55 protein-coding genes (2 of these 55 running past the window's edge) are annotated in these 56,568 nt (G+C 56.0%); 38 read left to right on the plus strand and 17 right to left on the minus strand.

Features of this window, described 5'->3' with window-relative positions; all coding sequences use genetic code 11:
* Positions 1–1,557: the 5' portion of a nitric oxide reductase transcriptional regulator NorR gene (gene norR, locus FQ179_RS02250; RefSeq protein ID WP_149395633.1), read on the minus strand. Its footprint begins 111 nt before the window's first position; the window shows 1,557 of its 1,668 coding nt (coding positions 1–1,557); the start codon lies at positions 1,555–1,557; its stop codon lies beyond the left edge, outside the window.
* A 155-nt stretch (positions 1,558–1,712) separates the two neighbouring features.
* Between norR and FQ179_RS02255 the strand changes: the two genes are divergently transcribed.
* On the plus strand, positions 1,713–2,234 hold the full coding sequence (locus FQ179_RS02255) for a hemerythrin domain-containing protein (RefSeq protein ID WP_149395634.1): 522 nt from the start codon (positions 1,713–1,715) through the stop codon (positions 2,232–2,234).
* On the plus strand, positions 2,227–4,500 hold the full coding sequence (locus FQ179_RS02260) for a nitric-oxide reductase large subunit (protein ID WP_149396870.1): 2,274 nt from the start codon (positions 2,227–2,229) through the stop codon (positions 4,498–4,500). The genes FQ179_RS02255 and FQ179_RS02260 overlap by 8 nt, the downstream gene beginning before the upstream one ends.
* Positions 4,501–4,735: 235 nt before the next feature.
* Here FQ179_RS02260 and cadR read toward each other — a convergent pair whose 3' ends face one another.
* On the minus strand, positions 4,736–5,167 hold the full coding sequence (cadR, locus tag FQ179_RS02265; RefSeq protein WP_149395635.1) for a Cd(II)/Pb(II)-responsive transcriptional regulator: 432 nt from the start codon (positions 5,165–5,167) through the stop codon (positions 4,736–4,738).
* Between the two features lie 134 nt (positions 5,168–5,301).
* Here cadR and FQ179_RS02270 point away from each other — a divergent pair, with 134 nt between their 5' ends.
* The 3 genes from FQ179_RS02270 (at position 5,302) to FQ179_RS02280 (ending at position 9,648) form a co-directional block, all read left to right on the plus strand.
* Positions 5,302–7,410, plus strand: coding sequence for a heavy metal translocating P-type ATPase (locus FQ179_RS02270; RefSeq protein WP_149395636.1), 2,109 nt, complete (start codon positions 5,302–5,304; stop codon positions 7,408–7,410).
* A 66-nt stretch (positions 7,411–7,476) separates the two neighbouring features.
* Positions 7,477–7,818, plus strand: a complete 342-nt coding sequence (locus FQ179_RS02275; protein WP_149395637.1) for a YqjD family protein — start codon at positions 7,477–7,479, stop codon at positions 7,816–7,818.
* Between the two features lie 183 nt (positions 7,819–8,001).
* Positions 8,002–9,648: a SulP family inorganic anion transporter gene (locus FQ179_RS02280; RefSeq protein WP_149395638.1), complete on the plus strand. Its 1,647-nt coding sequence runs from the start codon at positions 8,002–8,004 to the stop codon at positions 9,646–9,648.
* Positions 9,649–9,856: 208 nt separating this feature from the next.
* Here FQ179_RS02280 and FQ179_RS02285 read toward each other — a convergent pair whose 3' ends face one another.
* The 5 genes from FQ179_RS02285 to FQ179_RS02305 all read right to left on the minus strand — a co-directional run bounded on the left by FQ179_RS02285 (position 9,857) and on the right by FQ179_RS02305 (position 13,813).
* Positions 9,857–10,045, minus strand: coding sequence for a CopG family transcriptional regulator (locus FQ179_RS02285; RefSeq protein WP_149395639.1), 189 nt, complete (start codon positions 10,043–10,045; stop codon positions 9,857–9,859).
* 74 nt (positions 10,046–10,119) lie between these two features.
* Positions 10,120–10,890 (minus strand): lipoate--protein ligase family protein, encoded by a 771-nt coding sequence (locus tag FQ179_RS02290; RefSeq protein WP_149395640.1) that lies wholly within the window; start codon positions 10,888–10,890, stop codon positions 10,120–10,122.
* A 5-nt stretch (positions 10,891–10,895) separates the two neighbouring features.
* Positions 10,896–11,363: a TM2 domain-containing protein gene (locus FQ179_RS02295; protein ID WP_149395641.1), complete on the minus strand. Its 468-nt coding sequence runs from the start codon at positions 11,361–11,363 to the stop codon at positions 10,896–10,898.
* 107 nt (positions 11,364–11,470) lie between these two features.
* On the minus strand, positions 11,471–12,964 hold the full coding sequence (glpK, locus tag FQ179_RS02300) for a glycerol kinase GlpK (RefSeq protein ID WP_149395642.1): 1,494 nt from the start codon (positions 12,962–12,964) through the stop codon (positions 11,471–11,473).
* A gap of 84 nt (positions 12,965–13,048) precedes the next feature.
* Positions 13,049–13,813, minus strand: coding sequence for a DeoR/GlpR family DNA-binding transcription regulator (locus FQ179_RS02305; protein ID WP_149395643.1), 765 nt, complete (start codon positions 13,811–13,813; stop codon positions 13,049–13,051).
* 144 nt (positions 13,814–13,957) lie between these two features.
* Here FQ179_RS02305 and FQ179_RS22550 point away from each other — a divergent pair, with 144 nt between their 5' ends.
* The 7 genes from FQ179_RS22550 to FQ179_RS02340 all read left to right on the plus strand — a co-directional run bounded on the left by FQ179_RS22550 (position 13,958) and on the right by FQ179_RS02340 (position 21,926).
* Positions 13,958–15,208: an ABC transporter ATP-binding protein gene (locus FQ179_RS22550; RefSeq protein ID WP_255474897.1), complete on the plus strand. Its 1,251-nt coding sequence runs from the start codon at positions 13,958–13,960 to the stop codon at positions 15,206–15,208.
* Between the two features lie 3 nt (positions 15,209–15,211).
* Entirely contained in the window at positions 15,212–16,288 is a 1,077-nt protein-coding gene (locus FQ179_RS02315) for an ABC transporter ATP-binding protein (RefSeq protein WP_149395644.1), read from the plus strand.
* Positions 16,285–17,178 (plus strand): carbohydrate ABC transporter permease, encoded by an 894-nt coding sequence (locus tag FQ179_RS02320; RefSeq protein ID WP_149395645.1) that lies wholly within the window; start codon positions 16,285–16,287, stop codon positions 17,176–17,178. The genes FQ179_RS02315 and FQ179_RS02320 overlap by 4 nt, the downstream gene beginning before the upstream one ends.
* Positions 17,171–17,992, plus strand: coding sequence for a carbohydrate ABC transporter permease (locus FQ179_RS02325; RefSeq protein ID WP_149395646.1), 822 nt, complete (start codon positions 17,171–17,173; stop codon positions 17,990–17,992). Before FQ179_RS02320 ends, FQ179_RS02325 begins: the two co-directional genes overlap by 8 nt.
* A gap of 12 nt (positions 17,993–18,004) precedes the next feature.
* A complete protein-coding gene (locus tag FQ179_RS02330; protein WP_149395647.1) occupies positions 18,005–18,313 on the plus strand; it encodes a DUF2160 domain-containing protein in 309 nt (102 codons plus the stop codon).
* 151 nt (positions 18,314–18,464) lie between these two features.
* Positions 18,465–20,195, plus strand: a complete 1,731-nt coding sequence (locus tag FQ179_RS02335) for an ABC transporter substrate-binding protein (protein ID WP_149395648.1) — start codon at positions 18,465–18,467, stop codon at positions 20,193–20,195.
* A gap of 135 nt (positions 20,196–20,330) precedes the next feature.
* Entirely contained in the window at positions 20,331–21,926 is a 1,596-nt protein-coding gene (locus tag FQ179_RS02340; RefSeq protein WP_149395649.1) for a glycerol-3-phosphate dehydrogenase/oxidase, read from the plus strand.
* A 127-nt stretch (positions 21,927–22,053) separates the two neighbouring features.
* On the opposite strand, the gene FQ179_RS02345 is transcribed toward FQ179_RS02340, so the two are convergent.
* Positions 22,054–22,599 carry a C40 family peptidase gene (locus FQ179_RS02345; protein ID WP_255474801.1) on the minus strand — a complete coding sequence of 182 codons (546 nt, stop codon included), beginning with the start codon at positions 22,597–22,599 and terminating at the stop codon, positions 22,054–22,056.
* A 341-nt stretch (positions 22,600–22,940) separates the two neighbouring features.
* Here FQ179_RS02345 and flhD point away from each other — a divergent pair, with 341 nt between their 5' ends.
* The 13 genes from flhD to FQ179_RS02410 all read left to right on the plus strand — a co-directional run bounded on the left by flhD (position 22,941) and on the right by FQ179_RS02410 (position 37,251).
* A complete protein-coding gene (gene flhD / locus FQ179_RS02350) occupies positions 22,941–23,264 on the plus strand; it encodes a flagellar transcriptional regulator FlhD (RefSeq protein ID WP_149395650.1) in 324 nt (107 codons plus the stop codon).
* An 8-nt stretch (positions 23,265–23,272) separates the two neighbouring features.
* Complete coding sequence (gene flhC, locus FQ179_RS02355) at positions 23,273–23,884, plus strand: flagellar transcriptional regulator FlhC (protein ID WP_149395651.1); 612 nt, start codon at positions 23,273–23,275, stop codon at positions 23,882–23,884.
* 28 nt (positions 23,885–23,912) lie between these two features.
* On the plus strand, positions 23,913–24,797 hold the full coding sequence (gene motA, locus FQ179_RS02360) for a flagellar motor stator protein MotA (protein ID WP_149395652.1): 885 nt from the start codon (positions 23,913–23,915) through the stop codon (positions 24,795–24,797).
* Positions 24,794–25,711 (plus strand): flagellar motor protein MotB, encoded by a 918-nt coding sequence (gene motB / locus FQ179_RS02365; protein WP_149395653.1) that lies wholly within the window; start codon positions 24,794–24,796, stop codon positions 25,709–25,711. The genes motA and motB overlap by 4 nt, the downstream gene beginning before the upstream one ends.
* A 17-nt stretch (positions 25,712–25,728) precedes the next feature.
* Complete coding sequence (gene cheA / locus FQ179_RS02370) at positions 25,729–27,810, plus strand: chemotaxis protein CheA (RefSeq protein WP_149395654.1); 2,082 nt, start codon at positions 25,729–25,731, stop codon at positions 27,808–27,810.
* Positions 27,811–27,836: 26 nt separating this feature from the next.
* Positions 27,837–28,346, plus strand: a complete 510-nt coding sequence (locus FQ179_RS02375; RefSeq protein WP_149395655.1) for a chemotaxis protein CheW — start codon at positions 27,837–27,839, stop codon at positions 28,344–28,346.
* Positions 28,347–28,452: 106 nt separating this feature from the next.
* A complete protein-coding gene (locus tag FQ179_RS02380; RefSeq protein ID WP_149395656.1) occupies positions 28,453–29,283 on the plus strand; it encodes a CheR family methyltransferase in 831 nt (276 codons plus the stop codon).
* Positions 29,284–29,328: 45 nt separating this feature from the next.
* Positions 29,329–30,381 carry a chemotaxis response regulator protein-glutamate methylesterase gene (locus FQ179_RS02385; protein ID WP_149395657.1) on the plus strand — a complete coding sequence of 351 codons (1,053 nt, stop codon included), beginning with the start codon at positions 29,329–29,331 and terminating at the stop codon, positions 30,379–30,381.
* A 41-nt stretch (positions 30,382–30,422) separates the two neighbouring features.
* Positions 30,423–30,812 (plus strand): chemotaxis response regulator CheY, encoded by a 390-nt coding sequence (gene cheY, locus FQ179_RS02390; protein ID WP_149395658.1) that lies wholly within the window; start codon positions 30,423–30,425, stop codon positions 30,810–30,812.
* A 7-nt stretch (positions 30,813–30,819) separates the two neighbouring features.
* The gene (gene cheZ / locus FQ179_RS02395; protein WP_149395659.1) at positions 30,820–31,488 is read left to right on the plus strand and encodes a protein phosphatase CheZ; all 669 of its coding nucleotides are present in this window, start codon (positions 30,820–30,822) and stop codon (positions 31,486–31,488) included.
* Positions 31,489–31,518: 30 nt separating this feature from the next.
* Positions 31,519–32,682, plus strand: a complete 1,164-nt coding sequence (gene flhB, locus FQ179_RS02400) for a flagellar biosynthesis protein FlhB (RefSeq protein WP_149395660.1) — start codon at positions 31,519–31,521, stop codon at positions 32,680–32,682.
* Positions 32,679–34,793, plus strand: coding sequence for a flagellar biosynthesis protein FlhA (flhA, locus tag FQ179_RS02405; protein WP_149395661.1), 2,115 nt, complete (start codon positions 32,679–32,681; stop codon positions 34,791–34,793). Before flhB ends, flhA begins: the two co-directional genes overlap by 4 nt.
* A gap of 67 nt (positions 34,794–34,860) precedes the next feature.
* On the plus strand, positions 34,861–37,251 hold the full coding sequence (locus tag FQ179_RS02410) for a hypothetical protein (RefSeq protein WP_149395662.1): 2,391 nt from the start codon (positions 34,861–34,863) through the stop codon (positions 37,249–37,251).
* A 168-nt stretch (positions 37,252–37,419) separates the two neighbouring features.
* Here the strand turns inward: FQ179_RS02410 and FQ179_RS02415 are convergent, their stop codons facing one another.
* From FQ179_RS02415 to flgA, 3 genes are all read right to left on the minus strand, one after another.
* Positions 37,420–37,896, minus strand: coding sequence for a flagella synthesis protein FlgN (locus FQ179_RS02415; protein WP_188074485.1), 477 nt, complete (start codon positions 37,894–37,896; stop codon positions 37,420–37,422).
* Positions 37,897–37,906: 10 nt separating this feature from the next.
* Complete coding sequence (flgM, locus tag FQ179_RS02420; RefSeq protein WP_149395664.1) at positions 37,907–38,194, minus strand: flagellar biosynthesis anti-sigma factor FlgM; 288 nt, start codon at positions 38,192–38,194, stop codon at positions 37,907–37,909.
* 130 nt (positions 38,195–38,324) lie between these two features.
* Positions 38,325–39,365: a flagellar basal body P-ring formation chaperone FlgA gene (gene flgA / locus FQ179_RS02425; RefSeq protein ID WP_149395666.1), complete on the minus strand. Its 1,041-nt coding sequence runs from the start codon at positions 39,363–39,365 to the stop codon at positions 38,325–38,327.
* 185 nt (positions 39,366–39,550) lie between these two features.
* On the opposite strand from flgA, the gene flgB reads away from it, so the two are divergent.
* The 13 genes from flgB to FQ179_RS02490 all read left to right on the plus strand — a co-directional run bounded on the left by flgB (position 39,551) and on the right by FQ179_RS02490 (position 53,481).
* Entirely contained in the window at positions 39,551–39,961 is a 411-nt protein-coding gene (flgB, locus tag FQ179_RS02430) for a flagellar basal body rod protein FlgB (RefSeq protein WP_149395667.1), read from the plus strand.
* Positions 39,962–39,989: 28 nt separating this feature from the next.
* Positions 39,990–40,406, plus strand: a complete 417-nt coding sequence (gene flgC, locus FQ179_RS02435) for a flagellar basal body rod protein FlgC (RefSeq protein WP_149395669.1) — start codon at positions 39,990–39,992, stop codon at positions 40,404–40,406.
* 34 nt (positions 40,407–40,440) lie between these two features.
* On the plus strand, positions 40,441–41,115 hold the full coding sequence (locus tag FQ179_RS02440; RefSeq protein ID WP_149395671.1) for a flagellar hook capping FlgD N-terminal domain-containing protein: 675 nt from the start codon (positions 40,441–40,443) through the stop codon (positions 41,113–41,115).
* 52 nt (positions 41,116–41,167) lie between these two features.
* Positions 41,168–42,388 carry a flagellar hook protein FlgE gene (gene flgE / locus FQ179_RS02445; RefSeq protein WP_149395673.1) on the plus strand — a complete coding sequence of 407 codons (1,221 nt, stop codon included), beginning with the start codon at positions 41,168–41,170 and terminating at the stop codon, positions 42,386–42,388.
* A gap of 10 nt (positions 42,389–42,398) precedes the next feature.
* Entirely contained in the window at positions 42,399–43,142 is a 744-nt protein-coding gene (gene flgF / locus FQ179_RS02450; RefSeq protein WP_149395675.1) for a flagellar basal-body rod protein FlgF, read from the plus strand.
* Positions 43,143–43,194: 52 nt separating this feature from the next.
* Complete coding sequence (gene flgG / locus FQ179_RS02455) at positions 43,195–43,980, plus strand: flagellar basal-body rod protein FlgG (RefSeq protein WP_149395676.1); 786 nt, start codon at positions 43,195–43,197, stop codon at positions 43,978–43,980.
* Positions 43,981–43,982: 2 nt separating this feature from the next.
* Positions 43,983–44,636, plus strand: coding sequence for a flagellar basal body L-ring protein FlgH (locus FQ179_RS02460; protein ID WP_149395677.1), 654 nt, complete (start codon positions 43,983–43,985; stop codon positions 44,634–44,636).
* 130 nt (positions 44,637–44,766) lie between these two features.
* Positions 44,767–45,819, plus strand: a complete 1,053-nt coding sequence (locus FQ179_RS02465; protein ID WP_255474898.1) for a flagellar basal body P-ring protein FlgI — start codon at positions 44,767–44,769, stop codon at positions 45,817–45,819.
* Between the two features lie 10 nt (positions 45,820–45,829).
* Positions 45,830–46,810, plus strand: a complete 981-nt coding sequence (gene flgJ / locus FQ179_RS02470; protein WP_149395681.1) for a flagellar assembly peptidoglycan hydrolase FlgJ — start codon at positions 45,830–45,832, stop codon at positions 46,808–46,810.
* Positions 46,811–46,978: 168 nt separating this feature from the next.
* Positions 46,979–48,637, plus strand: coding sequence for a flagellar hook-associated protein FlgK (gene flgK / locus FQ179_RS02475; protein ID WP_149395682.1), 1,659 nt, complete (start codon positions 46,979–46,981; stop codon positions 48,635–48,637).
* A 139-nt stretch (positions 48,638–48,776) separates the two neighbouring features.
* Positions 48,777–50,000 (plus strand): flagellar hook-associated protein FlgL, encoded by a 1,224-nt coding sequence (flgL, locus tag FQ179_RS02480; protein ID WP_149395684.1) that lies wholly within the window; start codon positions 48,777–48,779, stop codon positions 49,998–50,000.
* Positions 50,001–50,002: 2 nt separating this feature from the next.
* Positions 50,003–51,499, plus strand: coding sequence for a methyl-accepting chemotaxis protein (locus FQ179_RS02485; RefSeq protein ID WP_149395685.1), 1,497 nt, complete (start codon positions 50,003–50,005; stop codon positions 51,497–51,499).
* 239 nt (positions 51,500–51,738) lie between these two features.
* Positions 51,739–53,481, plus strand: coding sequence for a methyl-accepting chemotaxis protein (locus tag FQ179_RS02490; protein ID WP_304654078.1), 1,743 nt, complete (start codon positions 51,739–51,741; stop codon positions 53,479–53,481).
* Positions 53,482–53,543: 62 nt separating this feature from the next.
* Here FQ179_RS02490 and fliR read toward each other — a convergent pair whose 3' ends face one another.
* The 6 genes in view from fliR to fliM are tightly spaced (at most 13 nt apart) and all read right to left on the minus strand, a layout consistent with a single transcriptional unit that may run on beyond the window.
* Positions 53,544–54,332, minus strand: coding sequence for a flagellar biosynthetic protein FliR (gene fliR / locus FQ179_RS02495; RefSeq protein WP_149395687.1), 789 nt, complete (start codon positions 54,330–54,332; stop codon positions 53,544–53,546).
* Positions 54,333–54,345: 13 nt separating this feature from the next.
* Positions 54,346–54,615 (minus strand): flagellar biosynthesis protein FliQ, encoded by a 270-nt coding sequence (fliQ, locus tag FQ179_RS02500; protein ID WP_149395689.1) that lies wholly within the window; start codon positions 54,613–54,615, stop codon positions 54,346–54,348.
* 9 nt (positions 54,616–54,624) lie between these two features.
* Complete coding sequence (gene fliP / locus FQ179_RS02505) at positions 54,625–55,407, minus strand: flagellar type III secretion system pore protein FliP (protein ID WP_149395690.1); 783 nt, start codon at positions 55,405–55,407, stop codon at positions 54,625–54,627.
* A complete protein-coding gene (locus tag FQ179_RS02510; RefSeq protein ID WP_149395692.1) occupies positions 55,408–55,767 on the minus strand; it encodes a flagellar biosynthetic protein FliO in 360 nt (119 codons plus the stop codon).
* A 4-nt stretch (positions 55,768–55,771) separates the two neighbouring features.
* Positions 55,772–56,290: a flagellar motor switch protein FliN gene (gene fliN, locus FQ179_RS02515; protein WP_149395694.1), complete on the minus strand. Its 519-nt coding sequence runs from the start codon at positions 56,288–56,290 to the stop codon at positions 55,772–55,774.
* Between the two features lie 7 nt (positions 56,291–56,297).
* Positions 56,298–56,568, minus strand: the final stretch of a protein-coding gene (fliM, locus tag FQ179_RS02520) for a flagellar motor switch protein FliM (RefSeq protein WP_149395695.1). Its footprint extends 722 nt past the window's final position; the window shows 271 of its 993 coding nt (coding positions 723–993); its start codon lies off the right edge, out of view; it ends in the stop codon at positions 56,298–56,300.

Here is a 56,568-nt window from a genome sequence, read left to right on the forward strand (position 1 = left end):
GGCACTACGCTGAAATGCTTCAGTGGCCGCACGCAGCGGCAACAGCGCGGTATCGAGCACAGGGTTGCTGTTGGCGATGGGCGCGCTGTATGCCACCCCTTCGTTGATGACAATTGGCGGAGAACCATAAAAGGGCTCTACCGCATACAGGTCGTCATCTGCAGACGAAAGGCCCGGCGGGGCAGCGGCGGCAGCATACACCTCGGAAGGCAGCGGTTCGGCGTGGCCTGCTGTTGGGGCGGAAGGGATGTCGAGGTCAAGCACCTCAGGAGGCAGGGTCAGTATTTGGTCACGTGAGGCGCCCCGGCTTAGCAGCTTGAGCGCTGCGCGACTAATTACATGCTCAAGCTCACGCACATTGCCTGGCCATGAATACGTCATGAGCGCTCGTTCTCCGGCATAAGACAGCCGCAGCCCGCGTAGCCCAAGTCGGGCGCGATTGAATTCTAAAAAATGACCGGCCAGCAGTAGTATGTCGCGCCCGCGCGTGCGCAGCGGCGGTATATGAACCGGGTATACCGAAAGACGATGGTAGAGGTCAGCCCGAAAATGCCCCGCCAGGGTGTTTTCTTTAAGATTGCGATTGGTAGCTGCAATAATGCGCACATCGGTTTTGATCAGGCCGTCGGCGCCCAGGCGTTGAATTTCGCCATTTTGCAGTGCGCGCAGCAGCTTGGCCTGTATCGACAGAGGCAGTTCACCCACCTCATCAAGAAATAGCGTACCCCCTCGTGCGGCCTCGAAGCGTCCCGCCCGGTCATTGGTGGCGCCCGAAAATGCACCCTTTACATGGCCGAAGAGCTCGCTCTCGGCCAGTGACTCAGGCAAGGCCGCACAATTAACGTGAATCATGGGTTTGTCATGCCGACGGGAATGGCGGTGCAATCTGCGGGCAAACAGCTCTTTTCCCACCCCGGTTTCACCCAATAGCAGTACCGGCAGATCAGAGTCTGCGACTACGTCGAGTTCGTGCAGTAAATGCGAGATGGCAGGGCTTTCGCCGAGGATTTCGCTTTCGTCGATAAACTGGGAAGTTGGGTTGTTACTGCTGCCGAGCTGGCGCAGATTGCGATTTTCGCGCTCTAGCGAAGTTACCCGTATGCCCGCTTCGAGTACAAGGGCTGCGTGCTGCAGCCTGACCCTTGCGCCTGCATCAAATGTGCCCGTCGTGAGGGCGTCGAGTGTGATGGCGCCCCAGAGCTTTCCCTCTATATACAGGCTCATGCCGAGGCAATCATGAACGGGCAGGGGAGAACCCTTGCGGTCGTCGAGCAGACCATCGTAGGGGTCGGGCAGCACACTGGCCGGGTCAAACCAGGTGGGCTCGCGCCGGGAAAGAATGGTGGCAAACCGTGGGTGCTGGGCGACGACAAAACGACGGCCCAGCGCGTCATGGGCCAAACCTGAGGCAGCAACCAGCCTTAGAGAGTCGCCATCCAGGGCCAGCAGCCCGACGGCATCGCATTGCCAGTGTTCGCGCAAGACATGCACCGCACGTTGCAGCCGTACGGCGTTAGGCAGATCGTTGACCAGATCGGCCAGTAGTATTTGTTCCATGCGGTAAATTATACCCTGACAGGGTTTTATTTACCCTGAAGGCTTAGGGTAGTGTTTACCCTAGTGTATTACGGTGCCTGATTCATAAGCAAAAAAAAGTTGGCATCATTTTTGCGTATGCCCTTGCAAGCCCATTTTTTTGCAAGGTAAGCAGCATGGAACATCAACAGTCTGTCCAGCCTGACAGTGCACACTGGAAGCAAGCACCCGTGGCAGAGCTGGTCGACTTCATTGTGAACCGCTTTCACAGCGGCCACCGTGAACAGCTGCCTGAACTCATCCGCGATGCCCGTCGTGTCGAGTACGTGCATGCCGGCCAGCCGCGCTGCCCCGTCGGCCTGACCGAGGCGCTCGAAGACTTTTACCAAGAGCTTGAAAGCCACATGACCAAAGAGGAGCGTGTGCTTTTTCCATTGTTGGTTGTCGGTCGTGAGCGCGATGCCCGTATGCCGATTTCGGTAATGCGCTTTGAACATGCCTACCACGCCGACTCTCTGAAAGCGATTCAGGATCTGACCGGTGGGGTAGAACCCCCTGCGCATGCCTGCGCGACCTGGCGCCGCCTTTACACCAATTTACAGCGGTTCAGCCAAGAGCTGGGCCGACATATTCAACTGGAGAACGAAGTGTTGTTTTTTAATGCCTCACAAGAAGCAGAAGGAGCTCATGATGCGTGAGTATAAGAAGTTATGGTGGCTATTGCTGGCTGTACTGGCCATCACATTTGCCGTATTGGGATGGAGTGGTGTAGAAATCTATCGCCAGGTGCCGCCTATCCCGCAGAAAGTAGTGACGCCATCAGGAAAGCTTCTGATGACTCAGGAAACGATTCTCGACGGGCAAACTGCCTGGCAAAGCACAGGTGGCATGCAGGTTGGTTCGATCTGGGGGCATGGCGCCTACCAGGCACCAGACTGGACAGCAGACTGGCTGCACCGCGAGTTAATGGCCTGGCTCGAGATTGCTGCTCAGGAAGAGGCGGGCGTTCCATTTGCCCAGTTATCAGTGGATCGGCAGGCAGCTCTGAAAGAGCAGGTTAAGACCGAGTACCGTACGAATACTCTGGACAGCTCGGGCACGGTCACAGTCAGTGAGCGACGGGCCGCCGCCATGGCCGAAACGTCTGACTATTACGTCAAGCTCTACGGTGATGATCCTGCATTCCAGAAAACCCGGTCCAACTTTGCCATGAAGGAAGGCACACTGCCCAGCCTTGAGCGGCGCGAAGATTTGACCAAGTTTTATTTCTGGACAGCGTGGGCAGCGACCACGCAGCGACCCAACGCCGACGTCACGTATACCAACAACTGGCCCCATGAGCCGCTGGTGGGTAATCACCCCTCAGCAGCCAACGTGTTGTGGTCGCTTGCCAGTGTGGTTTTCCTGATCGCCGGTATTGGCTTTTTGGTCTGGCTTTGGGCGTTCACTCAGCGTCATGAGCCTGAGCCTGAGGCACCCAAGAGAGACCCATTGACCATAGGTCCTCTGACGCCGTCGCAGCGCGCTCTGGGCAAATACTTGCTTATGGTGGTGGCTTTATTTGTTGCACAGGTGATGCTGGGCGGGTTTACCGCGCACTATACGGTCGAAGGGCAAACTTTTTACGGCATTGACGTGTCGCAGTGGTTCCCTTATTCACTGACACGTACCTGGCACTTGCAAACGGCGCTGTTCTGGATTGCGACCGGGTTTCTGGCGGCTGGCCTGTTTCTTGCCCCTGTTATTAATGGCGGTAAAGATCCCAAGTATCAGAAGCTGGGTGTCGACGTGCTCTTTTGGGCGCTGATCGTACTGGTTGTTGGCTCGTACATTGGCAACTTCCTGGCCATCAAACACATCATGCCCGAGCATCTTAATTTTTGGCTTGGTCACCAGGGTTATGAGTATCTTGAGCTAGGCCGCGTTTGGCAAATTGTGAAGTTTCTGGGCCTGGCCTTCTGGCTCGTGCTGATGCTGCGCGGTATGCTACCCGCCTTCAAAAAGGGCGGCGACAAAAATCTGTTGGCATTGCTGGCTGCTTCCACGATTGCCATTGGCTTGTTCTACGGTACTGGCCTGTTTTATGGCGAGCGCACTCACATCACCATCATGGAATACTGGCGCTGGTGGGTGGTTCACCTGTGGGTAGAGGGCTTTTTTGAGGTCTTTGCCACCACAGCGCTTGCCTTTATCTTTGCCACCATGGGCCTGGTTTCGCGTCGCGGTGCAACGGTCGCCAGCCTGGCCGCTGCGTCGCTGTTCATGTTGGGTGGTGTGCCCGGTACGCTGCATCACATGTACTACTCGGGTACCACAACGCCCATTATGGCAATTGGCGCCAGCTTCAGCGCACTTGAAGTGGTACCGCTGATCTTGCTTGGCTACGAAGCATGGGAAAACTGGCGCCTGAAAACACGCGCTGTCTGGATGGAAGCTGTAAAGTGGCCGCTCATGTGCTTTGTATCCGTGGCGTTCTGGAACATGCTGGGTGCTGGTGTGTTTGGCTTCCTGGTTAATCCGCCATTGGCGCTGTTTTACATCCAGGGTCTGAACACAACGCCCCTGCATGCACATGCTGCACTGTTTGGTGTGTATGGCTTCCTGGCGCTGGGCTTTACGATGCTGGTTCTGCGCTACATCGTTCCTGGCTTTGTCTTCAATGAAAAGCTCATGCGTACGGGTTTCTGGGGCTTGAACCTGGGCCTGGTTCTTATGATCTTTACCAGCCTGCTGCCAATTGGTCTGATCCAGTTCTACGCAAGCGTTACTGAAGGCATGTGGTATGCCCGCAGCGAAGAGTTCATGCAGCAACCTCTGCTGCAGACACTGCGCTGGGTCCGTACTTTCGGCGACATGGTGTTTATCGTGGGTGCACTTGCGATGTTCTGGCAAGTTGTCATCGGTTTGTTCGGTCGTCAGAAGCAGGCTCCCGTCGGCTATGGCGTACCTGCTGCCGCTGAGTAAATACCTCTTGGGGTAATGTAAGCAGGGCTGCCTTCGGGCAGCCCTTTTTTTGCGTGGCGGTTTTGGCTTGGTTGAGAGTGACTGCATAGCCAGGGGAGGTTAACTGGCCTTATGTATGGTGATACAAACGGCGCCCGTTTGGTTTTTTTGCGATATGCAAAAAGATACTGGGTGTTGCAACGACCGGTTGAATCTGCGTACCAAACCGCGCTTTAACAGTGGGCTTAGTGCGGGTTCAGCCTAAATGGGTGTCTGACGGCATTTTTTCACGGGTCGGCATAGCGACCAGGCCAAGGATAATGCCGCAGTCTTCAACAGCCTGGGGGTTGGCGCAGCGCCGCCTGAGCGTGGAGAGCTGGTCGCGCAGGCGTTTGAGTTCAGCCAGCCTGACATTGACGTGGTTGATGTGTTCATCGAGCAGGGCGTTGACGGGGCCACAGTTGTCGTGCGGACGATCAATATAGGCCAGCAGGCTGCGAATTTCATCATGCGTCATATCGAGGCTGCGGCAGTTTCTGATGAAACGCAGCCGCTCGAGATGCTGTTGTTCATAACTGCGGTAGTTGGCCTCGGTACGCAATGGTTCTGGCAGCAAGCCTTCTTTTTCGTAGAACCTGATGGTCTCTGTGCCGCAGTTGGCGGCTCTGGCGAGTTCGCCGATTTTCATAGTGACTCCGAGTGGAAATGCTTAAAGTTACTTTAAAGTATGCGCTTAGTTGTCGCAAGTGTATTATGCGCTTGACCTTGTAGCCACTTTAGGGTTTCTACTGAACCCATACTCACACTACACGTGGATAAAACATGTCAGCAGATACACATCAACACGCGCACGACCCGACCCCTCAACGCGGGCAGGCCGCAGGGGTTTCATTTTCGTGCTGTCCCTCTGACAGCGCTGGCGAAGCCCATGACCATGCTCACGGCCACGATAAAGAGGCGGGCGACCATGGCGGTCACGTGCACGCGACCGCCGGGCAGTCCTGGTATGTGCTCGCGATCGCTGCCGTGGCCGCGCTGGCCGCCGAGGTGTCGGGGTGGCTGGGTGCCAGTGTCTGGGTAGGGCTAGCTCTGGCGCTGGTCGCCATCGCGATGAGTGGCCTGGGTGTTTACCGTAACGGCCTTGTTTCGCTTATGCGCGGAGACCTGAACATTAATGCGCTAATGAGTATTGCCGTCACGGGTGCAGTCTTGCTGGGTCATTGGCCGGAAGCCGCCATGGTTATGGTGCTTTTCGCGATTGCCGAACATATTGAGGAGCGTTCTCTTGACCGGGCGCGTAATGCGGTGGAGAGGCTGATGCAGGTTGCTCCGGCGACGGTCTCAATGCAAACCGACTCAGGTCAGTGGGTCGATACTCCTGCCATTGAAGTGGTCCCCGGCAGCCTGCTGCGCGTCCGGCCAGGCGAACGCATAGGCCTCGATGGGCATGTTGTAGACGGCATTTCGTTTGTGGATCAGGCCCCCATTACCGGCGAAAGTATTCCTGTGCAAAAAGGGCAGGGCGACCGGGTGTTTGCCGGCACGATTAACGGTATGGCCGAACTTCAATACCGCGTTGATGCCGTGTTTCGCGATACCCTGCTGGCGCGCATTATTCATGCTGTGCATGAAGCACAGGCCTCAAAAGCGCCCACGCAGCGTTTTATTGATCGTTTTGCGCGTATTTACACGCCTGCCATCTGCCTGATCGCGCTTGCTGTCGCGGCAGTTCCGCCTCTCTTGCTGCCCGAAGCCCTGTGGGCCGACTGGGCATATAAAGCCCTGGTTTTATTGGTTATTGCCTGTCCTTGCGCTCTGGTTATCTCTACGCCCGTTGCGATCGTAAGCGGGTTGGCCGCTGCTGCCCGTCACGGCATTCTGATTAAAGGCGGGGTGTACCTGGAGCAAGGTCGCAAAATGGCCTGGTTGGCGTTGGATAAAACAGGCACATTAACAAGTGGTGCGCCGGTATTGCAGGAGTTTGCCCTGCTGGACCCTTCGTATTACGAAGCGCAATGCCGTCGCATTGCGGCCAGTTTGGGTTCACGTTCAGACCATCCCGTGTCACAGGCCTTGGCAAGATCGTACAAGGGCGAGCTACAGACGGTGCAAGGCTTTCACGCCGTTCCAGGCGCAGGTGTTCAGGGCAGTGTTGATGGTGTGATGTACACACTGGCCAGTCCTTCGGGTGTAGCGGCTCTGGTTCTGCGTGGCAAAAACGAGCCCGGTGTGCCTGTACGCGATGAAGGTATTGAGCAAACGCGGGCGTCGTCCACATCTACGGACGAAGGCGCTCACACTGAGGCGCTGTACCCGCATCCCATCGGTGAGTGGCAGGAGCGTGGGTACACAGTGACTGCCTTGGCGATCGCGGGCCAGCTTATCGCTGCGTTTGCGGTTGCTGACAGTATCAGGCCAGGCAGCCGCGAAGCGGTATCCAGCCTGCATGCGTTAGGTGTTAACACTGTCGTCCTGTCGGGTGACAACGCCGCGACTGTGCGGCATGTGGCGGCGCAGGTAGGTATTGATGCTGCACACGGTGGTTTGCTGCCTGATGAAAAATTACGCACCGTTGAACACTATGCGGCACAGGGCACGGTCGGGATGGTCGGCGACGGCATTAATGATGCACCGGCGCTGGCTCGCGCGGACATTGGCTTTGCCATGGGGGTTATGGGAAGCGATATCGCCATTGAAACTGCCGATGTCGCGCTCATGGACGATGATTTGCGCAAAATCCCCAAGTTTCTGCGGCTGTCACGTGCAACCCACGCTGTGCTCGTGCAAAATATCAGTCTGGCCCTGGGCATTAAGCTGGTGTTTTTGGTGTTGACGCTGGCTGGCCTGGGTACTATGTGGATGGCGGTTTTTGCCGATGTGGGCGCCAGCCTGCTGGTGGTGGCCAACAGCCTGCGCCTGCTGCGCAAGTAAAACGGCTCGGGCATACCGCTTGCTGTACTGCGTATACTATAAGTTCATTCTTTTTAAGGAGTTGGCATGGATACCTGGTTTTCCGACCGCCGAGCAATGCAGCGATCACGCAAACGCCTGAATAACGATCTTAAAAACCTGATCGCTGATACCGAAGCCCTGCTACGTGCGACCGCGTCGCATACGGGCGCAGAAGTGGACAGCGGTCGCATGCGTCTCAAGCGTCAGCTTGAAGCCATGCGTGAGCACACTGATGGATGGCGTGAATCGGCCATTGACACGTTTCATGATGCACGCACGGGCGCTGAACGGCACGTACGCGAGCACCCCATGGTGGTGGCTGGCGTTGCAGCTGGCATTGCAGCCATTGTGGCGGCCATCTGGTGGTCGGGCGACAGGCGCGGGTAAGCCGGCTAATACGAGTCTGCCGCGGCACCATGCTGCGGCAGCGCGCTGCAGCGATTTTTGACCCTAAAGAGGGAAGGGAGTTGCTGTTGCTTTTTCGACCTTGAACTTGGCCAACTATATGTTTGTTTCGTACACATAAGATTATAATGTGACTCACATTCTATTTGTTTTGTGGGACACCTAATGATTGCGCTGCTTGAAGCCAAGCGTGCCGGCCTTCTTGCCCGTCGCCATTGGCCTGCCAACATCGTGGCAGGCCTTATTGTTGGAATCGTCGCTCTGCCGCTGGCCATGGCGTTTGCCATTGCGTCTGGCGTCAAGCCAGAGCAAGGTATCTATACCGCTATCATTGCAGGGCTGGCCGTATCCGTGTTTGGCGGCAGTCGCGTGCAAATTGCGGGCCCCACAGGCGCATTTATTGTCATTCTTGCGGGCGTGGTGGCTGATCATGGCGTCGAAGGGCTGCAGATCGCAACCCTTATGGCTGGCGTTATTTTGCTGCTGTTTGGCTTGGCGCGCCTGGGCGGTGTAATCAAGTTCATCCCTGCGCCGGTCATTATCGGGTTTACCGCCGGTATCGGCATCATCATCTGGGTCGGGCAGTGGGAGGCTTTTTTTGGGCTGCCCTCAGCTGGCGGCGGGCATTTTCATGAAAAGCTCATAAAACTGCTTGCGTCCTTTCCACAGCTTGATATCGCCACCACCATAATTGGTGTGGTGTCGTTGCTGCTGGTTATTTACACCTCTCGCATTCCACGGTTTTCACGCATTCCGGGGCCGTTGGTGGCGCTGGTTGTTATGACTGCCATGCAGTCGGCCTTCGGGCTGCAAAGCGTGGCAACAATAGGCAGTACGTTTGGCGCGATTCCCAGCGGTTTGCCGTCGTTTCATTGGCCAGATGTCACACTGACCCGATTGGTCGAGCTAATCGGGCCTGCATTTGCCATCGCCATGCTGGGCGCCATTGAATCACTGCTCTCGGCCATTGTGGCCGACGGCATGACCGGTACCCGTCACAATTCCAACCAGGAACTCATCGGGCAAGGTATCGCCAATATTCTGACGCCAATGTTTGGCGGCATTGCCGCAACCGGTGCCATCGCACGAACGGCGACCAATATTCGCAATGGTGGCAATAGCCCGATAGCCGGCATTATTCATGCGGCGATTTTGATTCTGGTGCTGTTGGTTATGGCGCCGCTTGCCGCCAATATACCGCTGGCCACGCTGGCGGCCATTTTGTTTGTGGTGGCCTGGAACATGAGCCAGGTTCGCCATGTCGTAAAAATGGTGCGCCGTGCACCCCGCGCCGACGTCGGTATTTTGCTTATTACGCTGTGTCTGACGGTGTTTGCTGATCTGGTGGTGGCGGTAAATATCGGGGTGGTGCTGGCGGTATTGCATTTTCTGCGACGCATGGCCGAAAGTGTTGTGGTGCGCCGGCAAGTGGGTGAGGATTTGCGCAAAGAACTGGCCGTGTATGGCATAGACGATGTTCCCGAGGGGGTATTGGTTTATGCCGTAGAGGGCCCCTTCTTTTTTGCCGCCGCCGACATGTTCCAGCAGGCACTGGCCGATACGCATACTGATCCGCGTGTGGTTGTTATACGTTTGGGGCAGGTGCCTTATATTGACGCAACAGGCCTGCAGGCGCTTGAAGCAACGGTGCTTGCCTTGCAAGAGCGTGGGGTGCGCGTCATCGTGGCCGAGCCCAACGAGCTTGTTTTTGGCAAGTTGCGCAAAATGGGCCTAATCGACAGATTGGGTGAAGGTGGGGTAACGCAGACCGTGGCCGAGGCGATGCGAAATCTTGAACCTTCCAGCACGTAACTGTTGCGCCCGAGCGCCGACCCCCAGCCTTCAGGCCGGGGAGAACGCTTGCATTTGATACGGTGCACGACGCGTTTTGCCAATTAGCGCGGCGAGCAAGATCTTGCTGCTAAGTGCACAGTGCATAACTTATAAGGTAAAAGTTTGCGCGCCTATTATGTTGCGCCGATACGGGCCTGTCAGGCGTAACAAGGGCCTAGCCCACTCGTCAGTTGTTTTTTTCATGCGAGTCGGCGGAGTCTTTGCCATACTCAACACCGCGCTCGGCCAGGTAATCGCGGATCAGTTTTCGTACAACCTGTGATGGCGTAATGTCCTGACTGGCGCATAGCTGTTCAAAGGCTTTTTTCTTGTTTGGGTCGATGAGCACAGTCAATCGGGCAGTTTTGTTTTCCATGGACCAGTGGCGTAATAATGATAATTAGATTGTAATTCAATACGCATGTTTGTAAAGAAATTGATAAGCATTGCTCAGGAAACTGTCAGCGATCCCGGGGGCAGCGTAGCGCCTGTTATGTACTCTTCCAGCAGGGCATGTAGGCGTGAAAGAAAGCTGGCATCAGCAGCGGTCTTGCTGTCATGGGCATGGCCAGCCTGTACAAGCGTATGCAATGAAACCGTTCGGCCAGGCAGGTAGCGTCTGTCGGTGCCTAAGGCCTGTTCAAACTCGTTGGCGCGGTGGGTGACCTGCTCAGTATCTACGCACGCAAGCACGAGTGCATGCACCAGAACGGCCTGACGGTTTTTATACCCTGGGGTGGGGTAGCGACGCCATAGCTGAGCCGTGCCGGCCACTTTCTTTCTGTGTTCTCCCTGGCCGATGGCAAGGTTATAGCGCCCATCGCAAAATGAACCCTCTACCGCAGCGGCATGGGCCTGAACGCCCATACGGGCGATGGCGTCGCCCAACACATTGCACAGCAGCTGGTAAGCGGCTTCAGAGTTATCCATGGGGTTGCCGTCTATGCAGTAAGCCAGGCTTACATTGATGATGCCTGGCCCCTGGGGCACAATGCCGCCGCCCGACATACGTACGGTTACCGGCCAGCCTGACAAGGCGTACTCAGCACACAATGCCTCAAAGCCTGTATGTCGACGGTAAGTGCGCGGCACCACCAGCCCCTGTTTTGCCGTCCAGATGGCAGCTGTGGGGCCGTGAGTGGTCGCCATGTCGATAAGCGTTTCATCGAAACGGGCGTCTTCCGGCCCCGTTGAGGTTGGGGCTAACAGCGTGAAACCCATTGCGTTCAGGGTCGGTTTGGCATGAATGCATCGTCAGCCATGAGCAAATAGCGCAAGGCGTCGATAAGCCCCAGAACGACAGCAAGTGGCGTAAACAGCCAAAAGATGATCAGATACAAAATACCCCAGCCGATTTGCCCCAGATAGAAGCGGTGAGCACCCAGCCAGCCCAGAAAAAACGCCAACACGATGGCGACCTTGCGCTGATTGGTGGGTTTTTTGAGTTCGTCGCCTTTACTGCGGGCTATCCATAAAGTGATGGGCACCGTGAGCAGCAGAGCGACGGCAACCTTGATGCGATGCTCAGACAGATAAAGTTGGGTTTGGTAAACGAGGTCGGAGAAATTTTCGATGAGCCGCCCGGTTACGTATGACAGCCACGCAAAGGCATCGTGAAAAATAACCTCCCCGAACGTTAACGCGACGAGGATGACAACAAAAATGGCGATTGCCAAAATAATTTTCTGCAGCATGTGGCTAGGGCCCCTGATACTCATGAACCTTTAGTTTAATGAGTAATCGTGCTTTGTGCGCGGCGCGGCTGTTACCGGGCGTAGCAAGCGTGTGCAGCCCGGGAGTATTACTCGGCGCAGGTCTGTCTGACGGCATGCTCCCAGCCTTGCATGAGTGCCTGGGCCTGAGCCTGGGGAATCTGAGGCTCAAACACGCGTTCAACTTGCCAGAGTGCCGACAGCTCTGCTTTGTCGCGATAAACCCCGCTGGTCAGGCCAGCCAGGTAGGCGGCGCCCAGTGCAGTCGTCTCGATCATGGTGGGCCGCACCACACGTATGCCCAGTAAATCGGCCTGAAACTGCATCAGCAAATCATTGACGCAGGCACCGCCGTCGACGCGTAACTCAGTAAGCGGCGCGCCGCCGGCCGCCACAGCATCGCGGCTCATGGCCAGCAGCAAGGCCGCACTTTGATAGGCAATGCTTTCAAGCGCAGCGCGGGCAATATGGCCCATGGTGGAGCCACGCGTCAAGCCTGTAATCGTGCCGCGTACATCGGGCTTCCAGTAGGGTGCGCCCAAACCCGTAAACGCAGGAACCATCATGACACCGCCGGCATCGGGCACACTGGCAGCCAGTTGTTCGATTTCACGGCTTTGCTTGAAGGCACCCAGCCCATCGCGCATCCACTGAACCACCGCGCCGGCGACAAACACGCTGCCTTCCATGGCGAATTCGGGTCGTGCACTGATCTGTGCGGCGCTGGTGGTAACCAGGCCGTTTTCTGAAAGCTGAAACGTGCTGCCCGTATGCATGAGCATGAAGCACCCGGTGCCATACGTATTTTTGGCCATGCCCTCGGTAAAGCATGCCTGACCGAAAAGTGCGCTTTGCTGATCGCCGGCTACGCCGCATATGGGGATGGCATGGCCGAGGAACTCGGCATCGATGGTGCCAAAGTCGGCTCCCGAGGGCAATACCTTGGGCATTAGCGCCGGGTGTATGTCGAGCATGTGCATGAGTTCGGCGTCCCATTCATTGTCATGCACGTTGAACAGCATGGTGCGTGAAGCGTTGGTGACGTCGCTGACATGCTGAGCACCCTTGGTCATATTCCAGATCAGCCAGCAGTCAATGGTGCCAAAGGCTAACTCACCTTTAAGCGCCGACTCGCGAGCGTCAGGCACGTTATCGAGGATCCATTTGAGCTTGGTGCCCGAAAAATAAGCATCGACGCGCAGGCCTGTTTTTTTGAGGATGACATCTTCCAGGCCTCTTTCGCGCAATTGCACGCAGGTGTTTTCGGCGCGACGGTCTTGCCATACGATGGCGTTGTAAACAGGCTGGCCCGTGCGGGTGTTCCACACCACCGTGGTTTCGCGCTGGTTGGTGATACCGGCGGCCTTGATCTGCGAGGCCTTTAGCCCGGCCTTGGCTATGGCCTCACGCGCGGTCGCTAGCTGGGTTTGCCAGATTTCAATCGGGTCGTGCTCCACCCATCCGGGCTGCGGGTAGATCTGCTTAAACTCGGTCTGCGCCTGCGCGACGATATTGCCTTGTTGGTCAAAAACAATGCTGCGTGTGCTGGAGGTACCCTGGTCGAACGCAAGTAGATAGGTCATGGCAGTGTGTAATGAAGAAGTCGTGACTGGCAGTGTAAGTGCTGGTGCTTTACCGCCACAAGTGTGAAGCGCTTTTGCTATGGGTTAGCCGGCAACGTCGCAGCGCACCTGGGCCTGTGTCAGCAAATCGGGAAACGGTTCGGGTGGTGCCGAGTCGGTAAATAACCTGTGTACGTCGGTCAGATGCGCGACGCGCACCATGGCCTGGCGGTTGAACTTGCTGGCGTCGGCTGCCAGCCATACTTCACGTGCGTGAGCAATAATGGCCTGCGACACTTTGACTTCACGATAGTCAAAATCACGCAATGACCCGTCTGGCTCAATGCCCGAGATCCCGATCAATGCAATGTCAACCTTGAACTGACGAATAAAGTCGACCGTGGCTTCACCCACAATACCGTAATCGCGTGGCCGCACAACACCACCCGTAACAATGACCTCGCAATGCTGATTGCGGCTCAAGATGGCAGCGACGTTGATATTGTTGGTGATGATGCGCAAGCCCGTGTGCTGCATGAGGGCCTTGGCGATGGCTTCGGTGGTGGTGCCTATGTTAATGAACAGCGAGCAGTCATTGGGCACGGCCTCGGCCACCGCATAGGCGATGCGCTGCTTGCCCTCGGCGTGGAGGTTTTCGCGCTGATGATAGGCGATGTTTTCTATGGTCGAGTTGGGCAGGCGTACGCCACCATGAAAGCGTGCAAGCAGTCCAGCTTCCGACAGGCGCTGCACATCGCGCCTCACGGTCTGTACGGTGACCTCCAGGCACAGCGCAAGCTCATCAACGGTACAGCTTGCGTGTTTATGCACCTGCTGCAAAAGCTTGATTTGTCTGGGGTTGGGATTCATGGTCTGGTGCCGGGCAAGGGCGAAAAATGCGATGACAAGACTTTACCTCGAAACAAAAAGAACCGGTTTCAGGGTTTTCATCTACTGTATTTGTATAAGAAACGAACAATAATGCGCTCATTAGAAAAGAAAATGAGGGCAATCGTGCGGCTGACGCTGGAAGAGATTACCCGTAAGGAGGGGGGGGAGACATGGCTTTACGCCATGAGTCTCGCGCTGCAGCCAGCCTCGCTTACGGTCTTGCTGGGTGCGACACGGGCTGGCAAAACCAGCCTCATGCGCATTATGGCCGGTCTGGATGCGCCAACCAGCGGCAGCGTGCTGGTGGATGGGCGCAACGTGACCGGGCAGTCTGTGCGCAAGCGCAATGTGGCCATGGTGTACCAGCAGTTCATTAATTATCCTTCCATGACGGTGGCCCAAAATATTGCGTCGCCGCTCAAATTGCGGGGCGAAAAAAATATTGACGAGCAGGTGCTTGAGGTTGCACGCAAGCTGCACATAGATATGTTTCTGGATCGTCTGCCTGAAGAGTTGTCGGGCGGGCAGCAACAGCGCGTGGCGCTGGCGCGTGCGTTGGCCAAGCGGGCGCCGCTCATGCTGCTTGATGAGCCCTTGGTCAACCTCGACTATAAGTTGCGTGAAGAACTGCGCGATGAGTTGGGGCAGGTGTTTCGGTCGGGCGAGTCTACTGTGGTGTATGCCACGACAGAGCCTTCCGAGGCCTTGCTGCTGGGCGGCCATACCGCAGTACTCGACAAAGGAGAGCTGCTGCAGTATGGGCCAGCCATAGAGGTTTATCAGCGTCCGAAGTCTATGCGTGTGGCGCGTGCCTATAGCGACCCACCCATGAATTTTTTTACTGCCCGCCGCACCGGCGAAGGCATTTTGCTGGATCATGGCCCCGTGCTTCGCCTGTCCATGCCGCTCCCGCACGTTTCTGTGATTGAGCCCGCATTGGCGTACGCATCTGCAGCCGACGGCCCAACTACTGCAACCATTGCAATGGCTGAAGCCGCTGCAACCCCTTCAACCCCCTCAACTGCATTAGCTGCTTCAACTGCTTCAACTGCTGCGTCGGTCGCTGCCGACGTGCAGGCGTCGTTCTTGTCCGTTGACAGCCACACCTTGTATATCGGGCTGCGTGCATCATCCTTGCGCACTCAGGCGCGCGAGGGTGACATTACGCTTACCGGCAAAGTGCTGATTGCTGAAATATCGGGTTCAGACACGTTTTTGCATATGAGCACTGAAATGGGCGACGTGGTGGCACAGCTTTCGGGGGTCAGACATTTCGAGATCGGCACCCAGTTGCCGCTATGTTTTTCGCCGTCTTCCGTGTTTGTTTTTGATGCGTCGGGCGATCTGGTGCTGGCCGCCAGGGAGGGAGCGTAAGGTATGGCACGCATAGACCTGGATCTGGCTCATTCTTATCTTGCAGCGCCGCGCAGCGATGAAGATTACGCACTGCTTCCGCTGAAAATGACGTTTGCCGACGGTGGCGCGTATGCCTTGCTGGGGCCTTCGGGTTGCGGCAAGACCACCATGCTCAATATTATTTCAGGTCTGCTGCAGCCTTCCGAAGGTACTGTTTTTTTTGATGGCGTCGACAAAACTGACGCCAGCCCGCAGCAGCGAAATATTGCGCAGGTGTTTCAGTTTCCGGTTATCTACGACACCATGACGGTTGGTGAAAATCTGGCGTTTCCCCTGAAGAACCGCAAGGTTCCCAAGGCGCAGATCAAGGAGCGGGTAGGGCAGATTGCCGAAATGCTTGAAATGAGCCATCAGCTTGACGCACGCGCGTCGGGTTTGTCAGCCGACGCCAAGCAAAAGATCTCGCTGGGACGCGGGCTGGTGCGGCCCGATGTATCTGCCATTTTGTTTGACGAGCCCTTGACGGTGATCGACCCGCATCTTAAATGGCAGTTGCGTCGCAAGCTCAAGCAGATACATCGCGAACTGAAGCTGACACTTATTTACGTGACGCATGACCAGGTTGAGGCGCTTACCTTTGCTGAGCAAATACTGGTGATGTCTCGTGGCAAGGTTGTGCAGATCGGCACCCCCGAGGCCTTGTTTGAGCGGCCGGCACATACGTTTGTCGGGCATTTTATCGGCTCGCCGGGCATGAATCTTATGCCGGTAACGGTGATCGACGGGGTCGTGAGTGTGGCTGGCCAGCGTGTCGCCGTGCCTGACAGCCTACGTATACCCGACGGTGAGCTGACGTTGGGCATTCGGCCTGAGTACACGTACATGGCCCCTGCGGGTGAGCCTGGCGTGGTGCAGGCCTTGGTTGAAACCGTACAGCATGTGGGTGCGTTCAGGCTGCTTACCGCGAAGCTGGGGGATCATGTTGTGCGTGCACGCATTGATCTTGAGCATGTCGCGCCCGAACCAGGGTCGACCGCCGGGTTTACTTTGCTCAGTGCGCATTCTTGCTTTTACCAGAATGAGGAGTTACTGGCATGAGTCAAACTGTTAAACCCGTCAACCAGAAGGCGTGGTGGCTGATACTGCCGGTATGCATCTGCGTGGCGTTCTCCGCCATTATTCCGCTGATGACGGTTGTGAACTATTCGGTGCAAGACGTCATTTCGCCCACACGTTCGGTATTCGTGGGCACAGAATGGTTTGCTTCGGTTATGCAAGACAGTGCTTTGCATGAGGCTTTGGTGCGCCAGCTGGGGTTTTCGCTTTCGGTGCTGGCCATTGAGATCCCGCTGGGCATTTTGCTTGCGCTGTGCATGCCCGCCACAGGTTGGCGCGCTTCGGCAGTGCTGGTGCTGGTTGCGCTTTCATTGCTTATACCCTGGAACGTGGTAGGTACGATCTGGCAGATTTTTGGGCGTGCCGACATTGGTCTTATGGGGCGTACGCTGCATATGCTGGGTGTTGATTACAGCTATGCCGCAAACCCGACACACGCATGGTTGACCGTGTTGCTAATGGACGTATGGCACTGGACCCCACTCGTGGCTTTGCTGGCCTATGCCGGGCTCAGGTCTATTCCTGATGCGTACTATCAGGCGGCCAGTATTGATGGCGCCAGCCGCTTTGCCGTGTTTCGTTATATACAGCTACCCAAGATGCGCGGCGTGCTAATGATTGCGGTGCTGCTGCGCTTTATGGACAGCTTCATGATTTATACCGAGCCGTTTGTGCTGACGGGTGGTGGACCGGGCAATGCGACTACGTTTTTAAGCCAATACCTTACACAAAAAGCGGTAGGTCAGTTTGATCTGGGCCCGGCGGCTGCGTTTTCGCTGATTTATTTTCTGATCATTTTGCTGTTCTGCTTTATCTTGTACAGCTGGATGCAGCGCGTTGGAACGCAAGACAAGGGGCCCGCCCATGAGTAAGAATCGGCATAAGTCCCATTGGGGCCGCACACTGTTTCTGGTGCTGTACTTGATCTTCGCCCTGTTGCCCATTTACTGGATGGTCAACATGAGTTTTAAGACCAACGAAGGCATATTGTCCAGTTTTTCACTGCTGCCTCAGCAGTTTACCTGGGACAACTACATCAAGATTTTTACTGATCGCTCCTGGTATAGCGGCTATATCAACAGCCTCATTTACGTCGCCATAAACACGGTTATCTCGCTGACTGTAGCGCTGCCTGCAGCCTATGCGTTTTCACGCTACAAGTTTTTAGGTGATAAACATGTTTTCTTTTGGCTGCTCACCAACCGGATGACGCCGCCGGCCATTTTTCTACTGCCATTTTTTCAGTTGTATTCAACCGTAGGCCTTATGGATACGCATCTCGGTGTGGCGCTGGCGCACCTGATCTTTAACGTACCGCTGGCCGTATGGATACTTGAAGGCTTTATGAGCGGCATTCCGCGTGAGATCGACGAAACAGCCTATATTGATGGCTACAGTTTTCCGCGGTTTTTCGTAACGATATTTTTGCCGTTGATCAAGTCGGGAGTGGGTGTGGCAGCTTTCTTCTGCTTTATGTTTAGTTGGGTTGAGCTATTGCTCGCACGCACACTAACCAGTGTCAATGCCAAGCCCATTGTTGCCACCATGACGCGCACGGTTTCGGCTTCTGGTATGGACTGGGCGACGCTGGCAGCAGCGGGTACGCTCACCATTATTCCTGGCGCCATCGTGATCTGGTTTGTGCGTCATTACATTGCAAAAGGCTTTGCAATGGGGCGGGTGTAAGGAGAGGGGGCCATGTTTAACTGGATGATGTGGACACTGCCCACTGCCGTGTTTTTTATCTGCATCGTGCTGATGCTGACCGGCATGACAGTTTGGGAGATGAAGTCGCCTACTGTATTGCGTAAAGGCTTTTTGCCCATGGCTACAACGCGGGGTGACCGGCTTTTTATCGGATTGGTTATCGCCGCATATATAAACCTGGCCTATCTTGGGCTGGGCGAGCAGTTTGAGTCTTGGTTCAGTCTGGACGACCCACCCACAGTCTGGGTCAGTTTCATCGTATCGATGTTTGCGCTTGTGTTTATTGTGAAAAAAGGTTGAATGACACACACGTTGCAAGTTTGTTTTAGCAGTAACACCGGCCGCTAAGCAGCAGTACGCAGCAGCCGGTTCGAAAAGATCGCGCAGCCTGCCCCCCCCGGGTATGTGCGGCAAGATAGCAAGCCGGGGGATAACTATCAAGGAGACAACCATGTTATTTCGTCGCACCGCGCTCGCGTTTGCTGTGACATGCCTGCTGTCAGGGCAGGCCTATGCTGGCGAAGCCGAAGCCGAAAAATGGGTAGCAGAGGAGTTTCAACCATCGACGCTGAGCAAACAGCAGCAGATGGAAGAAATGAAATGGTTTATTGACGCCGCTGCCAAGCTCAAAGAAAAGGGCGTCAAAGAGATCTCGGTGGTATCTGAAACCATTACTACGCATGAATACGAGTCTAAAACCCTGGCCAAGGCGTTTGCCGAAATCACGGGAATCACCGTGCACCATGACATCATCCAGGAGGGTGATGTCGTCGAAAAACTGCAGACGTCCATGCAGTCGGGGAAGTCTATTTATGACGGGTGGATCTCTGACTCTGATTTAATCGGTACGCACTATCGTTATGGAGAAATGCTGTCGCTGACCGATTATATGGAGGGAGAAGGCAAGCAGTGGACCAACCCTAATCTTGATATTGCAGACTTTATCGGTACGTCATTTACCACGGCGCCGGATGGCAAGCTTTATCAGTTGCCCGACCAGCAGTTTGCCAACTTGTACTGGTTCCGCGCAGATCTGTTTGCCCGTGATGACCTGAAAAAACAGTTTAAAGACAAGTACGGTTACGACCTTGGCGTGCCAGTTAACTGGACGGCGTATGAAGATATCGCCAATTTCTTCACGAATGACGTCAAGACCCTGGACGGCAAGCCTATTTACGGGCATATGGATTACGGCAAGAAAGACCCTTCACTGGGGTGGCGTTTTACCGATGCATGGCTGTCAATGGCCGGCGCTGCCGACAAGGGTACGCCTAACGGTATGCCTGTTGACGAGTGGGGCATACGGGTAGCCGACGATAAATGTACGCCTGTTGGTGCGTCGGTAGAGCGCGGCGGAGCCACTAACTCGCCTGCCGCTGTGTATGCACTTACCAAATATATTGACTGGATGAAAAAGTACGCGCCCCAGGAAGCCCAGGGCATGACCTTTAGCGAATCAGGCCCTGTGCCGGCACAAGGCCACATTGCCCAGCAGATATTCTGGTACACCGCGTTTACCGCCGACATGATCAAGCAAGGCTTGCCTGTGGTCAATGACGATGGCACCCCAAAATGGCGTATGGCTCCGGCGCCGCATGGCCCTTACTGGAAGGACGGCATGCAAAATGGCTATCAGGACGTAGGCTCCTGGAGCTTCTTCAAGAATCATGATGCCGACAAGGTCGCGGCCGCATGGCTGTATGCGCAGTTTGTTACGTCAAAGACAACATCGCTGAAAAAGTCGATTGAAGGTCTGACTTTTATTCGCGACAGCGACATCCACAGCGATTATTTCACCAAGAATGCCGACAAGTACGGCGGCCTTATCGAGTTTTATCGCAGCCCGGCACGCGTAGCCTGGACACCCACCGGCACCAACGTGCCTGATTACCCCAAGCTTGCACAGCTCTGGTGGCAAAACGTGGCCACGGCGATTACAGGAGAAAAAACGCCACAGCAGTCCATGGACAATCTGGCCGAAGACATGGACAAGGTCATGGCCCGTCTTGAACGTGCAGGCATGAGCCATTGCGCGCCCAAGCTCAACAAGAAGAGTGACCCCTCCAAATGGCTGAGCTCCGACCAGGCCCCATGGAAAAAGCTTGATAACGAAAGCCCCAAAGGCGAAACCGTGGCTTACCAGGACTTGCTCACGGCATGGAAGGAAGGAAAGGTGCGTTAAGCGGGTTGTATCGCTTAAACAGACCTGATGCGTAAGAAAGGCTGTGTGCTGCACATCAGGCACACAGCCTTTTCCACTGGGTAGCGGCCTTGTGATTTACACTTACGGTGCTGTAATTAACTGGTTTCTGCTTTTATGACAACTTCTGTATCCCCCTTGCCGACTGACCGCGCCGGCATTATGTCCGCGCTCTCCAACCTGGGCCAGGTAGACCTGGCCATTATCGGTGGGGGGGCCACAGGCCTGGGCGTCGCCCTCGATGCCGTTTTGCGGGGCCTGTCGGTTGTATTGCTTGAGTCGTGCGATTTTGCCAAAGGCACTTCATCGCGGGCAACAAAATTGGTGCATGGCGGCGTGCGCTACCTTGCTCAAGGCAACGTAGCACTCGTGCGCGAGGCATTGCACGAACGCTCGACGCTGTTGCGCAACGCGCCACATCTGGCGCGGCCCTTGCCTTTTGTTATGCCGGGCTACAAGTGCTGGGAAACCCCGTTTTATGGGGTTGGCCTCAAAATGTACGATGCTCTGGCCGGCAAGGCCGGGCTGGGCAACACGCAGTTTCTCAGCGCCCGTCAAACGCGGGCATGTGTTCCAGGTGTAAAGGCTGCGGGCCTTAAAAGCGGCGTCAAATATTGGGATGGCCAGTTTGATGACGCCCGTCTGGCTTTGGTGCTGGCGCGCACAGCGGCCGCGCAGGGCGCGTTGCTTGTAAATTACTGCCCGGTTACTGAGCTCATCCATGAAGATGGCAAAGTGGCTGGCTTACAGTGCCAAGATGCTGAAACAGGCCTCAGCTATGTGGTTCGTGCCCGCTGTGTCGTGAACGCCGCCGGTGTATGGGTGGATGACATCCGCCACAAAGATGGCGATGCGCTTGGCAGGGCCACGCAGGCTATGGTGGCGCCCAGCCAGGGTGTTCACCTTGTTGTTGATCGCGAGTTTCTGCCTTCCGACCATGCCTTGCTGGTGCCCAAAACCGAAGACGGTCGCGTTCTGTTTGCCGTGCCCTGGCTGGGCAAGGTTATTTTGGGCACAACTGATACGCCGCGTGATGATCTGGCGCGCGAGCCCCGGCCTTTTGCGTCCGAGGTCGAGTTTATTCTGGGCGAAGCCGCCAAGTACCTTGAGCGTGCGCCTCAGCGCAGTGATGTGCGCAGTATCTGGGTGGGCTTGCGGCCACTGGTGCGGCAACCCGAAAACGAAGGCGGTGCCACCAAAAAGCTTAGCCGTGAACACACCGTATTGGTTAGCCCGAGCGGGCTGGTAACCGTTACCGGTGGCAAGTGGACGACATATCGCGCCATGGCCGAAGATGTGCTTGAAAAGTGCGCTGAAAGCGTGTGGCACACGCCTCTTGCGGCGTGTCGCACGGCAAACTTTCCGCTGGTAGGTGCGCCGTCCGATGCGTCGGCACGCCCCTCCATTACGACGGCGCCAGGCCTAAATGCCTATGGCACTGAAGCGCCGTGCGTTAACCAGTTGCCTGGTGCTGATATCGAACTTGCGCCCGGCCTGACCGAGGCCATGGTACGTTTTGGCGTGCGCTATGAGTACGTGCGCTCAGTTGAAGACATGCTGGCACGGCGCGTACGGCTACTTTTTCTTGACGCCGCCCTTGCTGCACAACTGGCGCCTCGTGTTGCCGCCCTGGTTCAGGAAGAAACAGGTATTGACGCCAAACTTGACGAGTTTCTGGCGCTCGCGCAACAGTATCACACGCTACCTGATTGATAGGCTGACACGCTGGGCCACTTTGAGGGCGTGACGAAGCACTCTGGTCGTGCAATAAACTCGTTGGGGTGGTGCCAGGGGCGACGCTTGCTGTAGCCAAAAGACCTCGGCGCTGAGGTGTCAGCGCTCAGTTGCGAAAAAGCGTACCCGCACCATCGAAGCTGCGCGCAAAATACGGGCTTTCGAGCGAATCGACCCGTACACGCCCACCTGATGAGGGCGCATTCACAAATTGACCCTTACCGATATAAATACCCATATGTGAGTGGGGTTTGCCCAGCGTGTTAAAGAACACAAAGTCGCCAGCCTTTAACTGTTTTTTAGAGACGGGGCGACTTTGGTGGGCAATGCCTGCCGTGTGACGTGGCAATGGTCGACCCACCGAATTTTGGAGCACATACACAACCAGGCCGCTGCAGTCGAACCCCGTTGCGGGTGTACCACCGCCATAGCGGTAAGGCGTGCCCACTTGGCTAAGCGCGGCCAGTACCACATCATTGCGGCTGCCTGGGTCAAGTAATGGGAGGCTGGCGTCGACATGACGCTTGGGTGCATGGGTACTGGCACAGCCGGCCAGCATAAGCACACACACATACATGATTAAGCGGGGTAGCAGGCATTGCCTTACCAGCGATGTATGCAGGCGCGAGAAGCGCGGCGTAGCTGTCAACATAGCAAGCAAAATGCAACCTTATTAAGAAGTATTGTTGTAATTACGAGACTGTTTGTAATGTAATGTGTTTTGCTTTCATGGAATAACTGCGTGTCTTGATGATTGTCATTCAATCATATTAGTAGTTTGTTGATACCATCATCGCCTGTGTCAAGGCCCATAGGTATTTTTACAGATGGCATTTTTTGCACGGCCTCTTGATATCTTGACACTGTACGGCCGTTTGATCATTGCGACCAGCCCGTGGGCAATCGTGATAGTAATGTAACCATTAATGTCAATTGTAAAAATAATGGTCTTTTTAAGTACAACATTTAAAAGCAACATCGCAGAAGGTAAGTATGACCATCGTAGGCAATCCCATACTCAGTGACATTCAAGAAGTCAATCTCTCATACCTGATGCTGGCGCAAAGGTTATTGCGCGAAAATTTTTCAGCAGGTATGTTCCGTCTGGGGTTTGACCATGACGTCGCGCAAATCGTTATGAAGCTCTCGCCCGCTCAGTTAGTAAAGCTGGCAAGCTCAAGTTCCGTACTGTGTCAGTTTCGTCTTAATGATTACCAGTTGCTCGCTTCGCTGACGCAAGAAGTGCTTGGCGGCATTTTGCAGCAGGCACATGCCACCATTTTGATGGCCCAACGTCAGCCAGCTTCTTCCTGCTGATCAAGCCGATGGCAACCAAAAGCGTAGCGGGCGAGGGCCGCGAAATCGAACTAGCCAGTCAGATGATTCATTTGGGTGCCCGTCTGCAGGTTTTGCAGGCCGAAACCGGGCTTAGCTATGATCGGTTGGGGCGTCTCTACCGTGAGATCAAAGGCTGCTCGCCACCCAAGGGCATGCTGCCATTTTCTGTTGACTGGTTCATGACTTGGTTGCCCAATATTCATGCCACCATGTTCTACAGCATTTATCGCTATGTGAACCAGCATACGCCGTCCAAAGGCGCACATGCGCTGGTCGAGGCGTACCGGCTTTATCTTGAACAGGCATCGGCCGGGCGCCCGCAACACACTGATGCAGAACCAGTACTTAGCTTTACGCGTGCATGGATGCTCGTCAGGTTTTTTGATAGCGGCATGCTGCAAATGACCAACTGCGCACGTTGCAAGGGCAGCTTTGTCGCGCATGCTCACGACCCGCAGGGTAGCTATGTGTGCGCGATCTGTAAGCCTCCGCCGCGGGCTGGCAAAACCCGCGTCCAAAATAGGCGTCAGCACGCAGATATGACGACAAAAACACCCACTGACGCAGCCTTTTCTTCTGCGTCGAAAAAGCGATCATAGCCAGCACGTATTACTAGAAGGCGCGTCCGTGTTTATTTTGATTGGTTTTGTCATCGTCTTTGTGTCGGTGTTTGGCAGTTTTGTGGCTATGGGTGGGCATCTTGGTGCGCTGTATCAACCCTTTGAGTTTGTGCTGATTGTAGGTGCTGCCGTCGGAGCATATATTGCCGCTGGCAGCGGCAAGTCGGTGCGGCTGTTAATCCACTCACTGCCGCTTGCCATCAAAAAAAATCCATACAGTAAAGATTTGTACATGGAGTTAATGGCCTTGCTGTATGCACTGCTTAACAAAGCACGGCGAGAAGGCATGATGTCTATTGAGTCCGATATCGAGGACCCTCATAACAGCGCCATTTTTGCCGAGTACCCGCGCATACTCAGCGATCACACCCTCATGGAGTTCATTACCGACTATTTGCGTCTGATGGTTAGCGGAAACATGAGCTCATTTGAGATAGAAACGCTCATGGATCAGGATATTGAATCACAAAGCAACGAACGGCTTGTGCCTGTTGCGGCGCTGCGCACAGTCGCCGATGGCCTGCCTGCTTTTGGAATCGTTGCCGCAGTGCTCGGCGTGATCAAGGCGCTGGCTTCGGTAGACCAGCCCCCAGCAGTACTGGCTGACCTCATCTCCAAAGCCATGGTTGGCACATTCTTGGGCATTCTGGTTGCCTACGGGTTTGTCGGACCCTTGGCCGGCTCCATGGAACGGCGTTCAGCGGCCTCGAACAAAGTGCTTGAGTGCATTAAGGTAACGCTGCTTGCCAGCATGAACGGCTATCCGCCACCTCTGGCGGTAGAGTTTGGGCGCAAAGTGTTGTATTCGCATCTGCGGCCTTCATTTATGGAGCTCGAAGAGCATATGCGCCAGGTGCGTGGCGCGGGCAATGCAAAGAAAAGCCAGTCATGAGCCAAGATTCAACTTCTACCCGTATCGTCATCCGGCGCAAGCGGGGGCATGAAGAAGACGCTCCGCACGGCAGTTGGAAGATTGCCTATGCCGATTTCATGACGGCGATGATGGCCTTCTTTCTGGTGATGTGGTTGCTGTCGCTGGTTCCGCCCAAAGACCTGCACGCCATTGCGGAGTACTTTCGTACACCGCTAATTACCGCCATTACGGGCGGCCCAAAATACGACCACGGAAGCACGGTAATTCCAGGTGGTGCGCCTACGGTGATACCGCAGTCGCTGATTCCTTCCGAAAGCGATGCAGAGGCAGAGCAAGATCGGCACGACACGTTGCGGCTTGATGGCCTCAGGCAAGAAATTGAGCAGCTGATCGAAACAGACCCGGTGCTGCGTGAGTTTCGCCCTCAACTTTTGCTCGACATGACCCCCGATGGTCTGCGTGTACAGATTATCGATCAACAGAATCGGCCGATGTTTGCCACCGGCAGCGCTCAGGTACAAACCTATTTGCGCGATGTGCTCCGGCATCTTGGCCCGGTTTTCAACCGCATACCCAATAGCATAAGCATTGCCGGCCACACGGATTCGACGCAATACGCATCGGGAGAGCGGCTGTACAGCAATTGGGAGCTCTCGGCGGATCGTGCCAATGCAGCGCGCCAAGAGCTGGTCGCAGGTGGCATGAGCGAGCCCAAAATAAAACGCATATTGGGCCTGGCGTCATCGGTAAGCCTTGTTAAAGATAACCCCGGCGCTGCCGTAAACAGACGGATCAGCATTGTTGTCCTGAACCGCCGCGCCGAACAGCGTATCGATAAGCAAAATGCGGCGGGCGCGCCTGTCACCCATCTTGATGCGCTGCCTGAGCCGCAAGCCGCACCTTCTTTACCGCGGTTTGCCGCCACCCCTTAAACACCAAGGACGTAATCATGAGCGCGGGCGTCGACCTCAGCCAGTTTTTTGAAACCTTTTTTGATGAAGCCGAAGAACTTCTGGCCGATATGGAGCAGCAGTTGCTCGGCATTGATATTTCAGAGCCCGACACTGATCAGCTCGATGCCATTTTCAGGGCTGCCCATTCCATCAAGGGCGGCGCAGGTACGTTTGGGTGTTTTGCTGCGCTCGCCGACACCACCCATCTTCTGGAAAACCTGCTCGACCTGGTGCGCTGCGGCGAGATGGTGTTGCGCAAAGAAATGATAGACCTTTTTCTGGAAACCAAGGACGTGTTAACTGATCAAGTGCTTGCTTACCGCAACGGGCAGGAGCCCGATGCGGTCACGTATGAACGCATATGCGCACAGTTGCGCGAGCTGGCTGTCACCTCGTCGCCTGACTGCCGGCACACAATTCAGCAAAGCCCAAGCAATAGCCGTAATGCACAAACCGTTTCGCCACTGGGTGTTGGCACGCAGCAAAAGCCTGGTGAACACGCACCGACCCCGTCAATGCTGCAGGTCAGCCTGACTGGCGTGGCGGCCAAGGATGCCGCAGCGCTCGCCCACGAAATGAGCTTGATGGGTGATGTGGTGCGTCTTGATGAAGGCGACGGTTCACTTGCAATATGGCTTCGCACCACGGCATCAGTAGACGATATCGAGGCTGTCTGCTGCTTTGTGGTCAACCGTGATCAGGTAAGCGTCACCAAAGCAGTGGCTGAACTCGCAGAGCAAAATACCGCAAAAGGTGTTGCCGACATACAGCAGATTAACCCGCCTTCGCCCGAGACCTTGGTCGCGCTCGAACACGACACCCTTACCGGTGGTGCTGGTGGCATCAGTACTTCAGGCACACCAGCAGAAAGCGCTACCGGCAAGGTTGTTCAGGCTCGCAGCAACTCGGCCACGCTGCGCGTCGGCGTCGAAAAGGTTGACCAGATCATTAATCTGGTCGGTGAACTCGTTATTACCCAGGCCATGCTGGTGCAAACCGCCGCCACGCTAGACCCCGTAGAGCATGATCGCCTGCTCAATGGGCTTGAGCATCTCGAGCGCAACGCACGCGATCTGCAGGAGGCGGTAATGTCCATACGCATGATGCCCATGGATTACGTGTTCAGCCGCTTTCCACGCCTGGTGCGCGAAAGCGCCACCAAACTGGGCAAACGCATTACGCTCACCACCCATGGTCAGGCCACAGAACTCGACAAAAGCCTGATCGAGCGCATCATCGATCCGCTCACGCATTTAGTTCGCAATAGTATTGATCACGGCATAGAGAACCCCGAGCAGCGCGTTGCAGTCGGCAAAAACCCTGAAGGCAGCCTGGTACTGGCGGCCGAGCATCACGGGGGGCAGATCATTATTGAGGTATCTGACGATGGTGCAGGGTTAAGCCGCGAGCGCATTCTGCGCAAGGCTATTTCACTGGGCTTGCCCGTTACCGAAAACACACCCGATGACGAGCTGTGGCAGCTCATCTTTACCCCCGGCTTCTCGACAGCAGAAAAAGTCACAGATATTTCTGGCAGAGGTGTGGGCATGGATGTGGTCAAGCGCAACATTCAGGGCATGGGCGGGCACATACAGTTGTCATCGCGGGCCGGTCAGGGCACAACCACACGCATTGTATTGCCGTTGACCCTGGCCATTCTTGACGGCATGTCGGTGGGCGTGGGCGACGAAACTTTTATTTTGCCGCTCAGTCATGTCACAGAATCAATTCAACCGTCGGCCGACCAGGTGCATGCCATCTCTGACACCGAACGGGTCTTGCATGTTCGTGGCGAGTACTTGCCACTCATTGCCTTGCATCAGGTGTTTGCAGTGTCACAGGCCGAGGTTGACGTTACCCAGTCTATTGCGGTGATTCTGCAGGCTGAAGATACGCGTTTCGCGTTGCAGGTTGATCAGCTTCTGGGCCAGTATCAGGTGGTCGTAAAAAACCTTGAAGCCAATTATCGAAAAATTCCGGGCATTTCGGCCGCCACCATTCTTGGCGATGGAAGCGTGGCACTCATCGTCGATGTGTTTGCGCTCATGCGGTTCTCGCGCGGACAAGTCGGCCGCTAAGGTCGACGCATTATCTGGAGCAATTTATGCTTAATACTTTACAGAACGTACAGGCCGCAGCCCTTCAGGCCGATATGCAGGGCCTTGAATACCTGGTGTTCACGCTTGGCGCACAAGAATACGGCATTGATATTTTGAAGGTGCAAGAAATACGGGGCTATGACAGCCAGACCGTAACGCGCATCGCCAATGTGCCTGGCTTTATCAAGGGTGTTACCAACTTGCGTGGTGTCATCGTGCCTATTGTCGACATGCGTATCAAGTTCAATCTTGAAACCGTTGAATATGACCATCAAACTGTTGTTGTCATTCTCAATCTTGGCGCACGTGTCGTGGGGGTCGTGGTGGACGGGGTGTCAGACGTGCTGATGTTGCAGCCGGCACAAATTAGCGCGGCGCCCCAATTTGGCACGACGTTCGCTACCGAATACCTCACAGGCATAGGCACGCTGGATGAGCGCATGCTTATTCTGGTCGACATCGAAAAGCTCATGACCAGCGAAGAAATGCAACTGGTGGAGCACGCTGTCGTCTAGCGCTGCTTATGCAGTTATGTGAGCACTCTCTGCAGCCGTTGATGACCTCTTTTTCATACTCGTTGCTCAGGCCTGTCGCCGTGTTGCGAATCACTTCATTACGTTGATGTCCAACCTATCCGCTTTTACGTTGCCTGCGGGCGCCCGACTGGCGCCCCATGATTTTCAGCGTGCTGCACAGTTGTTGTTGCGTCGGACGGGTATCGTGTTGCCGTTGCACAAAAAAGAGATGGCAGAACGTCGGTTGAGCATTCAGGCAGATCAAGCCGGGTTCGATGAGGTCAGGGCATTGCTGGGCATGTTGGAGCGCGACGCACAGTCACCTCAATGGGTCGCATTTATAAACGCCTTTACCATTAATCACACGGCATTCTTTCGCGAAGCTCATCATTTTGAAGTGCTGGCGAAGTTTGCACGTAGCCGTCGTCAGTCATTGAAGGTCTGGACCTGCGCATGTTCGACCGGCGAAGAGGCCTATTCAATCGCCATGACGCTGCGCGAATGCGGCAGCGCCCTGGGATCAGGTGTGTGCGTGCAGGCCACTGATATCGACACCGATGCTGTGCGTCAGGCAGAGCAGGGCATATACCGGCTTGATCGTCTGACGCCGGTGCCTTCAGCCTATGTACAAAAGTATTTTCACCGCGGTGTCGGGTCGCGCGAGGGCTTTGCGCGAGCCAAGCCCGCACTGCGCGAGCTGATTGAGTTCAACACGCTCAACCTGCTTTCTCCCTCGTGGCCACAAACGCGTTTTGATGCGATCTTCTGCCGCAACACCATGATTTACTTCGACAAGAGCACACAGGCTCGCCTGCTGGAGCGATTCGCTCGCGTGCTTAAGCCGGGCGGCCTGCTGTTCGTAGGGCATTCTGAAAACATGACGCATTTGACGACTGTGTTCAGGCTTCAGGGCAAGACCGTTTATGCACTCATTTGAAATCAGGTGGGTCATGCGCATGCTCGCATGGAGAGGGGGGTGGTCATGAAGAAAATTGCTGTGCTGTGTGTAGATGACTCTGCCCTTGTGCGGGGTGTCATGGCAGAAATTATCAACAGCCAGGCCGATATGGAAGTTGTGGCGGTCGCACCCGACCCTCTTGTGGCGCGTGAACTTATAAAACGGCACAACCCCGATGTGCTTACGCTGGACGTAGAAATGCCGCACATGGACGGGCTCGATTTTCTTGAGCGGCTGATGCGTCTGCGCCCTATGCCGGTGCTCATGGTATCTTCGCTGACTGACAAAAACTCTGACGTTACGCTCAGGGCGCTTGAACTCGGCGCGGTTGATTTTCTGACCAAGCCGCGGCTTGGTTTGCGTGATGGCTTGCTTGATTACGCTGAGCTTATCGCCGACAAAATCCGTGCCGCTGCGCACTCACGGCCTCGCTATCGCGCGTCTGGAGGCAGAAAGCCGGCACGCAGGCTTACACGCCCATTTTCCACCACCGAAAAGCTGGTATTGATCGGCGCATCCACCGGCGGCACTGAGGCTATACGGCAGGTGCTCGAACCTATGCCCGCCAACAGTCCAGCAATCATGATTACCCAGCACATGCCGGCCGGTTTTACACGTTCGTTTGTACAGCGCCTGGATCGACTCTGTGCGGTTCAGGTTCACGAGGCCGAAGACGGTCAACGTGTATTGCCGGGGCATGTATACCTGGCCCCTGGCGGGGTGGCTCACATGAAGCTCGCACGCAGTGGCGCCAACTACGTTGTCCGTCTGGAGTCCAGTGAACCCGTCAACCGGCACCGTCCGTCTGTCGATGTGTTGTTCCATTCGGCCGCACAGGTGGCCGCGAACAATGCCGTGGGCGTACTGCTGACAGGCATGGGGAAAGACGGCGCACACGGCCTTCTGGCCATGAAGCAGGCGGGTGCCGTCACCATTGCCCAGGATGAGGCCAGTTGCGTGGTGTTTGGCATGCCGCGTGAAGCGTTGCTTATAGGGGCAGCTGACTGCGGCGTGCCTTTGTCTGAAATCAGTGAACACATTCTTGTGAGCGCAGGCGCATACGGGCATCGTGTCTAGTCTGTACAAGCCTGACAGTACATAACTCTGGAGAACTAGCTGTGGTACAGAAAACCATGAAAATCCTGGTGGTCGATGACTTTCCGACCATGCGACGCATTATTAAAAACCTGTTGAAAGACCTGGGTTTTGAAAACGTCGATGAGGCCGAAGACGGCGCAATGGGGCTCGAAAAATTACGCAACGGCAATTTTGAATTTGTGGTGTCCGACTGGAATATGCCCAATATGGATGGCCTGACCATGCTGCAACACATACGTGCTGATGTGGCGCTGTCGAAACTGCCTGTTCTGATGGTGACCGCCGAGGCCAAGAAAGAAAACATTATTGCGGCGGCCCAGGCGGGTGCCAACGGCTATGTCGTCAAGCCTTTTACGGCGGCCACGCTGGAAGAGAAGCTGAATAAAATTTTTGAAAAACAGGGGAGCTGAAGGCATTATGGACAGCACATACATCAACACCGAAAGTGTGAACACGCTGGCAGAACAGCCAGCCAGTCCCACGCCCTCGACCGACCTCATACAGCGTATCGCTTCATTGACGCATATGCTGCGGGTCAGCATGCGTGATCTGGGTCTGGACCAGGCCATCAAGCAGGCAGCCCACGCCATACCTGACGCGCGCGATCGCCTGCGCTATGTTGCCACCATGACTGAGCAGGCCGCCAATCGCGTGCTAAACGCCGCCGAGCAGGCGCAGCCCCTGCAAGAAGACCTGAAACGCCAGGCCCTGGTGCTGGATCAACGCTGGCAAGCCTGGTTTGATCACCCGGTTGAGCTATCACAGGCCCGAGAACTGGTGGATGAAACCCGAGGGTTTCTGGCGTTGGTGCCTGCCCGTGCACAAGATTCGCTTGACCGCCTCATGGACATCATCATGGCGCAAGACTTTCAAGATCTGACCGGGCAAGTCATTACCCGCATGCTGGGTGTTATTTCGGCGATAGAAACTGAGCTGATTCAGGTGCTTATTGATAACGTTCCACAAGAAAAACGTGAAGAAGCAAACTCACTTATCAACGGCCCGGAAGTAAACCCGGAAGGTAAGACGGATGTGGTCACCAGCCAGGATCAGGTTGACGATTTGCTTGCGAGCCTGGGGTTTTGATGCCCTGTCACGATCTAAAGTCGGCACTGCATGGCAGAGGATAGCCATCTCGAAAAAACCGAGCCTGCCTCACCCAGGCGTCTGGAAAAGGCGCGTGAAGAGGGGCAGCTTGCCCGGTCTCGCGAGCTCAATACTTTTTTGTTGCTGTCAGCAGGGGTGGCTGTATTGTGGCTGGCTGGCGCACAACTGTACAAAGGCTTGAGCGACATCATGCGCAGCGGGCTCTGGTTTGAACCCCAAGTGGGCACGGATACGGCGTATATGCTTGCTGTGGCGGCACAGTCGGCAAGCAATGCGCTGTGGCTTTTATGGCCTTTGTTTGGTGTGCTGGTTGTTACGGCTATTGTGTCGTCAACGCTGCTTGGTGGCCTGTTGCTATCGTTCAAAGCACTGGAGCCCAAGTTTGCCAGACTTAATCCGGTTAAAGGCGTCGCGCGTATGTTCTCTGCTCAGGCCATGGTAGAACTGCTCAAAACGCTTGCCAAAGCGCTTGTCATCGGTGGGGTGGCGGTTTTCGTTATCGCGCATTACCAGGATGACATGATGGCGCTGATGTATGCGTCTGTGTCAGAGGCTCTGGCTGCGGGTGTTGCGCTGGTCGCTCTATGTTGCGCACTTATTGCTGCAAGCCTGCTCCTTATCGTCACCATTGATGTGCCCTGGCAGTTGTTCATTCATCAGAAAAAACTGCGCATGTCACGTGAAGATATCAGGAAGGAAAACAAAGAAAATGACGGAGACCCTCATGTCAAAGGGCGTATACGTCAACAGCAGCGTGCCATGGCCCGACGACGCATGATGTCAGAGGTGCCACGAGCCGATGTGATCGTGACCAACCCCAGGCACTACGCCGTGGCGCTTACCTATCGCGAGCACGATCAGGGGGCCGCACCCAGGGTGGTTGCCAAAGGCACCGGGCTGGTTGCCGCACGTGTGCGACAACTGGGCCATGAGCACAATGTGCCCATACTGAGCGCACCGCCCCTGGCCCGCGCGCTTTATCACCATGTAGAACTTGGTCAAGAGATCCCGACTGCCCTCTATTCGGCGGTTGCCGAAGTGCTGGCGTGGGTGTTTCAGCTGCGCCGCTGGCGTGACGGGCTGGCACCTGAACCGCGCCAGCCTTCAGAGCTTGCCGTCCCGCCCGGGCTTGACCCTGATGAGCACACGAACATGACACACCCCGCATCATGAACGCATTTTTCACGCTGCTCAAAGACAATGGCCCCGCTCATGCCAGGCTGATGGCAGGGCCTGTGCTCATACTCATGGTGCTGGCCATGATGATATTGCCGCTACCGCCGTTCATTCTGGATCTGCTGTTTACCTTCAATATATCGTTGTCGGTCATGGTTCTGCTGGTGGCCATATTCACCAAAAAGCCACTTGATTTTGCCGCCTTTCCGGCTGTATTGCTGTTTGCCACGCTGCTTCGTCTTGCGCTCAATGTGGCATCCACACGGGTTGTTCTGCTGCATGGGCACCAAGGCCCTGATGCAGCCGGGCAGGTCATTGAAGCCTTCGGGCACTTTCTTGTCGGTGGAAATTTTGCCGTTGGCATGGTCGTATTCGTTATTCTCGTCATCATTAATTTTGTGGTGATCACCAAGGGTGCGGGGCGTATTGCCGAGGTTGGTGCGCGGTTCACGCTGGACGCCATGCCAGGCAAGCAAATGGCCATTGATGCAGATCTGAACGCCGGCCTCATACGTGAAGACGACGCAAGGCGGAGGCGCATCGAAGTGGGGCAAGAGGCCGAGTTTTACGGCGCCATGGACGGCGCCAGCAAGTTTGTACGCGGTGACGCAGTGGCCGGGCTGTTGATCATGGTCATCAACGTGGTGGGTGGGCTGGTCATTGGGGTGGGGCAGCATGACCTGGGCTTTGCAGAGTCTGCACGGGTTTATACCTTGCTAACCATAGGTGACGGCCTGGTTGCGCAAATTCCTGCATTGGTGATTTCGACCGCCGCTGGTGTGGTGGTGTCAAGAGTCGCCACCGATCAAGATGTAGGCCAGCAAATAACGAGCCAGCTGTTCTCCAACCCCAATGTATTGTTTATTACCGCCTGCATTATGGCGGCCTTGGGCCTGATCCCCAACATGCCACATGTGGCGTTTCTGCTGCTTGCAGCCATGATGGCGACAGCAGGCTGGGTATTACGCAGGCGTTTGGCCGTTGACGGGTTGCGCCGCGCGCCCGAACCGGCGCAAGCCCAGGCGGCGGTTGACGCTGCGGCCGCCGAAGCCAGCTGGGATGATGTGGCACCCGTCGATCCGCTGGGGCTGGAAGTGGGGTACAGGCTGATCTCGCTGGTAGATCATGCCCAGGATGGCGAGTTACTGCATCGGATCCGCAGCCTGCGTAAAAAGTTTGCCCAAGACGTGGGGTTTCTGCCGCCCGTCGTGCACATTCGCGACAACCTCGAACTCAAGCCCAATGATTACCGTATTTTGCTGTCGGGCGTTGAGATCGGACGCGGCATGGTGACGCCGGGTCGTTGGCTGGCCATTGACCCGGGTGGCGTGACGATGACGCTTCCGGGCACGGCAACCATAGACCCTGCCTTTGGGCTTCCTGCAGTCTGGATCGATGTGTCGCTGCGCGAGCAGGCTCAGGTGGCGGGTTATACCGTGGTTGATGCCAGCACGGTGGTGGCCACGCATCTTAATCACCTCATGCACAAGCATGCAGCTGATCTGCTTGGCCGCCAGGAGGTGCAGCAATTGCTTGCTCACCTTGGTCGTGAGGCACCGACGCTGGTTGAAGACTTTGTACCCAAAACCATAGGTGTGGCGTCACTGCAGAAGCTGCTCAGAGGCCTTTTGCAGGAAGAGGTGCCTATCAGAGATATGCGCCGCATTGTGGATACGGTTGCGGAGCACGCACCACGTCTGGCCGCGCTTAGCCCCGAAGGCGCCGGGCCTGATCCGGTCGAATTGCTGGCGCTAACGCGTGTCGCACTGGGGCGTGCCATCACTCAAAAATGGTATCCGGGTGAGAGTGAGCTGCGGGTGATCGGCCTGGATGCAAGGTTGGAAAGCGTGTTGACCCAGGCGTGGTCCACCAGCGACGCCATTGAGCCGGGGCTGGCCGATAGCCTGCTTAATGAAACCCAGCGCGCCATCGCTGCTCAAGATGAACAGGGTGACCCGGCTGTGCTGGTTACGCCGCCGGCCTTGCGGGCACCGCTGGCACGTTTTCTTAGACATCAGTTTCCCATGCTTGGGGTGTTGTCGACGGCTGAAATTCCTGAAGATCGTATTTTGCGTGTGACCACGCTTATCGGAGAACCTGCGGCATGAAGACAAGCCGCCTTGTGGGCAGCACCAACCGTGAGGCCTTGCGCGAAGTGCGCCTGGCGCCTGGGCCATGAAGGCAAGTCGCTTTGTGGGTAGCACCAACCGTGAGGCCTTGCGTCAAGTACGTCTGGCACTTGGTCCAGATGCCATTATTCTCTCTAACCGCCGTATCAATGGAGGTGTGGAGATTATGGCGGCTGATTCTGGCTGGACGCCCGATGCAACGGTAATCGGCGCGGCAGGGGAAGACAGCAGCGTATTGTCGAAGCTGGGCGAGATGCGCGAAGCGCTTGAAAGTCGCATGCAGGCATTGATGTGGGGCAACCAGCTTTGTGACACCCCGAGTGTGGCTAGCTTGTATCAGACACTGCTGGAGTGCGGCTTTAGCACAGCACTGCTGCATGCCATGCTCAAGCGTCTGCCTGCCGGGCTGGCCGGGCACGCTGCCCAACAGTGGGCCCGTGATCAGTTGGTGTCCCATCTGCCTCCTGTGGAAAACGACGAAAATTTTCTGCAGCCAGGGGCGTTGATTGCCTTGGTTGGCCCCACCGGCGTCGGCAAGACAACGACGATTGCAAAGCTTGCCGCACGTTGCGTGCGACGCACGGGGCCGACAGGCCTGGTGCTGGCCACTACCGATACCTGGCGTATTGGCGCGCATGAACAGCTTATGCTCTATGGGAAAATGCTGGGTGTGCCCGTGCACGTCGCTCGTGATGAGATCGAACTCAATCACATTATCCAAGGTCTTGAGCCTGTGCAAACGCTGCTTATCGACAACGTGGGCGTGAGTCAGCGTGATCGTCGCGTTCGTGCTCAGGCTGCGCTGATGGCTGCGGCGGTGCGGCCTGTTCAGCGACTGCTGGTGATGAATGCCGCATCTCATGGCGATACGCTTGATGATGTGGCGCAAACGTATTCGAGTGATGGTGGGCCACCACTGCAAGGATGCGTCGTGTCTAAGGTCGATGAAACCATACGGTTGGGAGCTGTGCTTGATACGGCCATCCGTTTTCAGCTGCCCATACGCTACGTTTCAGTCGGCCAGCGCGTCCCGGAAGACCTCGCTTGCCCCACTGCTGCAGTATTGGTCGATCAGGCGCTTGCACCGCGCAGGCGTTCTCCCACCTTGTACGTGCCGTCGGAAGCTGATCTTGCTGCCTTGTTAAAGCTGGGGAAAAATGGTTGTGAGCAAGAACCCCAAAGCGCGAAAATGCAGCGGCGGCATGTGCTGTCGGGTTTGTTGGCTTTGGCTGGCACAGCGGCAGACAAGGCAGTTCTGTCAGGCGAAGAGGTCGAGGCGGCATGCCATCACATCGCTGAGACTCCTGTGCTGGCAGCCGCCTACTCCGTGTGGTGCGACCGCGCACATAGGCAGGCCGGTAAGAATGCGTCCAGTGCCCAGGAAAACCTGACCAAATCAACCAGCCTGTCCAGTCCATCCAACGCACCAAGCGCATCAAGGTCGTTCAACCTGTCCAATCCGTCCTATGGGCTCGAGTCGCTCAGTTCGTCTACCTCGTCTAGCGAGGATTGGTTGACACATGTGGCAGCTCAACAGCGGATTTTTGCTGCGCATTTACAGGCAAATATGCCAGTGTACGGGCAATGGGTAGAGCAGTTAGGTGCGGTGTTGCTGTTCGGTGCAGACGGACAGGCAATTGCGTCGCCGACGCAGTCTGTACGGGGCGCTGCTGGGTGGCAGTCTTCGTGTGGGGCAGCCTCGGTCAGAGCGCTTTCGCCCGCCGAGGCAATGCTGCACCAGGTTAAGTGGTCGGTCTCCCAGCCTGGCATGACAGACACCATTCATTACTTTGCAGGCTTTAAGCCAAATCTGGTCAGACACGTGCAAGAGCTTGAGCAAATCTGGATAAGCGCCGTCACGCCTTCTACGGCGATATGGGTGAATGATGAAATGACAACAGTGGCTGCGCTGGCTAGAAACCTGGATTACCGTCCGGTCACCTTGCCAGAGTTTCCCGTGTTTTACATGGGCAAGCCGCGTGGCAGCGGCATTGATATGCAACCCTGGGTGGGCGAGCATCGGGTCTGCCTTGTTGCGCGCGGCCAGGCATTGTTGTCGGCATGGCTGGTGGCTTTGCGTTTAATGGGTCGATCTGAGCCACACAAAGACAAAACCCTGTATGCACTCGTCAGCCAACGCTTTCCGTTCTCGGAACGGGATTATGCTGCACGTTGCCTGTTGCTGGGCCATGAAAGTGGTTCAGCGATGCGATATGCCTTGCGTCTGTGGCGCTTGCTCAACAACGACAGCACCGGTCAGCTTGTCATGGCGTCGCACGCCATTCGGCTCGGGTTGGCTGCATGGCAGCTGTCGCGCACCGTTGAGAACACACCGATCAGACGCGTGGCCTCAGTGCTGGCCGGGTTAAAAGCAGAGACCGATTTGCCGTCGGCCTTGCTCAAGCTCTTTGCATTGAAAGACACGCTACAGCGCTGACACTTCATGGGCCGTGTTCGAGGCGGTTGCGTCAGGCAAGAGGCCAAAAAACAGGACTACGTAGCCAAGCAAAAAAAATCACATCCCTATGCGGCCGACGTAAAAATGCCCGTCGTGGTGCGCTTGGCCACGCTAAAAATCAGGAAGAATCGTAAGAAACGGTAGAGATCAGCCCGCCCGAATGGGCGTACGCAGACGCGACGTGCGTGACGTGCTGCGCCCGCCTTCGTCATAGAGTTCACCGTGCCCTGCCAGTTTTTGAAGCTCGTTGAGCGTCTGCCGGTTATGTTTGATAAAGGTATCAAGTGTTATGCCGTTGGCGGTATTTAGTTCAAAGGCCCGGGCAGCCAATCGGCTGAGCTCGTTGTGCAGCGGTTGCAATGCCAGGTGTTGTTTTGCAGCCGCGTCCAGGCCGTTGTGGTCTGGCGTATAGCCCATAGATGTGAGCGCGTTCAGGCGGCGCTTTGCCAGCTCTGCCAGTTGTTCGGCCTGACAGGTCTTGATGGTGGTGTTTTCGGCGAGACGGTCATCGTCAGTATGTTCGTAGAGTAGGCGTGCTTCGCGTTCTAGCGTTAGCGCAAAGTCGCGAAACAGCCGTATCTCGCTCTGGATAATGTTCAGTAAGTCGGCAATTGGGGCGGGCATAAGGTGACAGCTACTTGAGCAGCTCGTGCACGCTGGCGAGAATGCCATCCGCGATGCGGGTGGGGTCTGTTTTTAGCTCGCCGGCGGCGATGGCTGCCCGAATTTGTTCAACACCTTGTTCATCAATATCGGCGACACCGTCTTGCAGGCTGGAAAGATGCCGTGCGGCTGCACTGAGGTCAACACTGCCTTTGCGCGAGAGGGCTGCGGGCGAGGTGTCGGCTGGAGGCGTGCTTTCGAGGCGTGTGTCTGCGACCGTGGCAGTGGTGGGGCTTTTAAGCAAGTGTGAGATATTCAAACGTGTTCTCCAGTACAGCGTTTACGAGGGGGAGACGGCAAGTTCTATTACGGCCCTGGCGGCTAAAAACTTTAGCGTAGCCATAAGCGCGCATTTCGCGCGCAGTCGTCGCCCGTTATTTTTTTGGATGTCACATCAACACACGCACCGTATGTGCATCGAGCACAATTCCAGTAATGATCTGGCCCGAGTTGGCTTTAACCTGTATGCGCGTGCCAGGTGCACCGCTTTCCAGCGCCTTGCCCTCGCCATTGGCCACAAAACCCGGGCCACGCACTTCGGTGCGCACCATTTGGCCACGCTCAACCGAGCCAGGGGAGCGCAGCATGCGCGATTTTATTGTTGTGCCCGCTGGAATACGCTGTGATGCAATAAAACCTATGGCAGATTCAGGACTCAGCACGGCGTCGCCCGGAACGCGTAATAGGTCACCCACTCGCATGACAAGGTCGTTCTGGTTTACAGTACTGCCCGCCTGAATAGTGCGGCTGGCAACATAAAAGCCTCCCTCAATACTCATGCTGGCCTGTACGTGTACAACCCACGGAGCGGGAACAACACATCGCACGGTAACGGTCATGCGCGCGCGCAGGGCTTGCTTGCCAGACAGTTGAGGCTGCATGTCGTCGCAAGAGGCGTGGTTGCCCAGATGTGGCGTTTCGATGTCGATCCGGGCCTGCCCTTTGTAGCGGCTTGCAAAGTCGAGCAAAAATTCGCGCACAATATTTTCGATATCGACAGAATCCTGGCGCTGTTTAGCCGATGTTGACGCTGCTGCCGTGCCCGTTTTTAATTGCCCTGAATCGCTGGCCAAGGGCAGCATTGTGGGATCTGCCGGATCGGTCGCCATGACTGCTGCACTTGTCTTTGCTGAACTGATCGTCATCACAGCCGGCGTTGCTTGTGGAGGAGCCTGCACCGTAGTTGCAGCCTCTGTCGCGGCTTGCACTGATTCCTGCGTCATGACGATTGCCGTGGCTTGCGCTGTTTCCCGGGTCATTACGGTTGCCATTGCTTGTGCTGTTTCCTGCGTCATGACGGATGCCGTTGCCCGTGCCTCTATTCCGCGCACAGTTACTTCCAACGCGGACGCGCCCTGCGGCCAGACCAGACTGCCGGGCATGATGAAGGCTAACGTAATAAAAATAAGGGGTACGGGCAGTTTCTGCATGCAGGCATTCTATGTATGTCTTGCTGCGGCCTTACGCGAAACTGGCTCGCTATTGACGCTTTGTTTTGTCGATTGCGTTAAGAGGTGGCCCATTACCATGCTGTCTTTGTGGTGTGGCCTCTGGCTGCTCCACTACATATTGCATGGCCGGCTTGCTGCCGGCATCAGATCAAAGGTAAACGTGCATGACAGACCGCATTGGCGAGGAATTCAGGTTTTATCAAGAGGCCATTAACCTCAGGCAGCGCCGTCAGGAAGTGCTGGCAGCAAACATCGCCAACGCCGACACGCCTCATTACAAGGCGCGTGATTTTGAATTTTCGCAGGCACTCAAGGCGGCTATGCACCAGCCAAAAGCGGGGCGGCCGGCTACCGAGCTTGCGCTGACATCGGTGCGGCACATTCCGGGTAAAGCGCAAATGCCTGACGTGGCTTCGCTGTTGTACAGACAGCCTCTGCAGCCCAGCCTTGATGGTAATACCGTTGACATGGATACAGAGCGCGTGCAGTTCGCTGACAACACCCAACGCTATCAGGCAGACCTTGCGCTGGTTTCAGCGCGCATCAAGTCCATGATGTCTGCACTACAGCAGTAGACCGCGCCACGGCTACCGGAGAAAACCTATGAGTACATTCAGTATTTTTGATATTGCTGGCTCAGCGCTGTCAGCGCAGTCGCAACGAATGAATGTGACGGCGAGCAACCTCGCCAATGCCGATAGCGTAATCGGCCCGAACGGTCAGCCCTACAAGGCCCGTCAAGTGGTGTTCCAGATGAGGCCTGTTTCAGACCAACGTGACGCTAATGCGGTCGGAGGCGTGAACGTTGTGGCGGTAGTGGAAAGCACCGCGCCGCCGCGCATGCGTTATGACCCGCACAACCCGCTGGCCGACGCCAATGGCTACGTCACCATGCCTAATGTCGACGTGGTCGCTGAAACCGTGAATATGATTTCAGCATCCCGGTCTTATCAGGCCAATGTAGAAGTCATCAATACAGCCAAAAGCCTGATGGCTCGTACGCTGTCGATTGGTCAGTAACAAGCATGACTTTATTGACGTCAAAGGACGCCCCATGACAGCGATCACCAACTCAGGCGGCCTGGTCAGGCATGCGAGCAGCGCCTCCAGCAGCAGCCTTATTAAAGAAACAGAGAACCGGTTTTTGACGCTGCTTGTCACGCAGATGCGTAACCAGGATCCGCTCAACCCCATGGACAATGCCCAGGTCACTTCGCAGATGGCGCAGCTGTCTACGGTGACAGGTATTAATCAGCTTAACCAGACATTGCTGGCGCTGTCCGGTCAGATGGACTTGTCGCAGTCCATGCAAGCGGCCAACCTTATTGGAAAGCAAGTGCTGGTACCTGGGAGCCGGGTGGCATTGGGCGGTGAGGAGCAAGCACGCGAGGCCACGCCGTTTGGTGTTGATCTGATTTCGCCCGCCGCTAGCGTCATTGTTACCGTTTTAAACAGTGCTGGCACGCCTGTGCGCGCCATCGATATGGGCACACTGGACGCCGGCGTGTACTCGCTTGGCTGGGATGGCTCGGGTGACGACGGTACGCCACTGGACAGTGGTGCTTACCGCATCGAAGTGACAGCCACTCACGAAGACGGCAGCCGTGTGCCTGCCCAGGTGCTGACCTCGGGCACGGTGTCGAGCGTAGCGTATTCGTCAGCCGGACTGCAGATGGAGCTTGGCCTGGCAGGCAATTATTCATTGCGGGATATCCGCAAAATTCTTTAGCGTGCATCGTGCGCCTTACGCATTTAACTTCGCATACTTATCAGGAACCATCATGGGATTTGGACAAGGCCTTAGCGGCCTGAACGCAGCGGCGCAATCGCTGGACGTTATCGGCAATAACATCGCAAACTCCGGAACCGTGGGTTTCAAGGCGGGCAGTGCCAGCTTTGCAGACGTTTATGCCAACTCGCGCGTTGGTCTGGGCACTCAGCTAGCCAGTGTCAACCAACGCTTTAGTGTGGGTACGATATCCAGCACGGGCAATCAGTTTGATATGGCGATAGACGGTGCATCCGGGTTTTTCAGGGTGGAAGACTCGTCTGGTTCAGTGCTGTATACACGCAATGGCCAGTTTCTGGCGGACAAAGACAATTACATTGTTAACGCACAAGGGCAGCGGCTTACCGGCTACATCGGTACCAGCCTGACGCCCGAGCCGGTTATGGTTCCGGTGGGCAACCTACAGCCTGCAGCCACAACAAACATCAAGTCTACGCTTAACCTCGATGCCCGGGCAGACGTGGTGGCTGCCAACGTTGATTTTGACCCAGCCAACGCTGCCAGCTATACAAACAGCTTTCCCATTACGGTCTACGATTCGCTGGGCAACCCGCATCAGCTCACCCAGTATTTCGTAAAGCGCGATGGTACGGCAGGCGTGGCCAGTAACTGGGATGTGTACTATCGCTTTGATGGCAATGTGCTGCCCGACCCTCATGGCGATAACAACCCCATTGCACTCAGCTTTGATGCAGCGGGCCGTCTTACCGCGCCCGCCGACAGGGTAGGCCTAATCATCGGAGGCATTGGGGGCGCCAATTCGCCTGCGGCCCCACTGGATTTTGCCATTGACTACGCCAATTCAACCCAGTTTGGTGGCCAGTTTACCTACAGTTTTGGTCAAGATGGCTACCCCACCGGTGAGTACGCCAGCATGTCGGTGGCCAGCGATGGTGCAATAGTGGCCAGCTACACCAATGGCGAGACGCGTGCTGTTGGCAGGCTGGTGCTGGCCAATTTTGCCAACCTGCAGGGCTTGAAGCCTGTAGGCGGCAATGCCTGGGCCGAAACGTCAGAATCAGGCCAGCCTGTGCTGGGTACGCCCGGTTCCAACGGTATGGCCGCCATCAAGGGCCAGGCCGTGGAAGACTCCAATGTCGACATGAGCCAGGAACTGGTCAACATGATTATTGCCCAGCGTACTTATCAGGCCAATGCGCAAACCATACAGACTCAAGATCAGGTTTTGCAGACCCTGATCAACATGCGCTAGAACATAAAACATGGACCGTCTCATCTATACCGCAGCCGGTGGGGCTGCGCGCATACTGGAACAGCAGTCTGTTATCAGCAATAACCTGGCCAACTTGAGTACCGCAGGCTTTCGCGAGCAGGTGGCTATTTATCGTGCCGTGCCTGTCGAGGGCCCGCCCGGTTTGCCCACACGTGTTGCCACCGTCACGTCAACGCCTGGCAGCAACATGCGTCAAGGCGTCATGATGGAGACGGGGCGTGCACTTGATGCTGCTATTACCGGAGAGGGCTGGTTCAGCGTTCAAACCCCAGAAGGTGAAGCCTACACACGTTCGGGCGAATTTGCCGTGAGTGCCGAGGGCGTGCTGGTTAGCCGTCAGGGTTTGCCCGTGCTCTCCGACGACGGCATGCCTATTGAGATTCCTGATCGTGCATCCATCAGCATTTCGGGAAATGGCCAGATAACGGCCTTGGGTGCGGGCGACAGGCCGGATGCGCTTCAGGCGTTGGGAAGACTAAAACTGGTTAACCCACCTGTCGATGGGCTTGAGCGCGGTGACGATGGTTTGTTCAGATTGACGGGCGGGGCCGTTGCCCAGGCTGATCCTCAAGTGCGCATGGTGGCGGGCTTTGTCGAAAAAAGCAATGTCAATGCAGCTGAAGCCATGGTTGCAATGATCGCCAATGCGCGCCAGTTTGAAATGCAGATGAAGCTTATCCAGGATGCCAGCAGCAACGCCGAGCATGCCAACTCTATTTTGTCTGTTTCGTGATGGGTGTTTTTGAATCTTTATCAGTGCGCTTGACGCGCAGCAAGGAAAACCAATGATTCGTTCTCTCTGGATCGCCAAGACAGGCCTGGAATCGCAGCAGACCAATATGGATGTGATTTCCAACAACCTGGCCAACGTCAACACCACAGGTTTTAAGCGGAGTCGGGCAGTTTTTGAAGACCTTATGTACCAAACCCTGAGGCAGCCAGGCGCGCAAGTTGGTGCGGGCAATCAGCTTCCATCAGGCTTGCAGATAGGCACGGGTGTACGTACTGTGGCCACAGAGCGCATACACACACAGGGCAATCTGAAAGAAACGGGAAATAGCCTCGATATTTCCATACAAGGGCAAGGCTTTCTGCAGGTTGAAATGCCCGACGGTACCTTTGCATATACCCGTGATGGCAGTCTTCAGGTTGATCAGAATGGGCAATTGGTGACGGCAGGCGGTTACCCCGTGCAGCCACCGGTCAATATTCCTGAGAACGCGCTGTCCATTACGATTGCACGTGACGGTACGGTGTCGGTTACCCAGCCGGGTGCGACGGGCGTCAATGTGCAGGTCGGCCAGCTTGAGTTAAGTACCTTTGTTAACCCGTCGGGGCTGCAAAGTGCAGGCGAAAATTTGTATGTAGAAACAGATGCATCGGGGCCCGCCAACTTTGCCCAACCAGGGCTCGATGGTGCAGGCCTGGTGCTGCAGCAGTTTACCGAGACGTCCAATGTGAACGTGGCCGAAGAACTGGTCAATATGATTACAACGCAGCGGGCTTACGAGATGAACAGCAAGGCAATCCAGACGTCTGACCAGATGCTGGCACGCCTGACTCAGCTTTGATCATGTTTGTTCGCGTTTTGCGTTACCCCGTCTGCGTGCTTGTGGCGGCACTTCAGGGCTGCGCCATGATACCGCCCGAGCCTGTGGTTATTGGGCCGCTCACGGCACCGCCTGCGCCTTCCGCTGTATCGCCGACTGCAGAAACCAATGGCGCCATCTACCAGCCCACGGCTTATGGCAATTACCCCTTGTTCGAAGATCGTCGTCCCCGCAACGTGGGTGATATCGTGACTGTGCTGATACAAGAAAAAACCAATGCGGCCAAAAGCGTCAAGACATCGACGGGGCGAAATGCCAGCGCGGGTTTCGAAGCCAGCTTGGTGCCCGGCTTTTTGTCAGATGCCTTGAACGCCAACCAAAACCTCGATATGGGTGGCAAGACTGCGCTCGAAGGTAAAGGCGCCACCAGTGCCAACAACATGTTCGCGGGTACGCTGACCACCACGGTGGTGGGTGTGTTGCCCAATGGCAATCTGCAGATTGCCGGTGATAAACAGATTGCTATCAACCGGGGTAGCGAGCACATCCGGTTTTCAGGCGTGGTCGACCCGCGATCCGTAACGGGTTCAAACACGGTGCTGTCCACTCAGGTCGCTGACGCCCGAATTGAATTTCGCAGCAAAGGCACCATGGATGAAGTTCAGACCATGGGCTGACTGCAGCGGTTTTTTCTGAATGTTTCACCCTTCTGAAATGGGGCCGAGGTTCTCTATGTTTGTAATGTACAGGCCTGGCTTGCGGTGTCTGAATTGGGCAGTGGCAGTACTGTGTCTGTTCATCAGCAGCATGACGCATGCTGAGCGCATCAAGGATCTCGCTTCCATACAAGGGGTGAGAGGCAACCCGCTTATTGGTTATGGTTTGGTTGTAGGCCTGGACGGCAGCGGCGACCAGATGCGACAGACTCCGTTCACGCAGCAAAGCCTGACCAATATGCTTGCCCAACTGGGCGTAACGGTGCCACAGGGCACCAATATGCAAGTTAAAAATGTGGCCGCTGTCATGGTCACAGCAACGCTGCCCGCGTTTTCACGCCCGGGGCAAAGTGTAGATGCGGTGGTGTCGTCAATGGGAAACGCCAAGAGTCTGCGTGGCGGTACGTTACTGATGACCCCGCTAAAGGGTGTCAATGGGCAGGTGTACGCCATGGCTCAGGGCAACCTGCTTGTCGGCGGAGCCAGCGCCCAGGCAAGGGGCTCCAGCGTGCAGATTAACCAGCTTAACGGCGGCATTATCCCCGGGGGCGCCATCGTCGAGCGCAGCGTGCCCACGGTTTATGCACGCGACGGCATCATCAATCTGGAGTTCAACACCACTGATTTTGGCGCAGTACAGAGTGCCGTCGCGGCGCTCAACCGACAGTTTGGTGCCAACACAGCCCAGGCGCTGGACGCACGCGTAGTCAGGGTCAAAGGGCCTGTTGATCCAGCGGCGCAGTCGTTGTTTATTTCTCGTGTTGAGAATCTTGAGGTCAAGCTTCCTGCTGCCAGGGCCCGCGTGGTGATTAACGCGCGTACCGGCTCGGTGGTGATGAATCGCAGTGTCACCATTGATGAGGCTGCCATTGCCTATGGAAATCTGTCGGTGGTCATTAGCCGTGATACCCAGGTCAGCCAGCCCGATACCCCGCTGGCCGGCGGTCAAACTGTGGTTGCCGAGAGCACGCAGATCGAAATGCGCAATGAGGCCGGAAGCCTGCAAAGGGTCAATACCAGCGCCAATCTGGCTGATGTCGTACGTGCGCTGAATTCATTGGGCGCGACCCCCCAAGATTTGTTATCCATTCTGCAGAACCTCAAGAGTGCGGGTGCGTTGCGGGCCGATCTTGAGGTGATTTAAAGGCGGCATCATGAAAATTGTGCATTACATACCGCGTCCTGATGATGGCCAGGCAACTGTGTTCGACTTTAACGGGCTTAGTCGTCTGAAGGCCGATGTAGCCGGTACCGGGTCTGTTGATAGACACACGGAAGTAGCCCGGCAGTTCGAGGCGTTGTTTATTCAGCAGATGCTGAAACAGGCACGGCAGACTGGCCTGAGTGCGACGATTCTTGACAGCGCGCACATACGCATGGCGCAAAGCCTGAACGATGAACAACTGGCTTTGCAGCTTGCCACGCCCGGCATAGGTCTGGCTCAGGCCTTGCTGGATCAAATACGCGCTCCAGGCGGAATCGGGCAGGCGTTCGCAGGCACGCAGGCACAAGCAGTTCAAACACCTGAAATCGCCGTTTCGCGTCCAGCCGGTACTCGCCCTGCGGTTCAACAGGAACGTGTGTTTGATGCACCCTCCATTTCTGCACTGCTCGCCAAATTCTCAAGACGACCTGGCGTGGAAGATGTTGTCTCTGCAGTTAAGGGCGCGCCGGGCCACATCCAGGAGTTTGTATCGAAAATGGCAGAGGCCGCGAGGGTGGCGGCGTCCGAAAGCGGCGTGCCAGCTCGCCTGATTTTGAGCCAGGCAGCACTTGAGTCTGGCTGGGGCCGCAAAGAAATACGCGCTGCCGATGGCACGCCCAGCTTTAATTTGTTCGGCATCAAGGCTGGCCGCAGTTGGCAGGGCAAGGTGGTAAATATTCTTACAACCGAATTTGAGAACGGCGTGCCGCGCAAAGTAATGCAAGCGTTTCGGGCATATGGTTCTTACACAGAGTCGTTTGCTGATTATGCCCGCCTGCTTGGCAACAACAGCCGCTACAGCGGTGTGCGTGAGGCCTTGACCGCCGAGGAAGCAGCACGTCATATGCAGGCCGCCGGGTATGCAACCGACCCGGCTTATGCCCAAAAACTGATCGCCATCATGCGGTATCTCGGCAATGGGCGCGGCTGAGCAGTGGCAGTGTTTCTGCCCGGAAGAGGCTGCAGCCACGGTCTTTGAGCGGTGCAGCCTGGCAGGCGGCGCATCAGATACTAAATATTCAAGGGGGATGTCCGTTAATACATTATTAATCAGACAACAGAGGGCGGTGTTTCAATGCCCGATATAGCAGGAACCGCGATGAATCTCGCCAAACTTGGTCTCACAGGCCTAAATGCCGCTCAAAGTCGTTTGCAGGCGGCTGGCCACAATATTACCAATGCGGCGACCGAGGGCTATAACCGGCAATCGGTGCTAGTTGCTACTGCGGGTGCATTGGCGACCAGCGGCGGCTATGTTGGTCGCGGCGTTCAACCCGTTACCGTTCAACGTGCCTACGATGGGCTTCTGCAGCGTCAGCTTGTCAGCGCGCGCTCAACCGCTGCGTCGTTGACGTCCTATGCCAATGAAATTGCCCAGATCAATAACCTGTTCGCTGACAACACCGTGGGCATTACGCCCGCTTTGCAGAAGTTTTTTGATGGCATACAGGCCGTAGCTTCAGCGCCAGCCGATGCTGCGGCACGTCAGGAGCTTTTGGGGCGATCGGCCAGCCTGGTTGCGCAGTTGAATGACGCCAACGCGTTTATTGACGCGCAACGCAGCAATATCAACACCCAGATTTCCACGACCGTGGCTCAAATTAATAGCTATGTTGAGCGTGTGCGCGATCTGAATCAGCAAATTACCCATGCCCGTGCTTCGGCGTCCAGCCATCAACCTAATGATTTGCTTGACCAGCGTGAGCAGCTGGTGGCCGAGCTGGCCCAGCTTGTCGGAGTACGCGCCGTGGAGCAGGGTAGCCAGATCAGCCTTACGGTTGGCAATGGGCAAGTGCTGCTGGCCGGTGACACCCTATATCCGCTGCACGCAAAAGCGTCCGATCACGACCCCGAGCGTACGGTGGTGGCGGTCACGCTTCCTGGCCCTAATGGCAGCAAAATAAAGGTCGAGATCGGCGAGCCGTTTATTGTGGACGGCAGTCTGGGCGGCCTAATAAGTTATCGACGCAATACGCTGGACAGTGTTCAAAATGAACTGGGCAGGTTGGCCATGGGCCTTGCCGTATCCATTAATGCACAGCATAGTCAGGGTGTTGATCTGACAGGTCGTCGCGGTGATGACTTCTTCGCCCTGAACGACATCAACGTTATACCGTCTGCCGCCAATTCGTCGGCAGCCATGGTTGTGGTTGAACTGGTCGATGTTAATCAGTTGAGGGGGCTCGATTATCGTGTAGAGCGCACCGATGACGGCTACTCCATTACCCGTCTGCCTGGGGGCGGTGTGGTCACACTGCAAGATGCAAACATTGCTGACCATGCCTACACACTCGATGGTTTTATGCTGCGCTTGCCTGCCAATGGTGTTGCAAACGGCGATGCTTGGCTGGTGCAGCCCACCCGCGCGGCGGCCAGCGGGCTGACACTGTTAATTGATGACCCAGCCGCCATTGCCGCAGCGGCCAGTTATACGGGCACGGCCAATGGCGACAACGGGCTGGCGCTGGCAAAAATTCAGACTGCCAAGGTATTGGGTAATGGTTCCATGAGCCTGAACGAAGCCTTTTCACAAATCGTAAATAAGGTGGCTGTGCATACGCAGCAGAACACCACGGCCTCCAGGGCGCAGGCTACGTTGATCAACCAGACCTACGCAGCGCAGCAGACGGTTTCAGGGGTCAACCTTAATGAAGAGTACGTCAGCCTTGAGCACTACCAACAACAGTTTATTGCCGCTTCCCGGCTTATCGATGTGAGCGGCACACTTTTCGATACCTTGCTGCGCTTGCGTTCATAACCATCATGGGCTGGCCCCAGGGGTCGGCGCTCAGCGCTCTGGTGTTCGTTATTAACGTACAACCGTGCGCATCATCACATCGATCGATACGCCATCGTTTTCGTACGCCTGACTGCTTACCGTTTTTCGAGATTTTCTTATGCGTATAAGCTCCAGTTTGTTTTTTCAGACAGGTCTGAATTCTATTAACAGGCAGCAAGCTGACTTTCTGCATTTATATCAGCAGATTGGCAGTGGACAGCGCATGGTGACGCCTGCAGATGATCCGCTTGCAGCCGCGCAGGCTATTAACCTGAGTCAATCATTGTCGCTGAGCCGTCGCTATGCAGAGAACCGGGCCATTGCCCAGCGCAATCTTGGCATGGAAGAGAACGCGCTCTCGTCCGCCGTACTGCAGTTGCAAGACGTTAAAACGCGATTGACCGAAGCGGGCAATGGAACCCTGGCCGATAACGACAGAGCAACGCTGGCCAATGTGCTGCGCAACGCGCTTAGCAGCCTGCTGGGTGTCGCCAACATCACCGATGGCAATGGCCAGTATGTTTTTTCTGGCTCACGCGGTGATGTCGAACCGTTTCAGCTGACTGACACCGGCGCGGTGGTTTACAGGGGCGATACGCGGCAGCGCTACATTCAGGCTGACCCAACGCGGCAGGTGGCAGGCAGTGATGTGGGCACAGATGTGTTCAGTCGTGCTGTACCAGGCACTCACGCTTACCTTACCTCGGCAGACGCGCAGAATCGCGGCACCGGGGTCATCAGCAGCCCTCAAATCAGCGACCCGTCGGGTGGCAGCATAGGCAGTCGCTTTGTTATTGGCTTTACGTCAGCCAGCCTTTACACCGTGTGGGTAGATGACCTCGAGGTTAACCAAAATCAGCCCTTTGATGCCGGCTCGGGGCGGCCGCTTGTACTGCCAGGTGGTGTGCAGGTTTCAATGCGCGGCGCACCTGTTGCGGGCGATACCTTTACCGTTGAGCCGGCCGACACGGTTGACATAAACCTGTTTGAAACGCTTGGCAGCTTGGTTGAAGCGCTGGAATCGTGGGTTGAAATCGGTGGCGTCGATGCGACCGCGTTCAGAAACAGGCTGGTCAGTGCATCGCAGCGCATTGACGAAAACTACAACAATATTCTTACCGTGCGTGCCTCTGTGGGTGCACGCATGAACGAACTTGACGCGCTGGAGGCAAGCGGCAACCAGCAGCAGCTGGGCTATCGCCAGCGTATGTCCGACCTTCAAGATCTCGATTATTACACCGCCTCAACACAACTCCAACTGCGTTTGTCAGCGCTTGAAGCGGCCGCCGAGGCCTACAGAAAGATCCAGGCCTCTAATCTTTTTACGATGGGTTCCAAGTAGATATGAAGCTTACCTCTATGTCGCTGCGCATTGGCCTGCCTCTGGCCGTGCTGTTGCTTTGTCTTACCGCGTTTGGTGGGATCGCTCTCGGTTGGTATGGGCAGAAACAGGCAGGGCTTATTCTGGCCTCTGTGCCCGGCGCCACGGCCAATGCTGATGATTTCCACAATTTTGCAGCATGGGCCCCCTATGTGTTGGCCTTTTTGCTTGCCGTGACGATGGTTGCGGGGTTGTTCATGTTTTCGGTGATCACTAACGGTGTGCTTAGGCCTGTTCGCGAACTGGATGAGCGTCTGGCCCAGATCGCTGCCGGCGATTTCAGACAACGCGTCACACTGCTTGCCGAGAACGAGATTGGTGCGCTGGCGAACTCGGTCAACCGACTTCAGGATAGCGTGGCACGCGCCATTCAGGGAGTCAGAGTCGGTATGGAGTCTGTTCAGTCAGGCGCCAGGCAAATTGTGTCGGGCAATAGCGAGCTGGGTGCGCGCACGCAGCAGCAAACCGCCGTTTTGCAGGAAACGACTGCCAGCATGGAGCAGCTTGCCAGCACTGTGCGACAAAACGCCGATAATGCCATGCAGGCAAACCAATTGGCGGTCGCCGCATCTGAGGTCGCTTCACTGGGCGGCCGTGCGACGGGCGAAGTGGTAGCAACGATGGAAGGCATTTCGCAAAGTTCGCGCAAGATTGCCGATATTGTGGGTGTTATTGACAGTATTGCGTTTCAGACCAATATTCTTGCGCTTAATGCTGCCGTTGAGGCGGCCAGGGCGGGTGAGCAGGGCAAGGGTTTCGCTGTCGTTGCCACCGAGGTGCGGGCGCTTGCCCAACGTAGCGCACAGGCAGCCAAAGAGATCAAACAGTTAATCGAAGATTCTGTGCGCAAGGTCGCGGAGGGCTCTGTACAGGTTGAGCATGCCGGCTCAACCATGCAGCAAATTGTTACGTCGGTGGCACGTGTAACCGACATTATGGGCGAAATTTCAGCGGCCACTGCAGAACAATCGGCAGGCATAGACCAGATCAATAAGGCGGTTGCGCAGCTCGAAGATGTTACTCAGCAGAACGCCGTGTTGGTGGTCGATGCCACACAGTCGGTAACTGATCTGAATGGGCAACTGGCAGATGTTGTTGACGTAGTGGCTGGCTTTCGCGTTGCAACGCATAAAATTATTGACCTGCCCGCGTGTGAGCTAAACCGTAGTAAGTATGAAGACAAGCGGCTGCCCCGCGTTGACTCGCTTCGCGAACAAACCGCACTTGAACCACTTTTGTGCGAACCCTCTGTACCGGCGCGCACGAGGCGGCCAAAAGTTGCGCGCGATACTGACATGCGCCAAGCCCCGCACGCTCTGGATCAGCATGCAAACAAAGCAGGGCAACGTGGCCAGCCACGCTCAAATACCAATGAGCCGGGTCGCTCGTCATTTGTCATGAAAACACAAGATGCTTCGGCGCGGCGGCCAGCCGCCGAACAAGAGTGGGCCGAGTTTTGACGGCGCGCAGGGCTAGGCAGGCGAGGGGGCTGCGCTGACAAGCAGGGCGCACACGCCTTCGCTGTTGACTGCGGCTGTTTACCTGGGCCGTGAGCGATGGCTGCGGTGTGTTGCCGTCAGGCCATAGACAGGTGCCGAGCCAAGTATGCACATGCCCTGCCTTTCTCTCTACGAACAGTAATAGGTTTTTTTGTGAACGGGCTGGTCCCGTTTCGTTTTCATTGTATTCAGGTTTTATCATGCCAAAATCCTTCAAAAAAATTACGAAGAACGCGGGTACGCGCCGGATGAGTCCGCGCAGCCTGCTCCGACCCGGTGACGCCAAGGTCAGCACGGTGCTGACGACAGTACTGGTTATATTCATGATGTTGCTGCTGTCTGTCGGTGCAATGGGCGCGTGGTTTCTGTCACTGGATCTCAAACGTGTCGAGGCCATGGACAGGCAGAATGCCCGAACTTTGCTGGTGCAGCAGCTAGGCAACGATATGCTGGAAGCCAGGGTTTCACTGCTGGTTGCCGCCAATTATCTTCAGGAGGCTGCGCAGCGCGGCGATGAAGACCTGGCTCTGGAGGCACAGGCCATGGTCGCGTCGGCGCGTGAAACCATGGCCGTGGTAAACGGCCTTTATGACGAGTTCCGCAAGCACACGCCAGATACCGCAGAAGAGCGCAGGCGCGCTGCAAGTATTAACAGCTCGTACCGCCCTTATATCGATGACGGGGTGGACCCCATGCTTGATGCGCTGGCTGGTCGTGATTACCTTACTTTTTATTATGTAAATAATGAATTAGGTATTGCGCGGGCCACGGCATTTCAGCGGGCTATCGATGAGTTTGGCCAATATGGCAGTGAAGTACAGCAGAGGTTTCGTGCAGAGGCCCGCGCGGCCTTTCGCGCGGCCGTCATTACTATAGGCGTCGCCTTGGCGTCCGGCCTATTGCTGCTTATGGTTATGCGCTCGCTGTTCCGTCGTACTGTGGTCAATCGTCTGGTTGAAGCTGGCAAGCACTTTGACCGTATCGCGGCGGGTGACTTGACCGCACGCGTCGAGATGAGGTCTTCCAATGAAATCGGTATGTTGTTCGATGCCTTGCGCCGCATGCAGGAAAGCCTTACGCGTACTGTGAGCACAGTCAGAGAGGGGGTTCACGAAATTACGCTGGGCTCCCGGGAAATTTTCAACGGAAATACCGATTTGAGCAGTCGCACCGAACAGCAGGCGGCGTCATTGCAGGAAACCGCAGCCAGCATGGAGCAGTTGGCCAGTACGGTGCGTCAGAATACCGAGAACGCCGCTCAAGCCGATACGCTGGCTAAAGGTGCGTCAGAGGTTGCAGAGCGCGGTGGCAAGGCGGTTTCAGAGGTTGTAGCAACCATGAGTGACATCGAAAGTAGCTCCAGCAAGATGGCGGAGATTGTGGGTGTTATTGATGGTATAGCGTTTCAAACCAATATCCTGGCCCTTAACGCAGCAGTAGAAGCCGCGCGTGCGGGGGAACAGGGCAAAGGCTTTGCCGTGGTGGCAGGCGAAGTGCGCTCGCTGGCCCAGCGCAGTGCGCAGGCGGCCAAAGAGATTAAAGGCCTGATCGAAGACTCGCAAAATAAAGTGCGAACGGGTGCCTCCCAGGCCGAAGTGGCGGGCAAGATTATGCAAGAGGTGGTGGGCTCCGTGCAGGGTGTCACTACCATTATGGGTGAAATTTCTTCAGCCTCGCGTGAGCAAGCGGAAGGCATTGAACAGGTCAATCTCGCCGTCACGGAAATGGACGGCGTGGTGCAGCAGAACGCTGCACTGGTGGAACAGGCAGCTGCAGCGGCGGGCTCGCTGCAGGATCAGGCGGCCCGCCTGTCTGAGGTGGTTGCTGTCTTTAAAGTTGGAGACGGTGAGGTCATAGAGCTGGAAACTGATCCTGCCCGCCTTGCAAGCCATGCCGGCTATGACGATGTTGATGGCTCGGGGCAGCAACCCGCGTTGACTTAAAACCATTGAGGGGCAAGCTGCGGCCCGACGCCACACCCCGTGGCGTCGGGCTTTTTTGCTACTTAATGACCAGCGAGAGCGCCAGCTAGCCTTGCCATGCTCTTGTAACCCTCTTCAAACAGGCCTGACAAAAACGTAGAGGTCTGAGGCAAGACCACAGCCAGCAGCACCATCCCTGTGAGCAGGCTGATCGGAAACCCGACCGCAAAGACAGACAGTTGTTGCGCCGTGCGATTCAGTATGCCCATGGCCAGGTTAACCGTCAGCAGCATGATGATGAGAGGCAGCGCCAACAACAAGCCTGAAGCCATGACTTGCGAACTCCACTCAAGCAGCACGCCCCAACCATTTATGTTCAGAGCCCGCGGTTGCACGGGCAGTGTCTCAAATGTGCGGATCAGCGCGCCCATCATGATCAGATGGCCGTTTAGCGCAAGAAAGAGAAGCGTGGCAATGATATTCAGCATGCGCGAAAGCACGGCAGTGTTGGCACCGGTGGCAGGGTCGAAGAACGACGCAAATGAAAGCCCCATTTGCAGCCCGATAAACTCGCCGGCGGTCTGGACGGCAGCAAACGCAATACGCATGGTCAGCCCGAGTGCGATGCCGATCAAGATCTGCTGAACGCCCAGACCAAGGGCGGCATAAGAGCCTGCGGGTAGCTGCGGCATGGGAGGAAGCGCCGGGGCCACGGCAATCGCCAGTACAGCGGCTAAGCCGACCTTGGCGCGGGCAGGTATCGAAGACTCTCCCAGCACTGGTGCTGTGCCCAGTAGTGCGAGAATTCTAAAGAATGGCCATAGAAATGCGTTGATCCACGCATACAGTTGGGCGATATCTATCGATACCATTGGGTAAGCGCGCTTATGAGACCAGCCCCGGTATCTGGCTGAACAGTTCCTGTATGTAATCGACCATGGTGCTGATAAGCCAAGGCCCAAGCAGAACGACAGCAAGCCCTACAGCCAGCAGTTTTGGGATAAACGACAACGTCATTTCGTTGATCTGCGTGGCCGCCTGAAATATGCTGATCAGCAGGCCTACGATCAGAGTAACCAGCAGCAAGGGCCCCGCCAGACTGAGTGCTATTTTCATGGCCAGGTAAGTCATGGCCATAACCGTTTCGTCCGTCATGGGCTAGCGCTAATGATAGAAACTGCGGGCAAGAGAGCCCAGAAGCAGATGCCAGCCATCAGCCAGAACAAACAGCATCAGTTTGAAAGGCAACGATATGGTTACTGGCGGCACCATCATCATGCCTAGTGCCATAAGCACGCTGGCAATCACCAGGTCAATGATGAGAAACGGAATAAACAGCGTAAAACCGATCTGGAATGCAGTTTTGAGTTCGCTGGTAACGAAAGCAGGTATGAGCACGCGCAGCGGCGTGTCGGCAGGGTGCTGGATCTCTGGTGAGTTAATCATGCTGGCGAAAAGCGTAAGGTCGGCTTCGCGTGTCTGGCGCAGCATGAATTCATGTAATGGCTGTATGCCCCGCTCAAGTGCCTGTTCAAATACAACGGCGCCTTCGCTTAGCGGCTTGTAGGCGTCGACGTAGATCTTGTCGAAGACCGGTGACATGGAAAAAAAGGTCAGGAACAATGCGATGCCGATGAGTACTGAGTTGGGCGGCGAGGCGCCCGTGCCCATCGCATTGCGCAGCAGGCCCAGTACGATGATGATGCGGGTGAAACCCGTCATCATCATGAGCATGGCGGGCAGGAACGACATCATGGTCAGCAAGACCAGCGTCTGAATGCTCAGTGACCAGGTCTGGCTGCCATTCGCATTGGTTACCGATGTGATGGCGGGTGCGGCAAGTTGTGCAATGCAGCCAGAGGGATAACACAGTGCAAGCAGAAGTATCAGTCCGACACAACGACGGGGGTGTGCATGCCTGTGGACACCGGTAAGAAGTTGTCGCATTTAGCGTTGCTCCGGCTTTGGTCTTGACGTTGGCCGCGACTGCGACCTTGACCATGCACCTACCTTAGGCTGACCTAGAACGACCGGGGTGTTCTTTGCCACGGCAGCAGGTGGAGGTGTGAGTACATGCAAAAGCGCAAGCTGTCGGGCATTGGCGCTTAGCAGCAGACGCGCGCCCTCCACCTCGACGACAAGCAGCTGTTGTCGTGCACCGACTTGGCATGAACTTAATACCCTGATGTGGGGCCCTTCGGCTGTTTTCAGCATGCCCATGCGTCGCAACCACCAGGCAGCTGCCAGAATCATCACGACAATTAGCAGCAAGCTGCCGGTGATTCTCGCTATGTCTGCGCCGCCCATGACCTCAACGCCGACCGTTCAGCCGGCTAAGACGATCTGAAGGCGTGACAATGTCTGTGACGCGAATGCCGTATTTCTCTTCTACGACCACGACCTCGCCTTGGGCGATCAAGTAGCCATTTACATAGATATCCATGGGTTCACCGGCAAGTCCATCGAGCTCGACCACTGAGCCTTGCCCCAATTGCAGAATGTTTTTTATGGTGAGACGGGTACGCCCCAACTCCACCGACAGTTGCACGGGGATATCCATGATCATGTCAATCTCGCCCACGCCTTCAGTAATACTTTCTTGTAGTGGGGGAAATACCCTGGCTGGATCGGGCTGGCGCGCTTGAACCGTTTGGGTGGCCGTTTGCTCAGCCAGCGCACTGGCCCAATCGTCGGATGCCTGGGCTAGGCCATCGGCCTGTGTTGCGGACGGTGCCTGCATGGTTTGCTCTGACAAGGCGTCAGCCCAGTCGGCGTCCAGTATTTCGGCGGGAGTGGTATCTTTGCGTGGCTCGTTGCCTGAGTCTGTCATGGAATGCTCACGTGAGTTCGGTTTCGGCGTTGACCAGCATCCGCTTCACACATAGCGCATAGCGTCCGTTGGACGTGCCATAGGTGCACTCCATGACGGGGACGCCGCCAACATGGGCCGTGATGGTGGATGGGATTTCGATGGGAAGAATGTCGTTGGTCTTTAGCGTCATGAGGTGCGCGATGCTGCTTTGTATGTGCGTAAATTCTGCGACCAGTTCAATGTCGGCGCTGCGCATCTGACGTGATAGCTGTTGTGTCCAGCGTTGGTCGACCAGG

It is taken from the genome of Pusillimonas sp. ANT_WB101 (assembly GCF_008369125.1).
Lineage (GTDB): Bacteria > Pseudomonadota > Gammaproteobacteria > Burkholderiales > Burkholderiaceae_B > Allopusillimonas.

What these genes read in the sequence shown, in the direction of transcription:
- FQ179_RS02255 (WP_149395634.1), top strand. Translation starts at nt 1,713, where the DNA reads ATGGAACATCAACAGTCTGTCCAGCCTGACAGTGCACACTGGAAGCAA.
- FQ179_RS02260 (WP_149396870.1), top strand. Translation starts at nt 2,227, where the DNA reads ATGCGTGAGTATAAGAAGTTATGGTGGCTATTGCTGGCTGTACTGGCC.
- cadR (WP_149395635.1), bottom strand. Translation starts at nt 5,167, where the DNA reads ATGAAAATCGGCGAACTCGCCAGAGCCGCCAACTGCGGCACAGAGACC.
- FQ179_RS02270 (WP_149395636.1), top strand. Translation starts at nt 5,302, where the DNA reads ATGTCAGCAGATACACATCAACACGCGCACGACCCGACCCCTCAACGC.
- FQ179_RS02275 (WP_149395637.1), top strand. Translation starts at nt 7,477, where the DNA reads ATGGATACCTGGTTTTCCGACCGCCGAGCAATGCAGCGATCACGCAAA.
- FQ179_RS02280 (WP_149395638.1), top strand. Translation starts at nt 8,002, where the DNA reads ATGATTGCGCTGCTTGAAGCCAAGCGTGCCGGCCTTCTTGCCCGTCGC.
- FQ179_RS02285 (WP_149395639.1), bottom strand. Translation starts at nt 10,045, where the DNA reads ATGGAAAACAAAACTGCCCGATTGACTGTGCTCATCGACCCAAACAAG.
- FQ179_RS02290 (WP_149395640.1), bottom strand. Translation starts at nt 10,890, where the DNA reads ATGGGTTTCACGCTGTTAGCCCCAACCTCAACGGGGCCGGAAGACGCC.
- FQ179_RS02295 (WP_149395641.1), bottom strand. Translation starts at nt 11,363, where the DNA reads ATGCTGCAGAAAATTATTTTGGCAATCGCCATTTTTGTTGTCATCCTC.
- glpK (WP_149395642.1), bottom strand. Translation starts at nt 12,964, where the DNA reads ATGACCTATCTACTTGCGTTCGACCAGGGTACCTCCAGCACACGCAGC.
- FQ179_RS02305 (WP_149395643.1), bottom strand. Translation starts at nt 13,813, where the DNA reads ATGAATCCCAACCCCAGACAAATCAAGCTTTTGCAGCAGGTGCATAAA.
- FQ179_RS02315 (WP_149395644.1), top strand. Translation starts at nt 15,212, where the DNA reads ATGGCACGCATAGACCTGGATCTGGCTCATTCTTATCTTGCAGCGCCG.
- FQ179_RS02320 (WP_149395645.1), top strand. Translation starts at nt 16,285, where the DNA reads ATGAGTCAAACTGTTAAACCCGTCAACCAGAAGGCGTGGTGGCTGATA.
- FQ179_RS02325 (WP_149395646.1), top strand. Translation starts at nt 17,171, where the DNA reads ATGAGTAAGAATCGGCATAAGTCCCATTGGGGCCGCACACTGTTTCTG.
- FQ179_RS02330 (WP_149395647.1), top strand. Translation starts at nt 18,005, where the DNA reads ATGTTTAACTGGATGATGTGGACACTGCCCACTGCCGTGTTTTTTATC.
- FQ179_RS02335 (WP_149395648.1), top strand. Translation starts at nt 18,465, where the DNA reads ATGTTATTTCGTCGCACCGCGCTCGCGTTTGCTGTGACATGCCTGCTG.
- FQ179_RS02340 (WP_149395649.1), top strand. Translation starts at nt 20,331, where the DNA reads ATGACAACTTCTGTATCCCCCTTGCCGACTGACCGCGCCGGCATTATG.
- FQ179_RS02345 (WP_255474801.1), bottom strand. Translation starts at nt 22,599, where the DNA reads ATGTTGACAGCTACGCCGCGCTTCTCGCGCCTGCATACATCGCTGGTA.
- flhD (WP_149395650.1), top strand. Translation starts at nt 22,941, where the DNA reads ATGACCATCGTAGGCAATCCCATACTCAGTGACATTCAAGAAGTCAAT.
- flhC (WP_149395651.1), top strand. Translation starts at nt 23,273, where the DNA reads ATGGCAACCAAAAGCGTAGCGGGCGAGGGCCGCGAAATCGAACTAGCC.
- motB (WP_149395653.1), top strand. Translation starts at nt 24,794, where the DNA reads ATGAGCCAAGATTCAACTTCTACCCGTATCGTCATCCGGCGCAAGCGG.
- cheA (WP_149395654.1), top strand. Translation starts at nt 25,729, where the DNA reads ATGAGCGCGGGCGTCGACCTCAGCCAGTTTTTTGAAACCTTTTTTGAT.
- FQ179_RS02375 (WP_149395655.1), top strand. Translation starts at nt 27,837, where the DNA reads ATGCTTAATACTTTACAGAACGTACAGGCCGCAGCCCTTCAGGCCGAT.
- FQ179_RS02380 (WP_149395656.1), top strand. Translation starts at nt 28,453, where the DNA reads ATGTCCAACCTATCCGCTTTTACGTTGCCTGCGGGCGCCCGACTGGCG.
- FQ179_RS02385 (WP_149395657.1), top strand. Translation starts at nt 29,329, where the DNA reads ATGAAGAAAATTGCTGTGCTGTGTGTAGATGACTCTGCCCTTGTGCGG.
- cheZ (WP_149395659.1), top strand. Translation starts at nt 30,820, where the DNA reads ATGGACAGCACATACATCAACACCGAAAGTGTGAACACGCTGGCAGAA.
- flhB (WP_149395660.1), top strand. Translation starts at nt 31,519, where the DNA reads ATGGCAGAGGATAGCCATCTCGAAAAAACCGAGCCTGCCTCACCCAGG.
- flhA (WP_149395661.1), top strand. Translation starts at nt 32,679, where the DNA reads ATGAACGCATTTTTCACGCTGCTCAAAGACAATGGCCCCGCTCATGCC.
- FQ179_RS02410 (WP_149395662.1), top strand. Translation starts at nt 34,861, where the DNA reads ATGAAGGCAAGTCGCTTTGTGGGTAGCACCAACCGTGAGGCCTTGCGT.
- FQ179_RS02415 (WP_188074485.1), bottom strand. Translation starts at nt 37,896, where the DNA reads ATGCCCGCCCCAATTGCCGACTTACTGAACATTATCCAGAGCGAGATA.
- flgA (WP_149395666.1), bottom strand. Translation starts at nt 39,365, where the DNA reads ATGCAGAAACTGCCCGTACCCCTTATTTTTATTACGTTAGCCTTCATC.
- flgB (WP_149395667.1), top strand. Translation starts at nt 39,551, where the DNA reads ATGACAGACCGCATTGGCGAGGAATTCAGGTTTTATCAAGAGGCCATT.
- flgC (WP_149395669.1), top strand. Translation starts at nt 39,990, where the DNA reads ATGAGTACATTCAGTATTTTTGATATTGCTGGCTCAGCGCTGTCAGCG.
- FQ179_RS02440 (WP_149395671.1), top strand. Translation starts at nt 40,441, where the DNA reads ATGACAGCGATCACCAACTCAGGCGGCCTGGTCAGGCATGCGAGCAGC.
- flgE (WP_149395673.1), top strand. Translation starts at nt 41,168, where the DNA reads ATGGGATTTGGACAAGGCCTTAGCGGCCTGAACGCAGCGGCGCAATCG.
- flgF (WP_149395675.1), top strand. Translation starts at nt 42,399, where the DNA reads ATGGACCGTCTCATCTATACCGCAGCCGGTGGGGCTGCGCGCATACTG.
- flgG (WP_149395676.1), top strand. Translation starts at nt 43,195, where the DNA reads ATGATTCGTTCTCTCTGGATCGCCAAGACAGGCCTGGAATCGCAGCAG.
- FQ179_RS02460 (WP_149395677.1), top strand. Translation starts at nt 43,983, where the DNA reads ATGTTTGTTCGCGTTTTGCGTTACCCCGTCTGCGTGCTTGTGGCGGCA.
- FQ179_RS02465 (WP_255474898.1), top strand. Translation starts at nt 44,767, where the DNA reads ATGACGCATGCTGAGCGCATCAAGGATCTCGCTTCCATACAAGGGGTG.
- flgJ (WP_149395681.1), top strand. Translation starts at nt 45,830, where the DNA reads ATGAAAATTGTGCATTACATACCGCGTCCTGATGATGGCCAGGCAACT.
- flgK (WP_149395682.1), top strand. Translation starts at nt 46,979, where the DNA reads ATGAATCTCGCCAAACTTGGTCTCACAGGCCTAAATGCCGCTCAAAGT.
- flgL (WP_149395684.1), top strand. Translation starts at nt 48,777, where the DNA reads ATGCGTATAAGCTCCAGTTTGTTTTTTCAGACAGGTCTGAATTCTATT.
- FQ179_RS02485 (WP_149395685.1), top strand. Translation starts at nt 50,003, where the DNA reads ATGAAGCTTACCTCTATGTCGCTGCGCATTGGCCTGCCTCTGGCCGTG.
- FQ179_RS02490 (WP_304654078.1), top strand. Translation starts at nt 51,739, where the DNA reads ATGCCAAAATCCTTCAAAAAAATTACGAAGAACGCGGGTACGCGCCGG.
- fliR (WP_149395687.1), bottom strand. Translation starts at nt 54,332, where the DNA reads ATGGTATCGATAGATATCGCCCAACTGTATGCGTGGATCAACGCATTT.
- fliQ (WP_149395689.1), bottom strand. Translation starts at nt 54,615, where the DNA reads ATGACGGACGAAACGGTTATGGCCATGACTTACCTGGCCATGAAAATA.
- fliP (WP_149395690.1), bottom strand. Translation starts at nt 55,407, where the DNA reads ATGCGACAACTTCTTACCGGTGTCCACAGGCATGCACACCCCCGTCGT.
- FQ179_RS02510 (WP_149395692.1), bottom strand. Translation starts at nt 55,767, where the DNA reads ATGGGCGGCGCAGACATAGCGAGAATCACCGGCAGCTTGCTGCTAATT.
- fliN (WP_149395694.1), bottom strand. Translation starts at nt 56,290, where the DNA reads ATGACAGACTCAGGCAACGAGCCACGCAAAGATACCACTCCCGCCGAA.